This window comes from Sinorhizobium chiapasense, from assembly GCF_036488675.1.
GTDB classification, from domain to species: Bacteria; Pseudomonadota; Alphaproteobacteria; order Rhizobiales; family Rhizobiaceae; genus Sinorhizobium; species Sinorhizobium chiapasense.
On record NZ_CP133148.1, the window covers coordinates 4,080,343 to 4,138,013 of the forward strand.

Annotated in this window: 46 protein-coding genes (2 of these 46 only partly in view); 20 read left to right on the plus strand and 26 right to left on the minus strand. The window is 63.0% G+C overall.

The window, feature by feature from the left end; genetic code table 11:
• A protein-coding gene (locus tag RB548_RS19345; RefSeq protein WP_331372813.1) for an extracellular solute-binding protein crosses the window boundary here: on the minus strand, positions 1–1,836 show its 5' portion. It extends 15 nt beyond the left edge of the window; only the first 1,836 of its 1,851 coding nucleotides appear in the window; it begins with the start codon at positions 1,834–1,836; the stop codon falls past the left edge of the window.
• A 301-nt stretch (positions 1,837–2,137) separates the two neighbouring features.
• Between RB548_RS19345 and mepA the strand changes: the two genes are divergently transcribed.
• From mepA to RB548_RS19375, 6 genes are all read left to right on the plus strand, one after another.
• Positions 2,138–3,205, plus strand: a complete 1,068-nt coding sequence (gene mepA / locus RB548_RS19350; protein WP_331372814.1) for a penicillin-insensitive murein endopeptidase — start codon at positions 2,138–2,140, stop codon at positions 3,203–3,205.
• A 126-nt stretch (positions 3,206–3,331) separates the two neighbouring features.
• Positions 3,332–3,712, plus strand: a complete 381-nt coding sequence (locus tag RB548_RS19355; protein ID WP_331372815.1) for a methylglyoxal synthase — start codon at positions 3,332–3,334, stop codon at positions 3,710–3,712.
• Positions 3,713–3,759: 47 nt separating this feature from the next.
• The gene (locus tag RB548_RS19360; protein WP_331375023.1) at positions 3,760–4,779 is read left to right on the plus strand and encodes a glucokinase; all 1,020 of its coding nucleotides are present in this window, start codon (positions 3,760–3,762) and stop codon (positions 4,777–4,779) included.
• A gap of 224 nt (positions 4,780–5,003) precedes the next feature.
• A complete protein-coding gene (locus RB548_RS19365; RefSeq protein ID WP_331372816.1) occupies positions 5,004–6,809 on the plus strand; it encodes an ABC transporter ATP-binding protein in 1,806 nt (601 codons plus the stop codon).
• Between the two features lie 19 nt (positions 6,810–6,828).
• Entirely contained in the window at positions 6,829–7,647 is an 819-nt protein-coding gene (dapB, locus tag RB548_RS19370; RefSeq protein ID WP_331372817.1) for a 4-hydroxy-tetrahydrodipicolinate reductase, read from the plus strand.
• A 27-nt stretch (positions 7,648–7,674) separates the two neighbouring features.
• On the plus strand, positions 7,675–8,310 hold the full coding sequence (locus RB548_RS19375; protein WP_331372818.1) for a 2,3-bisphosphoglycerate-dependent phosphoglycerate mutase: 636 nt from the start codon (positions 7,675–7,677) through the stop codon (positions 8,308–8,310).
• Between the two features lie 268 nt (positions 8,311–8,578).
• Here RB548_RS19375 and RB548_RS19380 read toward each other — a convergent pair whose 3' ends face one another.
• Complete coding sequence (locus tag RB548_RS19380) at positions 8,579–9,451, minus strand: bifunctional helix-turn-helix domain-containing protein/methylated-DNA--[protein]-cysteine S-methyltransferase (protein ID WP_331372819.1); 873 nt, start codon at positions 9,449–9,451, stop codon at positions 8,579–8,581.
• A gap of 118 nt (positions 9,452–9,569) precedes the next feature.
• Positions 9,570–10,067: a DUF2244 domain-containing protein gene (locus tag RB548_RS19385; protein ID WP_331372820.1), complete on the minus strand. Its 498-nt coding sequence runs from the start codon at positions 10,065–10,067 to the stop codon at positions 9,570–9,572.
• 22 nt (positions 10,068–10,089) lie between these two features.
• Between RB548_RS19385 and nth the strand changes: the two genes are divergently transcribed.
• A complete protein-coding gene (nth, locus tag RB548_RS19390) occupies positions 10,090–10,866 on the plus strand; it encodes an endonuclease III (protein ID WP_331372821.1) in 777 nt (258 codons plus the stop codon).
• Positions 10,867–10,950: 84 nt separating this feature from the next.
• Complete coding sequence (locus RB548_RS19395; protein WP_331372822.1) at positions 10,951–11,943, plus strand: adenosine kinase; 993 nt, start codon at positions 10,951–10,953, stop codon at positions 11,941–11,943.
• Between the two features lie 76 nt (positions 11,944–12,019).
• On the opposite strand, the gene RB548_RS19400 is transcribed toward RB548_RS19395, so the two are convergent.
• On the minus strand, positions 12,020–12,571 hold the full coding sequence (locus RB548_RS19400; RefSeq protein ID WP_331372823.1) for an SH3 domain-containing protein: 552 nt from the start codon (positions 12,569–12,571) through the stop codon (positions 12,020–12,022).
• A gap of 184 nt (positions 12,572–12,755) precedes the next feature.
• Here RB548_RS19400 and RB548_RS19405 point away from each other — a divergent pair, with 184 nt between their 5' ends.
• Entirely contained in the window at positions 12,756–13,760 is a 1,005-nt protein-coding gene (locus RB548_RS19405) for a 2-hydroxyacid dehydrogenase (protein WP_331372824.1), read from the plus strand.
• 155 nt (positions 13,761–13,915) lie between these two features.
• On the opposite strand, the gene RB548_RS19410 is transcribed toward RB548_RS19405, so the two are convergent.
• The 3 genes from RB548_RS19410 to recF all read right to left on the minus strand — a co-directional run bounded on the left by RB548_RS19410 (position 13,916) and on the right by recF (position 16,359).
• The gene (locus RB548_RS19410) at positions 13,916–14,383 is read right to left on the minus strand and encodes a GNAT family N-acetyltransferase (RefSeq protein WP_331372825.1); all 468 of its coding nucleotides are present in this window, start codon (positions 14,381–14,383) and stop codon (positions 13,916–13,918) included.
• 7 nt (positions 14,384–14,390) lie between these two features.
• The gene (locus tag RB548_RS19415; protein WP_331372826.1) at positions 14,391–15,155 is read right to left on the minus strand and encodes a molybdopterin-synthase adenylyltransferase MoeB; all 765 of its coding nucleotides are present in this window, start codon (positions 15,153–15,155) and stop codon (positions 14,391–14,393) included.
• A gap of 79 nt (positions 15,156–15,234) precedes the next feature.
• Positions 15,235–16,359 (minus strand): DNA replication/repair protein RecF, encoded by a 1,125-nt coding sequence (recF, locus tag RB548_RS19420; RefSeq protein WP_331372827.1) that lies wholly within the window; start codon positions 16,357–16,359, stop codon positions 15,235–15,237.
• A gap of 256 nt (positions 16,360–16,615) precedes the next feature.
• Here recF and RB548_RS19425 point away from each other — a divergent pair, with 256 nt between their 5' ends.
• Both RB548_RS19425 and RB548_RS19430 read left to right on the plus strand, forming a co-directional pair.
• Positions 16,616–17,260 (plus strand): DUF47 domain-containing protein, encoded by a 645-nt coding sequence (locus tag RB548_RS19425; protein WP_331372828.1) that lies wholly within the window; start codon positions 16,616–16,618, stop codon positions 17,258–17,260.
• Positions 17,260–18,264: an inorganic phosphate transporter gene (locus RB548_RS19430; RefSeq protein WP_331372829.1), complete on the plus strand. Its 1,005-nt coding sequence runs from the start codon at positions 17,260–17,262 to the stop codon at positions 18,262–18,264. The genes RB548_RS19425 and RB548_RS19430 overlap by 1 nt, the downstream gene beginning before the upstream one ends.
• Before the next feature lie 238 nt (positions 18,265–18,502).
• On the opposite strand, the gene dnaJ is transcribed toward RB548_RS19430, so the two are convergent.
• The 3 genes from dnaJ to RB548_RS19445 form a co-directional block, all read right to left on the minus strand.
• The gene (dnaJ, locus tag RB548_RS19435) at positions 18,503–19,645 is read right to left on the minus strand and encodes a molecular chaperone DnaJ (RefSeq protein WP_331372830.1); all 1,143 of its coding nucleotides are present in this window, start codon (positions 19,643–19,645) and stop codon (positions 18,503–18,505) included.
• A 262-nt stretch (positions 19,646–19,907) separates the two neighbouring features.
• The gene (gene dnaK, locus RB548_RS19440; RefSeq protein ID WP_331372831.1) at positions 19,908–21,830 is read right to left on the minus strand and encodes a molecular chaperone DnaK; all 1,923 of its coding nucleotides are present in this window, start codon (positions 21,828–21,830) and stop codon (positions 19,908–19,910) included.
• Between the two features lie 262 nt (positions 21,831–22,092).
• Positions 22,093–24,324 (minus strand): transglycosylase domain-containing protein, encoded by a 2,232-nt coding sequence (locus RB548_RS19445; RefSeq protein ID WP_331372832.1) that lies wholly within the window; start codon positions 24,322–24,324, stop codon positions 22,093–22,095.
• Between the two features lie 752 nt (positions 24,325–25,076).
• Between RB548_RS19445 and RB548_RS19450 the strand changes: the two genes are divergently transcribed.
• Entirely contained in the window at positions 25,077–25,967 is an 891-nt protein-coding gene (locus RB548_RS19450; RefSeq protein WP_331372833.1) for a DMT family transporter, read from the plus strand.
• Positions 25,968–26,073: 106 nt separating this feature from the next.
• Entirely contained in the window at positions 26,074–26,565 is a 492-nt protein-coding gene (locus RB548_RS19455) for a hypothetical protein (protein ID WP_331372834.1), read from the plus strand.
• A 52-nt stretch (positions 26,566–26,617) separates the two neighbouring features.
• Here RB548_RS19455 and RB548_RS19460 read toward each other — a convergent pair whose 3' ends face one another.
• The 3 genes from RB548_RS19460 to RB548_RS19470 all read right to left on the minus strand — a co-directional run bounded on the left by RB548_RS19460 (position 26,618) and on the right by RB548_RS19470 (position 30,000).
• Positions 26,618–27,568 carry a lysylphosphatidylglycerol synthase transmembrane domain-containing protein gene (locus RB548_RS19460; protein ID WP_331372835.1) on the minus strand — a complete coding sequence of 317 codons (951 nt, stop codon included), beginning with the start codon at positions 27,566–27,568 and terminating at the stop codon, positions 26,618–26,620.
• A gap of 423 nt (positions 27,569–27,991) precedes the next feature.
• Complete coding sequence (locus tag RB548_RS19465; protein ID WP_331372836.1) at positions 27,992–29,383, minus strand: M20/M25/M40 family metallo-hydrolase; 1,392 nt, start codon at positions 29,381–29,383, stop codon at positions 27,992–27,994.
• A gap of 173 nt (positions 29,384–29,556) precedes the next feature.
• Complete coding sequence (locus RB548_RS19470) at positions 29,557–30,000, minus strand: MarR family winged helix-turn-helix transcriptional regulator (RefSeq protein ID WP_331372837.1); 444 nt, start codon at positions 29,998–30,000, stop codon at positions 29,557–29,559.
• A 497-nt stretch (positions 30,001–30,497) separates the two neighbouring features.
• Between RB548_RS19470 and polA the strand changes: the two genes are divergently transcribed.
• Entirely contained in the window at positions 30,498–33,512 is a 3,015-nt protein-coding gene (gene polA / locus RB548_RS19475) for a DNA polymerase I (protein WP_331372838.1), read from the plus strand.
• A 76-nt stretch (positions 33,513–33,588) separates the two neighbouring features.
• Here polA and RB548_RS19480 read toward each other — a convergent pair whose 3' ends face one another.
• The gene (locus tag RB548_RS19480) at positions 33,589–34,602 is read right to left on the minus strand and encodes a chemotaxis protein CheB (RefSeq protein ID WP_331372839.1); all 1,014 of its coding nucleotides are present in this window, start codon (positions 34,600–34,602) and stop codon (positions 33,589–33,591) included.
• Between the two features lie 246 nt (positions 34,603–34,848).
• Here RB548_RS19480 and RB548_RS19485 point away from each other — a divergent pair, with 246 nt between their 5' ends.
• Both RB548_RS19485 and RB548_RS19490 read left to right on the plus strand, forming a co-directional pair.
• Positions 34,849–38,340, plus strand: coding sequence for a chemotaxis protein CheB (locus tag RB548_RS19485; RefSeq protein WP_331372840.1), 3,492 nt, complete (start codon positions 34,849–34,851; stop codon positions 38,338–38,340).
• Positions 38,324–38,710 carry a response regulator gene (locus RB548_RS19490; protein WP_331372841.1) on the plus strand — a complete coding sequence of 129 codons (387 nt, stop codon included), beginning with the start codon at positions 38,324–38,326 and terminating at the stop codon, positions 38,708–38,710. The genes RB548_RS19485 and RB548_RS19490 overlap by 17 nt, the downstream gene beginning before the upstream one ends.
• Positions 38,711–38,720: 10 nt before the next feature.
• Here RB548_RS19490 and RB548_RS19495 read toward each other — a convergent pair whose 3' ends face one another.
• From RB548_RS19495 to RB548_RS19535, 9 genes are all read right to left on the minus strand, one after another.
• The gene (locus RB548_RS19495; protein WP_331372842.1) at positions 38,721–39,353 is read right to left on the minus strand and encodes a TetR family transcriptional regulator; all 633 of its coding nucleotides are present in this window, start codon (positions 39,351–39,353) and stop codon (positions 38,721–38,723) included.
• A gap of 150 nt (positions 39,354–39,503) precedes the next feature.
• The gene (locus tag RB548_RS19500) at positions 39,504–42,668 is read right to left on the minus strand and encodes an efflux RND transporter permease subunit (protein ID WP_331372843.1); all 3,165 of its coding nucleotides are present in this window, start codon (positions 42,666–42,668) and stop codon (positions 39,504–39,506) included.
• A gap of 10 nt (positions 42,669–42,678) precedes the next feature.
• Positions 42,679–43,899 carry an efflux RND transporter periplasmic adaptor subunit gene (locus RB548_RS19505; protein ID WP_331372844.1) on the minus strand — a complete coding sequence of 407 codons (1,221 nt, stop codon included), beginning with the start codon at positions 43,897–43,899 and terminating at the stop codon, positions 42,679–42,681.
• Positions 43,900–44,345: 446 nt separating this feature from the next.
• The gene (locus RB548_RS19510) at positions 44,346–45,356 is read right to left on the minus strand and encodes an ABC transporter ATP-binding protein (protein ID WP_331372845.1); all 1,011 of its coding nucleotides are present in this window, start codon (positions 45,354–45,356) and stop codon (positions 44,346–44,348) included.
• Positions 45,357–45,372: 16 nt separating this feature from the next.
• Positions 45,373–46,386, minus strand: a complete 1,014-nt coding sequence (locus tag RB548_RS19515; protein WP_408642427.1) for a Gfo/Idh/MocA family protein — start codon at positions 46,384–46,386, stop codon at positions 45,373–45,375.
• 47 nt (positions 46,387–46,433) lie between these two features.
• Positions 46,434–47,273 carry a carbohydrate ABC transporter permease gene (locus RB548_RS19520; RefSeq protein ID WP_283961032.1) on the minus strand — a complete coding sequence of 280 codons (840 nt, stop codon included), beginning with the start codon at positions 47,271–47,273 and terminating at the stop codon, positions 46,434–46,436.
• A gap of 13 nt (positions 47,274–47,286) precedes the next feature.
• Positions 47,287–48,237 (minus strand): carbohydrate ABC transporter permease, encoded by a 951-nt coding sequence (locus tag RB548_RS19525; protein WP_331372847.1) that lies wholly within the window; start codon positions 48,235–48,237, stop codon positions 47,287–47,289.
• A gap of 421 nt (positions 48,238–48,658) precedes the next feature.
• A complete protein-coding gene (locus tag RB548_RS19530; RefSeq protein WP_331372848.1) occupies positions 48,659–49,918 on the minus strand; it encodes an ABC transporter substrate-binding protein in 1,260 nt (419 codons plus the stop codon).
• Between the two features lie 50 nt (positions 49,919–49,968).
• The gene (locus RB548_RS19535; RefSeq protein WP_331372849.1) at positions 49,969–50,868 is read right to left on the minus strand and encodes an N-acetylmuramic acid 6-phosphate etherase; all 900 of its coding nucleotides are present in this window, start codon (positions 50,866–50,868) and stop codon (positions 49,969–49,971) included.
• 196 nt (positions 50,869–51,064) lie between these two features.
• On the opposite strand from RB548_RS19535, the gene RB548_RS19540 reads away from it, so the two are divergent.
• The 4 genes from RB548_RS19540 to nagA are packed head-to-tail and all read left to right on the plus strand — an operon-like array spanning position 51,065 to position 54,929.
• Positions 51,065–51,949, plus strand: coding sequence for an N-acetylglucosamine kinase (locus RB548_RS19540; RefSeq protein ID WP_331372850.1), 885 nt, complete (start codon positions 51,065–51,067; stop codon positions 51,947–51,949).
• Positions 51,946–52,710 (plus strand): GntR family transcriptional regulator, encoded by a 765-nt coding sequence (locus RB548_RS19545; RefSeq protein WP_283961037.1) that lies wholly within the window; start codon positions 51,946–51,948, stop codon positions 52,708–52,710. Before RB548_RS19540 ends, RB548_RS19545 begins: the two co-directional genes overlap by 4 nt.
• Positions 52,711–52,749: 39 nt before the next feature.
• Entirely contained in the window at positions 52,750–53,772 is a 1,023-nt protein-coding gene (locus RB548_RS19550; RefSeq protein ID WP_331372851.1) for an SIS domain-containing protein, read from the plus strand.
• Entirely contained in the window at positions 53,769–54,929 is a 1,161-nt protein-coding gene (gene nagA, locus RB548_RS19555; protein WP_331372852.1) for an N-acetylglucosamine-6-phosphate deacetylase, read from the plus strand. Before RB548_RS19550 ends, nagA begins: the two co-directional genes overlap by 4 nt.
• Before the next feature lie 6 nt (positions 54,930–54,935).
• On the opposite strand, the gene RB548_RS19560 is transcribed toward nagA, so the two are convergent.
• The 3 genes from RB548_RS19560 to RB548_RS19570 all read right to left on the minus strand — a co-directional run.
• Positions 54,936–55,884, minus strand: a protein-coding gene (locus RB548_RS19560; protein ID WP_331372853.1) for an IS630 family transposase whose coding sequence is annotated in 2 segments (ribosomal slippage) — positions 54,936–55,547 and positions 55,549–55,884 — 948 coding nt in all. Because the reading frame shifts where the segments join, the coding sequence is not laid out codon by codon here.
• Between the two features lie 287 nt (positions 55,885–56,171).
• Complete coding sequence (locus RB548_RS19565; protein WP_331372854.1) at positions 56,172–56,903, minus strand: copper homeostasis protein CutC; 732 nt, start codon at positions 56,901–56,903, stop codon at positions 56,172–56,174.
• Positions 56,900–57,671 carry the 3' portion of an ROK family protein gene (locus RB548_RS19570; RefSeq protein WP_331372855.1) on the minus strand. It continues 140 nt past the right edge of the window, so only the last 772 of its 912 coding nucleotides appear in the window; the start codon falls outside the window, past its right edge — the gene reads right to left on this strand; its stop codon occupies positions 56,900–56,902. The genes RB548_RS19565 and RB548_RS19570 overlap by 4 nt, the downstream gene beginning before the upstream one ends.

Here is a 57,671-nt window from a genome sequence, read left to right on the forward strand (position 1 = left end):
GGCGGCGGTCCACCACCAGATGTCGGGAAAGCCGATTGCGTATTTCGGCAGTTCCGCGGGTTTGCCGACCGTATCGCGATAGGCGATATTTGCCGCCTTCGGGTAATAGAGCGGCACGACGTAATGGTGAGCGAGCAGCACCCGGTCGAGGGCCTTCGTGGCGGCAACGAGCGTGTCGCGGTCCTTGGCGAAGATGACGCGATTGATCAGGGCGTCGACGCCCGGATCGGAGATGCCGGCATAATTTCTCGAACCCTCGCGTGAGGCCGATTTCGAACCCCAGAAGTCCTCCTGTTCGTTTCCGGGACTCAGGGTCTGCCCCCAGACTTCCCAGGTCATGTCGTAGTCGAAGGCCCGCTCACGGTTCGTATACTGCGAGGGGTCGACGGTGCGCACGCTCGCCTCGATGCCGATCCGCTTGAGGTTCTGGGCGTAGGGCAGCACCACCCGCTCCAGCATCGGGCTGCTCAATAGGATCTCGAAGGAAAACGGCCTGCCGGTCGCCGTGTTCACCATACGGTTGCCCTTGAGCTCGAAGCCAGCCTCCTTCAGGAGCGCGATCGCCTTGCGCAAGTTGTCGCGCGCGTTCTGTGGCGTGCCGCCGACCGGGTTCGCATAGGGCGTCGTGAAGACCTCAGCCGGAACCTTGTCCTTGACCTCGTTCAGGATTTCCAGCTCGAGACCCTCCGGCAGGCCGGTGGAGGCCAACTCCGTCAGGAAGAAATAGCTGTTCACGCGCGTGTATTGATCGAAGAAGACCGTGCGGTTCAGCTCCTCGAAATCGAGGGCATAGTTGAGGGCCTCGCGCACACGCTCGTCGTCGAACGGCCTGCGCCGCATGTTCGGCACGAGCGCCTGCATGACGCCGGTCGCCCTGAACGGCACTTGCTCGCGTTTTACGTGTCCTTCCTTGACGGCCGGAAAGTCATAACCCGTCGCCCAGCGGCGCGCCTGGGTCTCGCGCCAGAAATCGATGTCACCGGCCCGGAAGGCCTCGAACTCGACGCCGCTGTCGCCGAAGAAGGTGTAGGTGATGGAGTCGAAGTTGTTCTGACCGACATTGACGTTGAGGTTTGCACCCCAATAGTCGTGCCTTCGCTCGTAACGGATGGTCGATCCGGCGGAAAACGAGCCGATTCGATAGGGGCCCGAGCCGATCACCGGCTCCAGCGTCGTGCGATTGATATTGCGCGGCTTTCCGTCCGGGCCGGGCGCTTCCCACCAGTGCTTCGGGACGATCAGGATCTGGCCGAGGATGTGCGGCAGCTCGCGATTGTTCTTCTCGTCGAAGCGGAACGTCACTTCCTGCTCGCCGGTCTTCTCAGCTCCGACGACGTGCTTGTAATAGCTCTGGTAAAGCGGATTGAGTTCCTTGCCCTTCTCGAAGCTGAAGATCACGTCTTCCGGCGTCACGGGTTTGCCGTCCGACCACTTCGCTTCCTTCCTCAGGCGGAATGTCGCGGACGAAATGTCGTCCGGAAAGGAAACGCTTTCGGCAATCAGACCATAGGCGGTCGAAATTTCATCGTCGGCGGGCTTCATCAGCGTGTCGAAAACGAGCGCCAGGCCAACGGCCGCCTCACCCTTTTCGAGGAGCGGATTGAATGTGTCGAAGGTTCCCGTCTGTGAAAGCCTTACGTCACCGCCTTTCGGGGCGTCGGGGTTCACATAGTCGAAGCGTTCGAAGCCCGGCGGATATTTGAGCTCGCCGACGAGCGAAAGACCATGGTGCCAGGTGGGCTGTTCCTGGGCACGCGCGCCGAGCGGTAAGAGCAGAGGTATTGCCAGAAGTGCGGTCGCCAGTCTCGTCTTCACAATACCGCTAAAATCCAGCATTCAGCCTCTTCCCCTTTATGGTTCGGTAATCTTTCGAATCAGAATAGGCGAAATCAGGGCAATTGACAGGACTTGCCCAAAAACCGGCGAAATTTTTGAGTCACATCCGGGTGATCAGTTACTGCATGATTCCTTAAATCGGGATCGATTTAAGGACGAAATCATGCAGCAATTCAGGGTGCTACAGCGACCTTTGCGCGTCGGACGCGCGGCACTGTAGGCTCGGGCAAGTGCGGTGATTCGGGATAGGGCGAGCGCAGATTGCGTGGGATACCGGTGCTACGCCGATCGGGGGATTGGAATGGGACTTGAAATAGCGGCCGCCTTTCGACGCTGCGGTTCGGCAATGTTGGGCTTGATCGTGGGCGCGAGCCTTCTGGCCACCGACGCCGCGTCGGCTGACGGAACGCCTGCGAAGGAGCTCTTTGGCGCCAAGGCGTTGCCAGCGGCGATGGCTCCTTCGTCCTACGGCTTTTATGCGAAGGGTTGTCTGGCGGGCGGGGTCGCGATCCCGACGGACGGCCCGACCTGGCAGGCAATGCGCCTGTCGCGCAATCGACGCTGGGGCCACCCGCAAATGATCTCGCTGATCGAGCGCTTTTCGCACGACGCAGCCGAGAAGATCGGCTGGCCGGGCCTCCTGCTTGGCGACATATCGCAGCCACGCGGCGGCCCGATGACCTCCGGCCACGCATCGCACCAGATCGGCCTCGACGCCGATATCTGGCTGACACCGATGCCGCAGAAGACGCTGAGCTATGAGGAGCGCGAATCGAATTCCGCGACCTCGATGCTGCAGAAGAACAAGTTCCTCACAGTCGATCCGTCCATATGGACCCCCGCGCATGCACGGCTGATCATGATGGCGGCAAGCTATCCCCAGGTCGAGCGCGTCTTCGTCAATCCGGCGATCAAGAAGAAGCTCTGCGACACCTGGAAGGGTGACCGCTCGGCGCTGGGCAAGGTCCGGCCGATCTATGGCCACGACTATCATTTCCACATTCGCATCAAGTGCCCCGAAGGATCCGTCGGCTGCAAGGGCCAGGCGCGCGTGCCGGCCGGTGACGGCTGCGACAAGTCGCTCGCCTGGTGGTTCACCGACGAGCCGTGGGCGAAGCCGAAGAAGAAGCCCGGCGAGAAGCCGCCAAAGCCGAAATTCGCGAAGCTCTCGGATCTGCCGAAGGCTTGCGCCCTGGTGCTCGACGGTCCGGCGCCGGCTTCCGAACAGGAAGCGACCTACGGCACGGCCTACCGCGCTGCAACCGCCGTTCCCGCCGCCGCGACGAGCATCGAAGCCGTCATCGGTGCCGCGGCCGCTGCGCCTTTGGAAAACATTCCGGTTCCGCTGCCGCGTCCCGCGCTGCAATAGCCGTCCGGACGGAGGCGCCCTTACGAGGGCCGGCAAGATGGTGTGCGGCCCTGCTGCCTTTCCAATCGCGCGATGCTCATGTATAGGGCTTTCAAATCGATTTAAAACTGATGCTGGAGAGGCTGCATGGCGGATCGGAAATGTCTTGCGCTGATTGCCCACGATCAGAAGAAGGATGATCTTGCCGCGTTTGCAAAAGAAAACGAGGCGGTGCTGTCCAAATGGAAGATCGTCGCCACCGGCACGACCGGCGGCCGCGTTCTCGACGCGTGTCCCGGGCTCGATATCACACGGCTCAAAAGCGGACCGCTCGGCGGCGACCAGCAGATCGGCGCGATGATCGCTACTGGCGACGTGGACTTCCTCATCTTTTTCGTCGATCCGTTGACGGCCATGCCGCATGATGTCGACGTCAAGGCGCTGATGCGCCTGGCGATCGTCTACGACATCCCGATGGCGCTCAACCGCGCGACGGCGGAAGAGTTGATCGCCTTCAGGCGCGACTGATACACAGTTTCGAAGATTCCATGACCGCGATCAGGACGGACTTTGCAATGCTCAGTGCGAGTGACCACAGCTTTCCCTTTCCGATTTTGATCGGCGATATCGGTGGAACGAATGCGCGCTTCGCGTTGCTGGTCGATACCTATGCCGAACCGAAGCAGCTGCCACCGATCAAGACGGGCGATTTCGCGACGATCGAGGAGGCGATGCAGAAGAGCATCCTCGACAAGACGTCCGTTCAGCCGCGCTCGGCGATCCTGGCGGTCGCAGGCCCGATCAAGGGCGACGAAATTCCGCTGACGAATGCCGGCTGGGTGATTCGGCCGAAGGACATGCTGGCGAGCCTCGGCCTCGCCGACGTGCTGATCATCAACGACTTCGAGGCGCAGGCGCTCGCCGTCGCCACGCCCGCCGACGAGGATCTCGTCCAGATCGGCGGCGGCAGCGTCCGCCCATCGACGTCGCGCGTCGTGCTCGGCCCCGGAACGGGGCTCGGCGTCGCCGGCCTGGTTTTCGCGCAGCACACCTGGATCCCCGTGCCCGGCGAGGGCGGTCATGTCGACATCGGTCCGCGCACCGAGCGCGATTTCCGGATCTGGCCGTTCCTGGAGCCGATCGAAGGTCGCATGGCGGGCGAGCAGATCCTGTGCGGGCGCGGCATCATGAACCTTTACCGGGCGGTCTGCGCCGCCAATGGCGAGGAGCCGGTGCTTCCCGACCAGGCGGCGGTGACGACCAGCGCGCTTTCCGGCTCGGATCCGGCGGCCGTCGAGACGGTATCGCTTTTCAGCACCTATCTTGGCCGCGTCGCCGGCGACATGGCGCTGATCTTCATGGCACGCGGCGGCGTGTTCCTGGCCGGCGGCATCTCGCAGAAGATATTGCCGGCTTTGATGCGGCCGGAATTCCGTGCGGCCTTCGAGGACAAAGCGCCGCATTCCGCACTGATGCGAACGATACCGACTTTCGCCGTCGTCCATCCGATGGCCGCACTTTCCGGTCTCGCCGCCTTCGCGCGCACGCCGAGAGACTTTGGTGTTGCAATGGAGGGACGGCGCTGGAGAAGCTGACCGGCCGAATGTTCGCAAAGACTCGCCAAACCGGCATCAAAGCACTATAGAGCCCGGGCGGGCGATGCCGGTACAGGGAACGCTAGAGCGGGATGAGGAAAAGTGTGCGCGGTTTTCCGCCCGCATCCCGCTCTAACTTATTGGAATCGATCACGTTCATGATTTTAGGTCGATTCGACCTAAAATCATCGTGATCTAGAGCGAGCTCAGGGAAGACGGGCTTATTGGACGCCAAGAATAGAAAACAGCGCGCAGTCGATTCCGACACGATTACCGGGATCCTGAGGCGCGTCATTGCCGAAAACGGCCGCGACCACATCCGGGGCTATGCCTTCGCCATCGCCTGCCTGATGGTCGTGGCGGCGACGACCGGCTTCACGGCCTGGATCATGGAAACCGTGATCAACGAGGCCTTTGCCAACAGGCGTGCCGACATCGTCCTGTGGATCTGCGTTGCGATCTTCGCGGCCTTCGTCCTGCGTGGTCTGGCGACATACGGGCAGGCGGTCGCGCTCTCGAAGATCGGCAACAATATCGTCGCGCGCTACCAGCGCCGGCTTTACGCCCATCTGATGGCGCTCAGCGTCGGCTATTTCCATGACATGCGCTCGGCGCAGCTTGCCGCCAAGATCAGCCAGAATGTCAGCGGCATCCGCGACGTGCTCAACATGACGGTGACGTCGATCGCGCGCGATTTCCTGACCTTGATCGGGCTTGTCGGCGTCATGTTCAGCAAGGACTGGCTGCTCTCGCTCATCGTCTTCTTCGTCGCGCCGCCGCTGCTTCTCGGCCTGCGTTATGTCTCGAAGCGCCTGCGCCTGGCGACGCGCGAGGCCGTCGAGGTCAACAGCCGCGTGCTCGGCGCCATGCAGGAAACGATCCAGGGTATTTCCATCGTCAAGGCCTTCACGATGGAAAACGAATTGCGACGCAAGGTCGAGACGATCATCGACCGGGCGGAAAACCGGGCAAACCGGATCGCGCGGCTCAGCGAACGCACGGCACCGATGACGGAAACCTTCGCCGGCCTGGCGATATCGTCGGTGCTTGCCTATTCGGCTTTCCGCACGATCTATGGCAACGTCCCGCCGGGCGCGTTCTTCGCCTTCGTCACCGCGCTCTTGATGGCCTATGACCCGGCGCGGCGTCTCGCGCGCCTGCAGGTGTCGCTGGAGCGCGCCGCCGTCAACGCGCGCATGATCTACGAGATTCTCGATACGATGCCGCACCAGCGCGACCGTCCCGACGCGACCGAAATCAAGCTCGGCGAAGCGACCATCGAACTGCGCGACGTGCGCTTCGCCTACGGCAGCGGCGACGAGATCCTGAAGGGCGTCAGCTTCCTTGCCGAGGGCGGCAAGACGACGGCGCTGGTCGGCCCTTCGGGTGCCGGAAAATCGACCATCATCAGCCTTATCCCGCGGTTCTACGATCCGAAGTCGGGGCAGATTCTCATCGACGGGCAGGACATTGCGGGCGTGACCAAGCAGTCGCTGCGCAATGGCCTTGCCTATGTCTCGCAGCAGCCATACCTCTTCGAAGGCTCGATCCGCGACAACATTCGCTATGGCCGGCCGGAAGCCACGGATGCGGAAATCGAGGAGGCGGCACGGCTCGCCTACGCCCACGATTTCATCCTGGCGCAGCCGCAGGGCTACGATACGCCGGTCGGCGAGAACGGCGTAACGCTATCGGGCGGCCAGCGCCAGCGGCTGTCGATCGCCCGCGCACTTGTGCGCAATGCACCGATCCTCCTGCTCGACGAGGCGACCTCCGCCCTCGATACCGAATCCGAGGCTGCAGTGCAGAAGGCGCTCGATCGGGCGATGAGCGGCCGTACCGTCATCGTCATCGCTCACCGGCTTTCGACCGTCGTCAACGCCGACAAGATCATCGTCATGAAGGATGGCACGGTCGTCGAGGAGGGCACGCATGACGAGCTTGCACAGCGTCCGGACGGTCTCTACGCTCGGCTGCACAATCTGCAGGGCAGCGCCTCGGACATGACGGCGGAAGACGCAATCCTATAGAAGCCAAGGGAATTTGACGATGAGCGAAACGGATATGAAGCTCGTGGTGGTCGGCGCGGCCGGCCGGATGGGCCAGACACTGATCCGGATCGTTCATGGCATGGCCGGCGTGTGTCTCCACGCCGCGGTGGAGCGGCCGGGTTCGCCCTTCCTTGGCCGTGACGCCGGCGAACTCGCCGGGCTCGGGCCGATCGATGTCGCCATCACCGACAAGCCGCTCGAGGCCTTTGTCGAGGCGGAGGGCGTTCTCGATTTCACGTCCCCGGCGGGCACGGTCGAATTCGCCGGGCTGGCGGCGCAGGCCCGCATCGTCCACGTCATCGGCACCACCGGCTGCTCGGCTGACGACGAGGCAAAGATCCGCGCAGCGGCGCGGCACGCGCGCGTCATCAAGTCGGGCAATATGAGCCTCGGCGTCAATCTTCTCGGCGTTTTGACGCAGCAGGCGGCGCGCGCGCTCAAGGCGGCGGACTGGGACATCGAAATTCTGGAGATGCATCACAAGCACAAGGTCGATGCCCCGTCGGGCACGGCGCTCCTGCTCGGAGAGGCGGCGGCAAAGGGCCGCGGCATCGAGCTCGCGGATCATTCCGTGCGGGTTCGGGACGGCCACACCGGAGCACGGCCGGAAGGGGCGATCGGTTTTGCGACGCTGCGCGGCGGCTCCGTCGTCGGTGAACATTCCGTCATTCTCGCCGGCGAGGGCGAGCAGGTCACTCTCTCCCACAGCGCCACGGATCGCTCGATCTTCGCGCGCGGCGCGGTCACCGCGGCCCTTTGGGGGCGCAGCCAGAAGCCCGGCTTCTATTCCATGCTCGACGTTCTCGGGCTCAACTGACATTCAAATCTTTCAAGAGGAAATGAAATGAGCGGCACCCTCGTCCTCGTTCGGCATGGCCAGAGCGATTGGAACCTGAAGAACCTGTTCACCGGCTGGCGTGACCCGGACCTGACCGAGCTCGGCGTCGAGGAAGCAAAAGCCGGCGGCAAGGCGCTCGCCGAGTACGGCATCAAGTTCGACATCGCCTTCACCTCTTCGCTTGTCCGCGCTCAGCGCACCTGCCAGTTCGTGCTTGACGCCGTCGACCAGTCCTCGCTTGAAACCATTCGCGACCAGGCGCTGAACGAGCGCGATTACGGCGATCTTTCCGGCCTCAACAAGGACGACGCGCGTGCCAAATGGGGCGAGGAGCAGGTGCATATCTGGCGCCGCTCCTATGATGTCCCGCCGCCCGGCGGCGAGAGCCTGCGTGACACCGGCGCACGCGTCTGGCCCTATTATCTCACCGACATCCTGCCGCGTGTGCTTTCGGGCCAGAAGGTTCTGATCGCCGCCCACGGCAACTCGCTGCGTTCGCTCGTGATGGTGCTCGACAAGCTGACAAAGGAACAGATCCTCAAGCTCAACCTCGCGACCGGGGTGCCGATGGTCTACAAGCTGAAAGCGGATTCCACCGTCGCTTCGAAGGAAGTGCTGGGCGACATGTCCGGCGCGCATTGATTCGTGCCGTCGGCTGCATAAGGTTTGCCCCTCACGCTACAGCGCCGCGCGTCTTATCAGACGCGCAAAGGACGCTGCAGCAGTTGGAATTGCGGCATGTTTTTGTCCTCAAATCGGGTACGATTTAAGGAAACATGCAGTAGTCCTCTCCCCGCGCGCGGGGAGAGGGGATTGAGACGAGGTCGCGAGTCTCCTTCGCCCCGCTTGCGGGGAGAAGGAGGCCGGCAGGCCGGATGAGGGGCGACCCTGACGTAATCGACTCAAGGCCTCACGCCCTGCCCGCTTCCCAGCCGAGGATCGCGCGCTTGCGCGTCAGGCCCCAGTGGTAGCCGGTGAGATCGCCGCTCTTGCCGAGCGCACGGTGGCAGGGCACGACGAAGGAGATCGGGTTGCGTCCGACGGCCGCGCCGACGGCGCGCGAAGCGGTCGGCTGGCCGATCTCGTCGGCGATCTTCGAATAGGTGGTCGCCTTTCCGAGCGGGATGTTGAGCAGTGCCTGCCACACCCGGATCTGGAAATCCGAGCCGATCAGGAAGATTTGCAGCGGCTCCTCCGCACACCAGCGCTCCGGATTGAAGATGCGGGCGGCATAGCGCGCCGTCGCCGCACTATCCTCGACATAGCTCGCCTTCGGCCACCGGCGGGCCATATCGTCGAAGCTCGACACTTCCTCGCCGGAATCGGCAAAGGCAAGTCCGGCAAGGCCGCGCTCGGTGACCATGACGAGCGCGGTCCCGAAGGGCGAGGGATGGAAGCCGTAGCGAATGGTAAGCCCTTCGCCGCGCGCCTTCCATTCGCCGGGTGACATCGCCTCATGCGTGACGAACAGGTCGTGCAGGCGGCTGGGGCCGGACAGGCCTACCTCGATGCTGGTCTCCAGCAACGGCATGTCTTCCTGCCGCAGCAGCCGCTTGGCGTGGTCGAGCGTCACGGCCTGGAGAAAGGCCTTGGGCGAAAGCCCTGCCCAGCGGGTGAAGGTCTTCTGCAACTGGGTCGGCGACTGGCCAAGGCGGCTGGCGACGGTTTCAAGCGACGGCTGGTCGCGGTAATCCTCCGTCAGCATCTCGATCACGCGGCTGACCGTATCGTAATCGGTGCCTTCGGGAGTGATGTCGGTCGGAATGGATGTAACAACGTTCATGATCGCCTCCTGTCAGCCTACAGGTAGTCATGTGGCGGGCAGATAACCACCCGATTCTTGTGGGCATGTCAGAAACGTGTGTAGCGTTTTTCCGTCCGCAACTGCGTTGTTTCAAACGTCAGCGCCGGCGGGCGGTCGCGAGCGCGCGGGCAAAGGCGAGCGCGAAGGTTTCGCGGTCGTCGCGATTGAGGAAGGAGCCGATATCGGTCTGGCGGCCGCCACCGATGATCCACATCGAAACGATGCCAATCTCCTGGTGCCGCCTGATGCTGAACCGTGCCCAGAAGGGATTGAAGCGATGCTCGATCATTCGCCCCGATGGCGTGAATTTCTTAACGGAAACGTCGGTCCGCGAGATGCTGACCTCTTCCCGGGCGCGTGCGGAACGATAGTTTAGCCAGAAGGCGCCGAAAAGCAGGACGAAATCTAGGCCGAAAAAGAAGACGATCGGCCATGCGCCGATGACCAGGAAAACGAATACGTGCACGAGGCTCATCGCGCCTGCGATCATAAGGAGGACTTTGAACCCCTTGAGACCGAGCGAACGGTAGGGCGTGAGCTCGGCCGCGAAGATCGGCTGGTCGTTGATGGAGGTCTCGGCGTTGCCTTCGGTCATGACCAATGACTATAGATGCCGCATGAAAAACGTGAAGCTGAAAACGCCGAAGCAACCGTCAAAATCGAACGCAACGACAGCCCGCTTGGCCCGGGCGCGGCAACGCAGTGCCTACGGCGCTGCCGAGATCGAGGAGATCTTCCGTCGCTTCTCCGTGCAGCGCCCCGAGCCGAGGGGCGAACTCGAACACGTCAACCCGTTCACGCTGGTGGTGGCGGTCGCGCTTTCGGCCCAGGCAACCGACGCCGGCGTCAACAAGGCGACGCGGGCGCTCTTTGCCGTCGCCGATACGCCGCAAAAGATGCTGGCGTTGGGTGAGGAGAAGCTTCGGGACTATATCAAGACGATCGGACTTTACCGCAACAAGGCGAAAAACGTCATCGCGCTCTCGGAAAAACTGATCGCCGATTTCGGCGGTGAGGTACCCCGCACGCGGGAAGAACTGGTGACCCTGCCGGGCGTCGGGCGCAAGACCGCCAATGTCGTCTTGTCCATGGCTTTCGGCCAGCCGACGATCGCCGTCGACACCCATATCTTCCGCATCGCCAATCGCATTCTTCTCGCGCCGGGCAGGACGCCGGACGAAGTGGAGGCTCATCTGCTGCGCGTCATCCCGGAGGCCTATCTTTACCACGCCCACCATTGGCTGATCCTGCACGGCCGCTACGTTTGCAAGGCGCGCCGACCGGAATGCGAGCGCTGTGTCATCGCAGACCTCTGCAAGTCACCGGAAAAAACTTGCGATATACCGGCCCCATTGATCGAGCTGCCGCCGCAGGTCGTGCCCGTCGCCGGTTGACGGCATTTTCGTGTTGCGTCTTCCAAATGGGCGGAAAACCGGTATTAACGGAGACCGGTCACTTCAGGAAACCGGACGGAGTTCATGACAAAATACGATGTGCTGACGATCGGCAACGCGATCGTCGATATCATTGCGCGCTGCGATGACAGCTTTCTTGTGGAGAACGGTATCATCAAGGGCGCGATGAACCTCATCGACACGGATCGGGCCGAGTTGCTCTATTCGCGGATGGGCCCGGCGGTTGAGGCCTCCGGCGGCAGCGCCGGCAACACCGCAGCCGGTGTCGCTAGCCTTGGCGGGCGGGCGGCCTATTTCGGCAAGATCGCCAGTGATCAGCTCGGTGATATTTTTACGCACGATATCCGCGCGCAGGGCGTCTATTTCCAGACGAAGCCGCTCGAAAGTCTGCCGCCGACCGCGCGCTCGATGATCTTTGTGACGGAAGACGGCGAACGGTCCATGAACACCTATCTCGGCGCCTGCGTTGAGCTCGGCCCCGAAGACGTCGAGGAAGATGTGGTCGCGCAAGCCAAGGTTACCTATTTCGAGGGCTATTTGTGGGACCCGCCGCGCGCCAAGGATGCGATCCGCGAGGCGGCTCGAATTGCCCATGCCAACGGCCGCGAAATGGCCATGACGCTCTCGGACAGTTTCTGTGTCCATCGCTATCGCGACGAGTTCCTCGATCTGATGCGCTCCGGCACCGTGGACATCGTTTTTGCCAACAGGCAGGAAGCCCTGGCGCTTTACGAGACGGAGGATTTCGACGCGGCGCTGACGGCGCTCGCGAAGGACTGCAAGCTTGCAGCGGTCACGCTGAGCGAAGAGGGCTCCGTCGTCGTTCGTGGCGACGAGTGCGTGCGCGTCTGGGCGAAGGCGGTCGAGCAGGTTGTCGACACGACGGGTGCTGGCGACCTTTATGCGGCCGGGTTCCTCCACGGCTACACGCAGGGGCGTTCGCTCGAGATTTGCAGCAAGCTTGGCAATCTCGCAGCCGGTATCGTCATCGGCCAGATCGGCCCGCGTCCGATGATATCGCTTGCCGCCGCCGCCAAGGAAGCGGGCCTCGTCTGAATTGCCCGCCTATCTGGGCGCGTCGGAAAGGACGCGCGGGGCGCAGTGGGCGCGTAACAGCGACGCCGGGCGGACCCTACTTGAAGGCTTCGCCCGGATAGGCGCCCCAGATCTCGCCTTGCGCGATCCAGCCTTCGACGCCTTGCGTTTCGGCGTGGCACCAATCGCCATTGCATTCGCCGATCTGCAGCACAACGCCCGGTTCCATCCGCGCCACGATCGGCGCCGTGCTTTGAGGATCGCGCCGGAGGTTGACGAAAATGCCTTCGCCCTTGCCGCGCATCCACGGGGCGGCAAGCGCAGTCCGGTCGCCGGAAAGCAGCGCCTGGTTCACCCAGCCCTCCGTCCCGTCCGCGTCGCGGATACGGCGCCAGTTGTCATATTCCTGGATGATTTCCACCGGCACGCCCGATTTGAGGTAGCGGAAGGCGACCGCGTAGTCGAGGCTTGGACCAATTCGTAGGTTGACGCTCTTCGATTTCAGGCTGACGAAACGCGGCAGCGGCAGGCCGCTCGCGCCTTTCGCCGCCTGGGCAAAGGCGCCGGAGGTCATCACGGCCATCCCGATGAAGGCGGCTACCAACACGGTCGAGAAGCTGGAAACGACATCACGCATGACGAAGCTCATTTTTCGATAGCGGCGAAGCCTTGAAGGCGCACTTTGATCTGGCCCGTCGGCATGGGGTGCAAATCCGGTGTCAGGCAGTGACTTTCGTTTGTCTTCGCCACCGGGTCTGGTAGAAATTGCGACTACAGGGAGAAACTATCGCCCAACTTGGTTAAGGACCCGTGAACGAGGGCCGCGCACAGCGATGACAAGCAAGAAGAAACCAACGGTCTACATCACCCGGAAATTGCCGGATGTCGTCGAAACCCGCATGCGCGAACTCTTCGACGCGGAGCTGAATGTAGACGACACGCCGCGCAGCCAGCCGGAGCTGGTTGCCGCGGTCAAGCGGGTCGATGTGCTCGTGCCGACGGTGACGGACAGAATCGACGCCGCTCTGATCGAGCAGGCGGGACCGCAGTTGAGGTTGATTGCCGCCTTCTCGAACGGCGTCGACAACATCGACGTGGACGCGGCCGCGCGAAGAGGCATTACCGTCACCAACACCCCGAATGTGCTCACCGAAGACACGGCAGACATGACCATGGCGCTCATCCTCGCGGTGCCGCGGCGGCTCGCCGAGGGTGCGCAGATCCTGACCGATCGCAAGGGGGAATGGGCGGGCTGGTCGCCGACCTGGATGCTTGGCCGCCGTATCGCCGGCAAACGCATCGGTATCGTCGGCATGGGCCGGATCGGCACCGCCGTCGCCCGCCGCGCCAAGGCCTTCGGACTTTCGATCCACTACCACAACCGCCACCGGGTCAAGCCCGAGACAGAGGAAATACTCGAGGCGACCTATTGGGACAGCCTCGACCAGATGCTTGCGCGCGTCGATATCGTCTCGGTGAACTGCCCCTCGACGCCCGCGACGTTCCATTTGCTGTCGGCGCGCCGCCTCGCGCTGATGCGGCCGGACAGCTACATCGTCAACACGGCGCGCGGCGGCATCATCGACGAGACGGCGCTGATCAAGTGCCTGAGGGAAGGCAAGATTGCCGGGGCTGGGCTCGACGTTTTCGAGAACGAGCCGGCGGTCAGCCCCAAGCTCGTCAAGCTCGCCGGCGAAGGCAAGGTGGTGCTCCTGCCACACATGAGCTCCGCGACTCTCGAAGGCCGTATCGACATGGGTGAAAAGGTGGTGATCAACATCCGCACCTTCTTCGACGGCCACCGTCCGCCGGATCGCGTGTTGCCGGGGCGGGATTAGAAAGCGGTTTTGCCCCTCATCCGCCTGCCGGCACCTTCTCCCCGCAGGCGGGGAGAAGGTGTATGCCGCGGCGCCTGAGTCCCCTCTCCCCGCGTGCGGGGAGAGGGTTAGGGTGAGGGGCAAAGGTGGCCGCAGCTGGACGCTGCTTGGCAGCACTAAACGACTTTCCGCATGTCGATCGAGGTCGGCCGCGTGAAGCCGGAATGAGCGGTGTGGCCGGTCTCGACGAAACCCCAGGCAGCGAACGTCGCGTGGTTCTCGGAAAGCTCGATGCGCGTCTGCAGCCGCAGGGCGGGAAGTTTGAGTTCGCGCGCCGTTTCTTCGGCCGCGGCGAGGAGCAGACGCCCCGCGCCCTTGCGCTGTGACGGGGGCGCGACAGCGAGCTTGCCGATGTAAAGGCAATCCGGTTCCGGCCTGCAGAACACGCAGCCGACGAGATGGCGCTCGGCGAGGGCGACAAAGGCAATCTCGTCTTCTGCCTTTCGACGGAGTGCTTCCGGAGTCAGCGCATGCGCAGAAGAAGGCGGATCGATCCGTGCATCCATATAGGCAAAGGATGCAAGGATCAGTGCCAGCAGTTCTTCAAAGCGATCGAAGCGACCGTCGATGCGGATCACTCTCATGGTGCCCTCAAGCCGCGCCACGCCGATACCGGATCGTGCTGAACTGCGCCGCGAGCGCATCGTAGAGCAACAGCCGGCCGACGAGCGGCTCGCCGATCCCGGTGATGAGTTTGATCGCCTCCATCGCCTGCAGCGTGCCGATGACGCCGGTCAAGGCGCCCAGCACGCCGGCCTCGGCGCAGGAGGGAACCACGCCCGGCGGGGGAGGGGCGGGAAAGAGGTCGCGATAAGACGGGTTTGGATGGCCCTCGGCGTCGGTTTCGTAGGGTTTCAGCACGGTGACGGACCCGTCGAAGCGGCCGACGGCCCCGGTGACCAGCGGAACTTGCACCGCGTCGGCCGTGTCTGCCGCCAGATAACGCGTGTCGAAATTGTCCGAACCATCGATGACGAGGTGGTAGTGGCGAAAGATCTCCTCGGCGTTTCCGGCCTCGAGCCGCGTGTGATGCATCGTGGCCGTCACGTGGGGATTGAGCGCATTGATCGCCAGCACGGCGCTTTCGACCTTGGGCCGGCCGATATCCGCGGTTGCGTGAATGACCTGCCGCTGCAGGTTCGACAGCGACACGACATCGTCGTCGATGACGCCGAGCGTTCCGACGCCGGCAGCGGCAAGGTACTGCAGCACGGGCGCGCCGAGGCCGCCCGCGCCGATGACGAGCACGCGCGCCGCCTTTAGCTTCTGCTGCCCCGCACCACCCACCTCCGGCAAGACGATGTGGCGCGCGTAACGGGCGATTTCCGCGGTGTCGAGCTTTGCGTCGATCGTCATTCGGAGCCCCTTTCGACAGACCATGATGGTTTTGATGGAAGATCGCTGGCGCGCCCTCGCATCCATTCCAAAGTGAATCTCACCCGGAAACATGCCCGTTGGCAACGGTGAGAAAGCGGCCGCGTTCGCCAAGCGCCGCAAACATGGTCCGATCGGTTCCGGTCATGAAGGCCTGACCGCCAAGGCGGTCGACAAGGTCGAAGAGCGCCGCCCGCCGCCCTTCGTCGAGATGGGCAGCGATTTCGTCGAGCAGCAACACCGGCGCATGGCCTGTCATGTCGCCGACAAGCCGAGCATGGGCGAGCACAAGGCCGACCAGCAGCGCCTTCTGCTCACCGGTCGAGCATCGTTCGGCTTCCATGTTCTTTTCGCGGTGGCGAATGAGGAGATCGCTGCGATGCGGACCATCCAGCGTGCGGCCGGCCGCGGCGTCGCGGCCGCGGCCTTCCAGCAGCATCGCCAGGTACCGCTCTTCGAGATCGTAGGCCGGCAGGCCGTGGAGATCGTCGAGAAAGCCCGAGAGCGCCAGCGTCGCGGAAGGAAATGTGCCCTCGGTTTGGCTTCGCTCGACAAGCGCTGTCAAGAGGCCCAGCATTTCGAGGCGCGCCAGCGCCATGGACACTCCGAGCCCGGCCATTTCGCGCTCGATCGCCGAAAGCCAGGCGGGGTCCGGCCGAAACTCCGTCAGCAACCGGTTGCGGCTTCGCATCGCGCGTTCGAACTCACTGGCGCGCCGCCCGTGCCCGGGGTCGAGCGAGAGCACCAGGCGGTCGAGAAACCGCCTGCGATCGGTGGACGGGCCGGTGAAGAGACCATCCATCGCCGGCGTCAGCCAGAGCACGCGCAGATGGTCGGTCAACTCGTCCACGGTCTTCGCGGGCGTACCGTTGAGCCGCAGGCGGCGCGCTTGGCCATCCTCGGTGCCGGCGGTGCCCGTGCCGATTTCCACAGGCCCTTCCATGCCATCGACTGCTGCAAAGACCGAGAATCCGTCGGTCGCTCCAACCCGCGCAACGTCGGCATAGGCCGCACGGCGCAGGCCACGGCCGGGCGAGAGAAACGAAACCGCTTCCATAAGGTTCGTCTTGCCCGCGCCATTCTCGCCGGTCAGCACGACATGGCGCGCGTCAAGGTCGAGCGCCAGCGTCGCGTAGTTGCGAAAGTCAGTCAGTTTCAGGCGGTTGAGGAAGACCTTGTGCGGCATCTCGGGTCCGGATTCGACGTTTCTGTCAGGTAGGCCGAAAGCGAGGCCAAGGCAAGGCGAAAGGGCATCTGCCCCCACCCGCCAGCCGCGCCCCGCGCGCGAAGAGGGCAAGCGGCAAAAGGCGGCGTCCACCCGCATCGCTGTTCCTCGGGCGCGAAATCGCCGGGGAAGCTTCGGTTTTTGTCCACTTGAGAGCTTTCCCTGGGCGAGTCGGTGCAATATGACAGTTTTGTGACAATCGACAGATGGATCTGCAATGCTTGGCCTGTTTCGCAAGCTTCTTCCCCGCGAGGATCGATTCTTTGATCTCTTTGCACAACACTCGCGCACAGTCATGGGAGCGGCGGAAGCGCTGAATGCCTTGCTTGCCGGGGGACCGGACATCGATCGCCATTGCGATCGCATCATCGCGCTCGAGCACGAGGCCGACGAGATCACCCGCGAAGTCCTGCTCGCGGTGCGCCGGAGCTTCATCACACCCTTCGACCGTGGTGACATCAAGGATCTCATCCAGTCGATGGATGACGCGATCGACATGATGCACAAGACGGTGAAAACGATCCGGCTCTACGAGCAGAAAAGCTTCGATCCCGGCATGCAGGAAATGGGTGCCGCGGTGGTGCAGGCGGCCCATCTCGTTGCCGAGGCCATACCCCTGCTCAACCGGATCGGTGCGAATGCCCAGCGCCTCAGCACCATTGCCGAGGAGGTGACCCGCGTCGAGGGTCGTTCCGACGAGCTGCACGACCAGGGGCTCAAGGACCTGTTCCAGCGCCATGGCGCCACCAATCCCATGGCTTACATCATCGGCAGCGAAATCTACGGCGAGCTGGAGAAAGTCGTCGATCGCTTCGAGGATGTGGCGAACGAAATCAGCGGCATCGTGATCGAGAACGTCTGATGGATGTGACGCTCGCTTTCCCGCTGCTCGTGGGGCTCATCGCCGTCGCCCTGTTCTTCGATTTCCTCAACGGATTGCACGACGCGGCCAACTCGATCGCGACCATTGTCTCGACCCGCGTCTTGAGGCCGCAGTATGCGGTCCTGTGGGCGGCCTTCTTCAACTTCATCGCCTTCCTGTTCTTCGGGCTGCACGTGGCTGAGACGCTCGGGACCGGCATCATCGACCCGGGTATCGTCACGCCGCAGGTGATCTTTGCGGCGTTGACGGGTGCGATCGTCTGGAACATCGTCACCTGGCTGTTCGGGATTCCTTCGAGTTCCTCCCATGCGCTCGTCGGCGGCCTGGTTGGCGCGGGCCTCGCCAGGACCGGCTTCAGCGCGATCGTCTGGCACGGTCTCCTGAAGACGGCCGGGGCGATCGTCATGTCGCCTGCCATCGGCTTTTTTCTGGCGCTATTCCTCGTGCTGATCGTGTCCTGGCTCTTTGTTCGCCAGACGCCGTTTGCGGTCGACAGTACGTTCCGGGTTCTGCAGTTCGTTTCCGCCTCGTTCTATTCGCTTGGGCACGGCGGCAACGACGCACAGAAGACCATGGGCATTATCGCCGTGCTGCTCTTTTCCCAAGGCTATCTCGGGTCGGAATTCTACGTGCCCTTCTGGGTGGTGATCACCTGCCAGGCGGCGATCGCGCTTGGCACGCTGTTCGGCGGCTGGAGGATCGTCCACACCATGGGATCGAAGATCACCAAACTCAACCCGATGCAGGGTTTCTGCGCCGAAACGGGCGGCGCCATCACCCTGTTCGGTGCCACCTGGCTCGGCATTCCGGTCTCGACCACCCACACGATCACCGGTGCCATCGTCGGCGTCGGATCGGCACGGCGCGTCTCGGCCGTGCGCTGGGGGCTGGCCGGCAACATCGTTATTGCCTGGGTGATCACCATGCCGGCGGCTGCCGTGATCGCCGCCCTTTCCTACTTCGCTGCCGGCTTGTTTGGCTGATCGATTCTGGTGCATGTCTTTGTCCTTAAATCGACCTCGATTTAAGGACAAAGACATGCAGCAATTCAAAGTGCTACAGCGACCTGTGCGCATCCGATAAGACGCACGGGGCTGTAGGGATAGCGCCGGTTCAAAAGAGTTGGGGCGTTTCACTGTTTCAACGAAACGGTGAAGCGCCCCAAGAGTCTTTCGGTCGTGGACGGCGGTGCCTTGAAATTCCGCCGCTTTCGAACCGGTATCAGTCGCTGAGCGTGTCGAAGAAATCCTTCATCCGGGCGAAGAAGCCCGTCGACTCCGGATTGTTCTCCTTGGACGAGATCTGCTCGAACTCCTGCAGCAGCTCGCGCTGACGCTTGGTCAGCTTCTGCGGCGTCTCGATCTGGATCTGGATGTAGAGATCGCCGCTCTGGGTGGAGCGCAGCACCGGCATGCCCTTGCCCTTGAGGCGGAACTGCTTGCCGGCCTGCGTGCCCTCCGGCACGGTGACGCGGGACTTGGTACCGTCGAGCGTCGCCACGTCGAATTTGCCGCCGAGCGCCGCCGTCGTCATCGAGATCGGCACGCTGCAATAGAGGTCGGCACCGTCGCGCTGGTAGAATTCGTGCGGTTTGACGGAGAGGAAAATGTAGAGGTCGCCCGCCGGACCGCCGCGAAGGCCTGCCTCGCCTTCGCCGGAGAGGCGAATGCGCGTCCCGTCCTCGATGCCGGCCGGAATGTTGACCGAAAGCGTACGCTCCTCCATGACCCGGCCCTGGCCGTGGCATTTGATGCAGGGATCGGTGATCGTCTGGCCGCGGCCGCCGCAGGTCGGGCAGGTGCGCTCGATCGAGAAGAAGCCCTGCGCCGCGCGCACGCGGCCGGAGCCCTGACAGGTCGCGCAGGTCTTCGGGCTCGTGCCGGGCTTGGCGCCGCTGCCGCTGCAGACGTCGCAGGTGATCGATGTCGGCACGCGGATCTGCGCCGTCTTGCCGGAATAGGCCTCTTCGAGCGTGATTTCCATGTTGTAGCGAAGATCGGCGCCGCGCTCGCGTCCGCCTGAGGAGCGCCGCTGGCGCCCGCCGCCCATCATCTCGCCGAAGATGTCCTCGAAGATGTCGGAGAATCCGCCGGCGCCACCGCCCGCAAAGCCGTTGCCGAAGCCGCCGCCTATGCCGCCCTGCTCGAATGCAGCGTGACCGTAGCGGTCGTAGGCCGCGCGCTTCTGCGGGTCCTTCAGCGTCTCATAGGCTTCGTTGATCTCTTTGAAAGATTTTTCCGCTTCCGCGTCGCCCGGGTTCTTGTCCGGATGATATTTCATCGCCAGTTTGCGGAAGGCGCTTTTCAGCTCCTTCTCATCCGCACCTCTTGCAACGCCGAGCGTTTCGTAAAGATCACGTTTCATGCTTCAAAGATTGTCCCATTGACAAGGCGTGCCAGCGCGGGGATCGGCGGCTGCCTGATTATCTTGCCACAGGATTTAGTAAACCTTGAAGCGCGATACCATAGCCAACTCGGGGTACAGGCGGTTTTTTGTCGAAAAATGGCGCTCGCGCGGCCTGTTGCGCCGTCACCGGCATCCGATCGTCCGCGCCAAGGTGGCCGTGCGGGCATGAAAAAGCCCGGGATCGCTCCCGGGCTCCTTTGATGCAACGATCGAAAGAGGCTTATGCGGACCGCTTGCGGCCGTCTTCGTCCTTGACCTCTTCGAAGTCGGCGTCGACGACGTCATCGTCGCGGGCCGCATCCGCTGCGGCATCCGCATGGGCGGCTTCGGCCTGCTGTGCCTCATAGATCGCCTGACCGAGCTTCATGGAAACTTCCATGAGCGTATTGGTCTTGGCCTTGATGTCCTCTGCGTCCGGCTCGGAAGCTTCGGTCGCGGCCTTCAGGGCTGCGATCGCGTCGCTGATCGCCTTGCGGTCGGTTTCCGAAACCTTGTCGCCATATTCCTTCAGCGACTTCTCCGAAGAGTGGATCAGGCTTTCCGCCTGGTTCCGGGCCTCGACCGTTTCGCGGCGCTTCTTGTCGGCCTCGGCATTGGCTTCGGCGTCCTTGACCATCTTCTCGATGTCGGCATCGGAGAGACCACCGGATGCCTGGATGCGGATCTGGTGCTCCTTGCCGGTGCCCTTGTCCTTCGCGGAAACCTGCACGATGCCGTTGGCGTCGATGTCGAAGGTGACTTCGATCTGCGGTACGCCGCGCGGTGCCGGCGGGATGCCCACGAGGTCGAACTGGCCGAGCAGCTTGTTGTCGGCGGCCATTTCACGCTCGCCCTGCGAAACGCGGATCGTCACGGCGGACTGGTTGTCGTCAGCCGTCGAAAAAGTCTGCGACTTCTTGGTCGGGATCGTCGTGTTGCGCTCGATCAGGCGGGTGAAGACGCCGCCGAGCGTTTCGATGCCGAGCGACAGCGGGGTCACGTCGAGCAGCAGAACGTCCTTGACGTCGCCCTGGAGAACGCCGGCCTGGATGGCGGCACCCATGGCGACCACCTCATCCGGGTTGACGCCCTTGTGCGGCTCCTTGCCGAAGAGCTGCTTGACGGTTTCCTGGACCTTGGGCATGCGGGTCATGCCACCGACGAGAACGACTTCGTCGATCTCCGCCGCCGAAACACCGGCATCCTTCAGCGCCGCCTTGCAGGGCGCGATGGTCTTCTGGACGAGATCGTCGACCAGGCTCTCGAACTTGGCGCGCGACAGCTTCATCGTCAGGTGCTTCGGACCGGATGCATCGGCCGTGATGAACGGCAGGTTGATTTCGGTCTGCTGCGAGGACGACAGCTCGATCTTCGCCTTTTCAGCAGCTTCCTTGAGGCGCTGCAGCGCGAGCTTGTCGTTCTTGAGGTCGATGCCCTGTTCCTTCTTGAACTCGCCGGCGAGGTATTCGACGAGACGCATGTCGAAGTCTTCACCGCCGAGGAAGGTGTCGCCATTGGTCGACTTCACCTCGAAGACGCCATCGCCGATTTCCAGAACAGAGATATCGAAGGTGCCACCGCCAAGGTCGTAGACGGCGATCGTCTTGCCTTCCTTCTTGTCAAGACCGTAGGCGAGCGCGGCAGCGGTCGGCTCGTTGATGATGCGCAGCACTTCGAGGCCGGCGATCTTGCCGGCATCCTTGGTGGCCTGGCGCTGGGCGTCGTTGAAGTAGGCCGGAACGGTGATGACGGCCTTTTCGACCTTCTCACCGAGATAGGACTCGGCGGTTTCCTTCATCTTCTGAAGGATCATGGCCGAGATCTGCGACGGCGAGTAACCCTTGCCGTGCGCTTCGACCCAGGCGTCACCATTGTCGGCCTTGGTGATCTTGTAGGGGACCATCCCCTTGTCCTTCTGGGTGGTCGGATCCTGGAAGGTACGGCCGATCAGGCGCTTGATCGCAAAAAGAGTGTTTTCCGGATTGGTGACGGCCTGGCGCTTGGCCGGCTGGCCGACGAGACGTTCGCCGTCGTCGGTGAATGCCACCATCGAGGGGGTCGTGCGCGCGCCCTCAGCGTTTTCGATCACCTTCGCGTCCTTGCCGTCCATGACGGCGACGCAGGAGTTGGTCGTTCCCAGGTCAATACCAATAACTTTAGCCATGTCGTTCTCTCCTTGCAGCGGACTGTCGGAACCCGGTCAGGCATTCGTGGGACAGCCCCTAACGGGATGGTCGTTGGATTTCATTGCAGCCGAGGCTGCGTCGATGCGGCGTATATAAGGACCGGCGTTTCGGACTGCAAGGCATTCTGCGGGGGGATCAGGGGCAAAAGCAAGCGCTCTTGATGCCGGGATGAAGCGATATCGGCACGGCACCCTGGCGCCGTCAGCGATTCCTGTCGAAAGAAGTAGCCAGCGCGGCGGCTCAACCACCGGTCAACAGCTCGAAAAGCGTCGTCCGGCGGGTCGCGCCGGTCGTCTCGCCGACACCCGCGGGCGGGATCGGCCCGGCACTCTCGTCGTTGGCGGGCCGCACCTGCTCGATGGCGGCGGTACCGTCGACGCTTGCCGGCGGTTCGGGAAACTGATCGGGATTGGCGGTTGCGAAACCGTCCGGGAGACCACCGGAACCGGCGACCGCGCCGCCCTGGTCGAAGACAGGCTGCACGCCGGTCGTCCCGAACAGCGGCGATGGCGACAGGCCCTCGTGGGCGGCGGTCATGAACTCGTGCCAGGCCTTGGCGGGCAGCCCGCCACCGGTGACCTTCTTCATCGACTTGCCGTCGTCATTGCCGAACCAGACGCCGGTCGTCAGGTTCGACGTGTAGCCGACGAAAAGCGCGTCGCGGAAGGATTGCGTCGTGCCGGTCTTGCCGGCCGCCTCCCAACCCTTGATGCGGGCATTCTTGCCGGTGCCGTTGGTCAGCACGCGCACCATCATCTGGTTCATCTCGCTGACGATCGCCGGGTCGAGCACGCGCGGTGGGTTGTCGTAGGTGTTTTCGTAGAGCACCGTGCCGTCGGCGGTGGAGATACGGCGGATGACGTGCGGGGTCGCCTTGAAGCCGCCATTCATAAAGGGTGCGTAGGAGGAGGTGAGTTCGACAAGGCTCACTTCCGACGTCCCGAGCGCAATCGAGGCGTTCGCCTGCATCTCCGAATCGATCCCGAGCCGATGCGCGAGCTTGACCACGTTCTGCGGACCGACCTCCATGACGAGCTCAGCCGCGATCGTGTTCAGCGAATTGGCAAGCGCATCGGCGAGCGTGACCTCGCCGCGGTATTTCTGGTCGTAGTTTTCCGGCGTCCAGTTGCCGATCCTGACCGGCGCGTCGTTTCGGACCGACATGGGCGTGCGGCCGATCTCGAGCGCGGCCGCATAGACGAAGGGCTTGAAGGCGGACCCCGGTTGCCGCTTGGCTTTGGAGGCGCGGTCGAACTGGCTTTCGGCATAGTCGCGGCCTCCGACCAATGCCCTGATGGCGCCGGTTCCGTCGATCGACACGAGGGCGGCTTGCGAGGCGTTGAGCTTCCCGCCCTCCGCTTCGAGTGTCGCGGAAATGGCCTCCTCGGCCTTCTTCTCGAGCGCCAGATCGATCGTCGTGTCGATCACCAGGTCCTGGCTGATTTCACCGATCATGTCGGGAAGCTGGTCCATGACCATGTCGGCGACATAGTGCTCGGCGCCCGACCAGAAGCTCTTGGCCTTGGTCGGGGTCTGCGACATGGCCGTCTTGATCTCGGCGTCGGTGATGAAGCCTTCCTCGCGCATGGCGCCGAGCACCACCTGCGCGCGCTCCTCGGCGGCTTCAGGGTCGCGCGCCGGCGAAAGGCGAGAAGGCGCCTTGAGCAACCCGGCGAGAACGGCCGCCTCGCCGAGATTGACGTCGCGCGCCGATTTGTTGAAGTAGCGCCGCGATGCCGCCTCGACGCCATAGGCGTTGGAACCGAAGAACACGCGATTGAGATACATCGCGAGAATCTGGTCCTTGGAGTATTTCTGCTCGAGCCAGAAGGCGAGCAGCACCTCTTGCACCTTGCGCTCCAGCGTGCGCTCGGGCGAGAGGAACAGGTTCTTGGCGAGTTGCTGCGTCAATGTCGAGCCGCCCTGAACCATGCGGCCGGTCGTCAGATTGGTCAGCATGGCGCGGGCAAGCCCGAGCGGATCGACGCCGAAATGCGAATAGAACCGCCGATCCTCGATGGCGATCACCGCTTGCGGGATATATGGCGACATATTTTCGAGCGACAGCGCCTCGCCGCCTGTCGCGCCGCGATTGGCGATGATGTCGCCGCTGACCGAAAGGATCTTCACGTTCGGCGGCCGGTCGGGGATCGACCAGCTGGTCGCGCTTGGCATCCGCGCGCCGTAATAGAGCACCAGGCCGCCGACGCCGATCGCACCCCATATGCCAAGCACGACGCACCAGTAGGCAAGCCTGCGGACAAGGCCGAAAAAGCTGCCGCCGCCGCTGGAGCCGCGTCGGCCACCGCGCTTGCCGCCTGTCTTTTTCTTGCCGGCTCCGGACTTGCCGCGGGTGGGCCGTCGGGCGCCTCCGCTCACGCGATCGCTCGCCTCGACCCGCCAATCACCGTCATCGCTGTCGCCCGCGAAGGAAGGTTCGATCCGTTGTCCTGATTTGCCGCGTGCTGCCATGCCGGAAGGATGCGTCCCCTTGAAGTCCGACCTTCATCGCTCGAAAGCGATTCCCGGCGGCGCAATTCCTGTCGTGCGCTCGAGCTCACCCAGGTGCACGTGCCGATGCGGTGGACTCTAATTGCGGCAATTTAAGGGGGAGTTAAGAGCTGCCTCGTGAAAAAGATAGAGTGTTCAAAAACTTGCGCCCGACCGGCTGCCCGGCGCTTTCCCCCCGTCGGGGGCTGGCGCGCTCTTCCGCCCGTCTTTGCGCTTGCGCCTGCGGCCCTATCGCGAGGCGAGGAGTGACCGCCGCAATTGAGACTACTGCACCTTGGGAAGGGGCAAAGGCCATTTCGCCGCATCAGGCGAGTTTGGTCACGGAAATGTAGAGACGGGTACAGGCAGCGTGCCGCATTGCACTCAGCGCAATGCTGCAATGCAACATTGTCCCTATTAAATCAGGGGGAATGACTTATTCTCTCTCTTGTCGAAGCGCTGTACCTCCTCCCACAGCGCCAGACGCCGATCGGTCCACTCCTCCTCCCAGGACCGATCTAGTTCAGAGACCCCGAGCCACCTCCTCCCGGCTCGGGGTCTTTTTGTCTCAGCTGACTGCGGCCGAAAAAACCGTGGCTCCAGGCCCGGCGCTACTGCACGTTTCCTTAAATCGTAACCGATTTAAGGATAAAAACATGCAGCAATTCAAAGTGCTACAGCGTCCTTTGCGCGTCTGATAAGACGCGCGGCGCTGTAGGAATATCAGGCTCCTCATGAAATCCAGGGCAAACGGCTACGTCTTCGCGCTTCTTGCGATTGTCATCTTCGCGATCCAGGACGGCATCTCCAAACATCTTGGCGCCATCTATCCGCCGGTCTTCGTGTCGATGATCCGCTATTGGGCCTTTGCCGCCTTTGCCACGGTGTTGGCGGCGCGGGCGCCGGGCGGGCTCAAGGCGACGATCGTAACGAAGAAGCCGGCGCTGCAGCTGCTGCGCGGCGTGCTGCTGCCGGCGCAGATCGTGGTCGTCATCACCGCCTTCACGATCGTCGGCCTGGCGCATTCGCAGGCGATCCTGGCGGCCACGCCGCTCTTCGTTGCGCTCCTGTCCATGCCGCTCCTTGGCGAGCGGGTCGGCTGGCGGCGCTGGGCGGCGATTTCGGCGGGTCTCGTCGGCGTGCTCCTGATCCTGAAGCCTGAGCAGGGGACCTTCGACACGAGCTTTCTACTGCCGCTGTCGGCAGCAGTGATGTTTTCCATCTACATTATCGCAACGCGCCTGGTCAGCCGTGGCGGCGATTCGGCGATGACCAGCTTCTTCTACACCGGCAGCGTCGGCGCAGTTGCAATCAGCCTGGTCGGACCGTTCTTCTGGACTGCGCTGTCGCCGACCGATTGGGGCTGGATGCTGCTGCTCTGCATCACCGGAACCTCCAGCCACTATTTCCTGATCCGCGCCTATGACATGCTCGATGCCGTCGCCGTCCAGCCGCTCACCTACCTGCAACTCGTCTTCGCTTCGATCATGGGCGTCACCATCTTCGGCGAGACGTTGACGGCAAACATGGTTCTAGGCTCCATCCTCGTGGTCGCGGCCGGCATTTTCACGGTCTGGCGTGAGCATGTCGTGGCGAGGCGCAAGGCCGGACTGCCGCCGAAGTGATCTCGCATCGGCTTCCGCACTCGACCATCGCGGGCAGCGAAACCTGTCTTGCCTTCTGGCTGCCACTTGCCGGGTCTTGAATAGGCGTCCGGTCAAGGAGAAGGCGATGAAGGTTTGTTTGACGGCAGCGGTTGCATTTGCGGCCGTTGCGCTGGTGAAGGCCGAAGCCCCGGCCGAGGAGACGCTCCCCTACTTCGACGATCGCTCCGACGGCGCTGCGCTCGTGCGTTCGCTCTACAATGCCATCAACCGCAAGGAATATGCTCGCGCCTATGGCTATTTCGCCGAGACGCAGCCGGTCGGCGGTTTCGCGGATTTCTCGCGCGGCTATGCGAATACAGTTTCGGTCGAGGTCAGGATTGGAAAGGTGACGACCGAGGGCGCAGCCGGCAGCGTCTATGCCGCCATTCCCGTTGCCGTGAAATCCATCGAGCAGCCTCAAAAAATTCGCTTGTTTGCCGGCTGCTACGTCGCCCGCATCATCAGTCCGACGCTGCAGGCGCCGCCCTTCACGCCCTATCAGATCGAGGCCGCCCGGCTCAAGGAGGTAGAAGGGCCGATCGAGCAGGCGATACCCGCCGTTTGCGAGGTGCCCTGACGGGCGCGCTACAGCACGCAAGGTCGATCACAGAAGAAGAAATTGCGGTTGGCTACGGAATGCCGCTGTCTCGCTGCGCCAGGAAGCGCGAGCGCTCGTAGATCAGGATGACGATGAGCGCCATGACGAACGGCACGACGAGATAGAGCAGCCGGAAGATCGCGAGTGCGGCGAGTACGTCAGCTGGATCCATCTCCGGCAGCGCCGCAATGAAAACGAGCTCGAGCACACCGAGGCCGCCGGGCGCGTGCGACAGGAGTGCTGCCGAGAAGGACGCGACGAAGATGCCGAGAATGACGATGTAGCCGGGATTACCGACCTCAGGCAGGGCGAAATAGATGATGCCGGCCGCGCCGAGGAGTTCGACGGGAGCAATCACCAGCTGCCTGAGGACGATCCACGGCCTTGGATAGTGCAACTGGAACCAGCGCGTGCGAACCGGCCGAAGGCCGATCAGGCTGCCGAGCACGTAAAGACCGATGAGTGCGAGGATGATGACACCGGTGGTCAGTGACATCTCGATCGGCAGGAATTCGGCAAAGCGCTCGATGATGTCGGGCTTCACCAATAGAACGATTGCGGACAATGTCAGCGTGCCGAGCGTGAAGGTGAAGGAGCAGAAGGCGACGAGGACGCCGACCTCGCCGGCGGTCAGACCTTTCGACCGGTAGGCGCGGTAGCGCACCACGGCCCCTGAAAACACCGACGCGCCGAGATTGTGCGAGAGCGCATAGGTCGTGAACGAGCAGACCGTGATGAACCAGATGGAGATGCCGTGGTGGCCGAGATGGTCGAGCGCGAGCTTGTCATAGGCGGCAAGCGCCGCATAGGCGAGGAGGGTCGCTCCGATGGCAAGCAGCCAGCTTCCGAGCGAGGTCGCCTGGAAACTGGCGATGAAGTCATCGACCGAAAGGCCTCGCAGTTCGTGGTAGAGCGCATTCACCGAGAACAGGATCGCCGCTAGCCCGACGGCGGGCCAAAGATAGGCTTTCAACCTTGTCATGCCGGCGCCAGGGTGTTCCCGGGGGCGAGATTGGCAGGGGACCTTGGAGGACGGCGAAGAATGCCATCCCGTTTTCGCATTCCAAAGGGACCGCGCCCGGAACGCGATGTCTCGGTCCTCGACCTAGCCAACAGCCCATTTCCCCATTCTGATCTTTTGTGAAAAGGGAAGCATCCCGCAGCCACGAGGTCAAGCAGCGATGACCGGATATCCGGACACTCATCCGCGATGACGCGAATAGGCGCCGAGGCCTTCGCGGACTTGAACGGCGCGGCCACAGCAAAACCGTGGCGGAAGGTCCACCACGGTTCGCGACCGCATGTTTGCTTAATTCGTACCCGGTTCAAGGATAAACATGCAGCATTTGAGAGTGCTACAGCGCCCTTTGCGCGCCTGATCAGACGCGTGGCGCTGTAGAGATCATCAGGCGGCCAGCGCGTCGAGGATACGAATCCACGAGCGAATACCTTTGTGGAAGGACATAAGCTCGTATTTCTCGTTCGGTGAATGAATGCGGTCGTCGGAAAGGCCGAAGCCGACGAGCAGCGATTCGATGCCGAGCATTCTCTGGAAATCGCCGACGATCGGGATCGAGCCGCCCATGCCGATGACGACTGCCGGTTTCGGCCATTCGTCGGAAAGCGCCATCTTCGCCGTGTTCAGCAAAGGCGAATCATAGGGCAGGTGGATCGCCGGAGAGCCGCCATGGGGATGGAATTCCACCGAGCAGTCCGCCGGCACCTTCGACCGTGCATAGGCGCGGAAGGCCTCGCGGATCTTGGCCGGATCCTGATGGCCGACGAGGCGGAACGACACTTTCGCCGATGCCTGCGCCGCGATCACCGTCTTGAAGCCTTCGCCCGTGTAGCCGCCGGTGATGCCGTTGACCTCGGCCGTTGGGCGCGCCCAGGTCAATTCGAGCACGGAGCGTCCCTTCTCGCCGGAGGGAATCGAGAGACCGATCTGACCGAGGAACTTCTCGGCCGTCTGACCGAGCGTGTCCCAGGCCGCCTTGATCTGGGCGGGGGTCTCCTCGACGCCATCGTAGAAGTTTTCGAGCGTGACGCGACCCGTGTCATCGTGCAGGCCGGCAAGGATGTCGGTCAGGATGTGGATGGGGTTCGCCGCCGCGCCGCCGAAATAGCCCGAATGCAGATCGCGATCCGCCGCCGTGATGACGATCTCCTCGCCGACAAGGCCGCGCAGGCCCGCGGAAATCGCCGGCGTCTCGCTGTCCCACATGCTCGTATCGCAGACGAGCGCATAGTCGGCCTTGAGTTCGGCGGCATTGGCCTGGAGGAAGGGCTTCAGCGACGGCGAGCCCGACTCTTCCTCACCCTCGAAGAGAATGGTGATCCGGCAGGGAAGGGCGTCATGGATCTCCTTGTAGGCGCGCACCGCTTCGAGGAAGGTCATCAGCTGGCCCTTGTCGTCGGACGTGCCGCGGCCGCTGATGACCTTGCGCCCTGGCTCGATCTCCTTGATCGCCGGTTCGAAGGGAGGAGCGTCCCAGAGGTTCAGCGGGTCGACAGGCTGCACGTCGTAGTGGCCGTAGAACAGCACGTGGGGAGCATTCGCCGTTGCGCCGACGTGGTGGGCGACGACCATCGGATGGCCGGGTGTCTCGCGCACCGAGGCGGTGAAGCCGAGCGCGTTCAGTTCCGTTACGAGCCACTCGGCCGCCTTGCGGCACTCTGCTTTGAAGGCCGGGTCCGTGGAAATGGACTTGATGCGGACGAGGTCGAAAAGCCGGTCGAGACTGTTCGGAAGATTGGCGTCGGCGCGCTCCAGAACAGGGGTGATGTCTGCCATCATGCGAATCCTTATGTGCGTTTCGCGCGGAACCTAGCCCATAACCCCGCAAATCGAAATCGGTTTCAGAGAAGGATTTTGGGCAGACCACGGTATTGCCGCGTCCATCTGGCTTTGAATGTCGACCGCTTTGAATGGAAATCGCCGCTGCAACGGTAAATTGTCGGCGCGAGGAATCAGGAAACGTCGCCGTTGCGGGCGGTATTGGCGAGCGCCATGCGCATGTATTCGAGCATCAGTTCCCTTTCGAAGCGGCGAAAGCCTGACAGCAGGGATTGCTCCGCCGCGAGTGCGGCTTCCTTCGCCGCCGCCTCGATCTCTCTCGCCCGTTCCGTCAGGAAGATCTGTTGCGAGCGCCGGTCGCTCGGGTGTTTGCGGCGGCTGATGAGCCCGTCGCGCTCCATGCGGGCGAGCGTGTTGGCCATGGTCGCCTGCTCTATGTCCAGCCGATCGAGGAGCTGCTTTTGCGTCAGGCCCTCCTCCGACCAGAGTTCAAGCAGAACCGGAAACTGGCCGGGCGCGAAGCCGAGCTTCTGCCCCCGCTCCTGCAGGGCGCGCGAGAAGCCTTTTGCCAGCAGACTGGCCAGGTAGGTCGCAGATTCCATACGATTGAAGGCCATAGCCTAATCGGTACGCGTGAACCGGAGCGAAGACAAGTTTCAAAGCTGGCGATGAAATTGAAATATCCCCGACTTCACAGGGATTTGAGCGGAACAATGAGGCGCGAATGCGAGCGGAAAAACGTGCGCACTTTTCCTCAGTGCGCTCTCCGGTTGGACAACAAAAAACCGTCGCGGCGCGGAGGCGGCGCCGTGACGGCTCTTTGAAAGCAGGACAAAGGCCCGGAGAGGGGGATAAGGCCTTTGTCCACATCTGGTGCGGGCGGGGGACAGGCCAATCACCAGACGACGGCATCATTTCAGTGCCGTTCGATAATAATTTGAGGAGCCAAATGTGGCTTTTCAAGGATTGTCCGACTGAATCGCACATTACAAATGCGTAACGTTTCCGTGAGCCTTCGGACGGCGTCGGCGTCCGCCCCGTCACTGGCCCAGATAGGCACTGGCGGCGAAAACCGCAATGGACGTTTGCCTCACCCCGCGCTATCCATGGCCGCATGAAAAACGGTGATCACCTCTTCCTCGTCGACGGCTCCGGCTTCATCTTCCGGGCCTTCCATGCCATCCCGCCGCTCAACCGCAAGTCCGACGGCCTTCCGGTCAATGCGGTTGCCGGCTTCTGCAACATGCTCTGGAAGCTCCTGACCGACGCGCGCGATACGTCGGTCGGCGTGGCACCGACGCATTTCGCGGTGATTTTCGACTATTCCTCGAAGACCTTCCGCAACGTGCTTTACGACCAGTACAAGGCGAATCGCACCGCGCCGCCCGAAGATCTGATCCCGCAGTTCGGGCTGATCCGGCATGCCACCCGCGCCTTCAACCTGCCTTGCATCGAGAAGGAAGGCTATGAGGCGGACGACCTGATCGCGACCTACGCCCGCCTTGCCGAAGAGGCGGGCGCCGGTGTCACGATCGTTTCCTCGGACAAGGACCTGATGCAGCTGGTGACCTCCAGGGTGTCGATGTACGACAGCATGAAGGACAAGCAGATCACGATCCCCGACGTGATCGAAAAATGGGGCGTGCCGCCGGAGAAGATGATCGATCTCCAGGCGATGACGGGCGATTCGACCGACAACGTCCCGGGGATCCCCGGCATCGGACCGAAAACCGCTGCCCAACTGCTCGAAGAATACGGCGACCTCGACACGTTGCTTGCGCGCGCTGGCGAAATCAAGCAGCAGAAGCGACGCGAGAGCATTGTCGCCAATGCCGAGCTTGCGCGCCTTTCCCGCCAACTCGTGACCTTGAAGAAGGATACTCCTCTCGACGTTCCGCTTGAGGACCTGAGACTCGAGCCGCAAAACGGCCCGAAGCTCATCGCCTTCCTGAAGACCATGGAATTCAATACGCTGACGCGCCGTGTCGCAGCGGCGACGGATACCGACGCTGAGGCCGTCGAAGCGGCGTATGTGCCGGTCGAATGGGGCATGGAAGCGCACGGGCCGGACCTCGACACCGGCGAGGCGGCCGGCCCGCCGCCTTCCACCCAATCGTCGAGCGCGGCGCCGCCGCGCGGGCAGGCAGCCAAGGCGGCCGTCTCGCTCCTCGCGAGCGGCCAGGATGCAGACGTTACCGGCGCGACGCCCCAGGGGCTCGCGCGGGCGCGCGCCGAATTCTTTGCCACCGCCCCCTTTGATCATTCCAGCTACGTCACCGTTCGCGATCTTGCCACGCTCGACCGATGGATCGCCGATGCGCGTGACGCCGGCGTGGTTGGATTCGACACGGAAACGACGTCGCTCGACGCCATGCAGGCGGATCTGGTCGGCTTCTCGCTGGCGATCGCCGACTATGCGGACAATCCCTCCGGCACGAAAATCCGTGCCGCTTACGTACCACTGATCCACAAGAGTCGCGCCGGCGATCTGCTTGGCGGCGGTCCCCTCGAAGATCAGGTCCCGGTGGGCGAGGCGCTGAGCCGGCTAAAGACCTTGCTCGAGGAGCCTTCGGTGTTGAAGGTGGGGCAGAACCTGAAGTTCGACTATCTCCTGATGAAGCGGCATGGCATCGCCGTGAAGAGCTTCGACGACACCATGTTGATGTCCTATGTCATCGATGCCGGCAACGGCGCTCACGGCATGGATTCGCTTTCCGAGCGGTGGCTCAATCACAAGCCGATCGCCTACAAGGATATCACCGGCAGCGGCCGGTCTTCGCTCACCTTCGACTTCGTCGATATCGACAGGGCGACGGCCTATGCGGCGGAAGAGGCGGACGTGACGCTGCGCCTCTGGCACGTGCTGAAGCCGCAACTTTCTTCCAAGGGGCTGACGCGCGTCTATGAGCGGCTCGAAAGACCGCTGGTCGCGGTTCTTGCCCTTATGGAGGAGCGCGGCATCACCGTCGATCGCCAAATTCTCTCGCGCCTCTCGGGAGAGCTTGCGCAGGGTGCTGCGGCGCTCGAGGACGAGATCTACCGCCTGGCCGGCGAAACTTTCACCATCGGTTCACCGAAGCAGCTTGGCGACATTCTGTTCGGCAAGATGGGGCTGCCAGGCGGCTCGAAAACCAAGACCGGTCAGTGGTCGACCTCGGCGCAAGTTCTCGAAGAGCTCGCCGCCGAAGGCCATCACCTGCCGCGCAAGATCGTCGACTGGCGCCAGCTCACCAAGCTGAAATCGACCTATACCGACGCGCTGCCGGGCTTCGTCCATCCGCGAACGCGGCGCGTACATACGTCCTATGCGCTGGCCGCGACGACCACGGGCCGCCTTTCCTCGGCCGACCCCAACCTGCAGAACATTCCGGTGCGCACCGTCGAGGGCCGCAAGATCCGCACCGCCTTCATCGCGACGCCGGGACACAAGCTGGTTTCGGCGGACTACAGCCAGATCGAGCTTCGGGTGCTCGCGCATGTGGCGGATATTCCGCAGCTCCGCCAGGCCTTCGCCGACGGCGTCGACATCCACGCGATGACCGCTTCCGAGATGTTCGGGGTTCCCGTCGACGGGATGCCGGGCGAAATCCGCCGCCGCGCCAAGGCGATCAATTTCGGCATCATCTACGGCATCTCCGCCTTCGGTCTTGCCAACCAGCTTTCGATCGAACGTTCGGAGGCGAGCGAATACATCAAGAAGTATTTCGAGCGCTTCCCCGGTATCCGCGACTACATGGAGAACACCAAGGCCTTCGCGCGTGAGCACGGATATGTCGAAACGATCTTCGGCCGTCGCGCCCACTATCCCGATATCCGCTCCTCCAATCCGTCGCATCGCGCCTTCAACGAACGCGCCTCGATCAACGCGCCAATCCAGGGCTCTGCCGCCGACATCATCCGCCGCGCCATGGTGAAGATGGAGCCGGCGCTGGGCGAGGCGAAGCTGTCCGCGCGGATGCTCCTGCAGGTCCACGACGAATTGATCTTCGAGGTCGAGGACGGCGAAATCGAGCGCACCATCCCTGTGATCGTCTCGGTGATGGAAAACGCCGCCATGCCGGCGCTCAACATGAAGGTGCCGCTGAAGGTCGATTCTCGCGCCGCGCATAACTGGGAGGAGGCGCACTGAGTATCATCATGCAGTAGAGCGGAATTCGTCCCCCAATCCTTACCCCGGGGCAAGTGGTTGGGGGGCTTGTTGGCATCTACTCTGCATTGTCGACCTTGTCGGTGGGCATGTCGGCTTTGGCAAGAATCGCGCCGCGCAAGGTTTCGGCGTGCGCTCTGATTTCTTCCGCCCGCTGCTTGTTTGCTCTGGCGGCCGCGTCCAGCCCGCTGCGCCAGGCGTCGTCCGCCATCTTCTCGCAGAGCGTCACCCTTTCCTCGATGATCCTGAGCGCAACCCTCATCGCCTCGTCCACGGCCCCCTCCTTCTCGGTAGCCAGTGTCTCGGATGTGTAGGCGTGGCCGACCTGGCAGCGAAATCTGAGAGGCGGCCAGCTCCTGATTTCGGAAAGCACACCGCCGCAGGCTGGACATGAGAGGGGTACGGCGTCTGCGATCGTGTCGATCGCCGCCGGAGTGACCGGGCGGCCGAGCGCTATTTCGACCTCCAGCCTGATATCGGGCGGTATGGAAACAGCGGGACCTGGCTCTTCGCCGGTGAGCTTGAGCAGCAGCGAGGGGAGGTCCGCGAGCGGAGCCCGATAGTCGACATCGCTGGTTTGGAGCGCTCCCATGGGCATGCCGGGTTCAACCGCGTCCGACGGATTTTGGACAACGGTCACGCCGCCGCATCGCTTGAGGTCGGCGAGGCCGGCCGCTCCGTCATTCAACATGCCGGTCAGCACGACCCCCACCGCCCTTGGCCCGTAGCTCAGGCCAACGGATCGAAAGAGCGGATCGACTGCCGGTCGAGAGAGATTCTCCCGCGGCCCGCGGCCGAGCCGAATTCTGTTGTCGAGGACGAGGAGATGATGGTCGGCCGGCGCAACATAAACCCATCCACGCTCGACATGCTCGCCATCGACCGCTGTTTTGACGGCAATCTCCGCATGCTGGTTGAAAATATCGGCGAGCAGATCTTTGCCGCGCGCGCCCACATGAATGACGACGAATACAGTGGCGGCGCAGTCGGTAGGAAGCTCGCGAAGCAGATGTTTCAATGCACCGATTGCTCCCATCGACCCGCCTATCGCGATCACGTCGCGGTGGGCCATGGTATGCTCCATTCACCTACAACGCTCCACGCGCGCATAGGTTCGATGCCGCTGTAGGGAAGATTTTCCCAATACCTCTATTGGTGGCCACCCGTTCGCGGTTATAAGTAGATCACGTCGGAACGCGCCGTTCGGTGTAGAATGGTCGCCTATCCGGCTCTGAAGGTTACCGAAAATCCCGCAAACGAGCCCACGATCGAGCACCCATCGGGGCCCCGTTGAGCGGATTGCCGGGGGAGGTGAAGCATGGGGCAGGAATCGGATCCGCCGATCGTAGGCATCGGAGCTTCGGCAGGGGGTGTCCATGCGCTTCAGACCTTCTTCGACCATTTGCCGGCCGAGACCGATGCGGCCTTCGTGGTCATTGTCCATCTCGATCCTGACGCCAGGAGCGAGCTTGCCAACATCCTGGCGTCACGCACGAAGATGCAGGTGACACAGGTCGAAGACCATGCGCGCCTTGAAAGCAACCGTGTCTACGTGATCGCGCCGAACCGGCGGCTAAATATCGCTGACGGCACGATTTCCGCACAGCCGTTCGAGGAGGCGCGGGCGCATCGAGCGCCGATCGATCTCTTTTTCCGATCGCTTGCGGAGCAGCATGGAACAGCTTTCGCCGTAATTCTCACCGGCGCAGGGGCGGACGGCGCGATCGGCGTCAAGGCCATAAAGGAGGCGGGCGGCATCGTGCTCGTCCAGGATCCGAACGAGGCGGAATATGCCTCGATGCCCCGCAATGCCATTGCCACGGAGGTCGCCGACTTCGTGCTGCCGGTCCAAGAGCTTCCCGAACGACTGGCCGAGCTTTTGGCCAATCGGGCACCGCTTCCATCCGCCGAGGGACGTTCCAGCGTTGAAGATATCCTCGCGCGGATTCTCGCGCATGTGCGCGCCAGAACCGGGCACGATTTCTCGCAGTACAAGCGAGCGACCATTCTGCGTCGCGTCGGCCGGCGGGCGCAGGTGACCAGGAAGGAGTCGATCGCGGAATATTATGCCTATCTGCGCGAGAACGTGGAGGAGGCGCAGGCTCTCTTCAGCGACTTCCTGATTTCCGTCACCACGTTCTTTCGCGATCCGGCCGCCTTCAAGTCGCTCGCCGACAATATCGTTCCGCAACTGTTCGACGGAAAGGAAGCCGGTGACAGCATCAGGGTCTGGGTTCCCGGCTGCGCCACCGGAGAGGAGACCTATACGATCGGCATCCTGCTGCTCGAGGAAGCCGCTCGTCGCGACCTTACGCCGGAAATCCAGGTGTTCGGCTCAGACCTCGATGGCGGGGCCTTGGCGATCGCACGCGAGGGCCGGTTTCCGGCGACGATCGAAGGAGATCTTTCAGAGGAGAGATTGCGCCGGTTCTTCCAGCGTGAGGGCGACCACTATCGCGTCCGCCGGGAGCTGCGCGATGTGGTCCTGTTCGCGAGCCACAGCCTGCTCCGAGATCCGCCGTTCTCCCACCTGGACATGATTTCCTGCCGCAATCTCCTGATCTATCTCGACCGGCAGCTTCAGCAGCAGGTTTGCAGCACATTTCACTACGCGCTCAATCCGGGCGGGTACCTTTTCCTCGGATCGTCGGAAAGCGCCGACCATCCGGCCGGGCTCTTCCGCACGGTCGACCGTGAGGCGCGGATTTACCGATCGATTGCGGGCGCCGGAGAGCGCCGCCCGACACTGCCGGTGCTTCTCGGTCCGCACCAGACGGCCGAAAGAGCTCCGGTCGTCGCCCGCCCGCCTTCACCCTCCGGCAGCTTCAGCGACGCCGCCTTGCACCGCCAGATGCTCGAAAAGATCGCCCCGCCGAGCATGCTGGTGGACGAGAGTCATCGGGCGATCCACCTTTCCGAAAGCGCCGGCCGCTTCCTGCAACCGTCGGGCGGGCCGATCAGCACGGATGCGACGGATCTTGTGCGCGAGGAGTTCCGCTTCGACCTCAGGGCGGCGCTGCATCGGGCCTTCGAGCGAAACGAAGCGACCTTGAGCATGCCGATCCTCGCACAAGTCGACGGGCAGCCGCATCGCGTCTACCTTCAGGTGAAGCCGGTTCTTCAGGGAAGCGACCCGACGCGGCATGCCTTGGTGCTCTTCATCGAAGGTGAGGCTATCGACAAGGGCGAAAACGCCGTTTCCGAGACAGGCGACGGGCATCCGGCTGCCAACCAGACGATCCGGCAGTTGCAGGAGGAACTGCAGCTCGCGCAGAACCGGCTGCGGGTGACGCGGGAAGAATCCGAGGCGGCCAACGAGGAACTGCGCGCCGCAAACGAAGAACTCCAGTCGATGAACGAGGAATACCGTTCGACGGCCGAGGAACTCGAGACGAGCAAGGAGGAACTGCAGTCCATCAACGAAGAGCTGCAGACGGTCAACAACGAGCTGAAGGTGAAGCTGGAAAGCGTCTCGCGCGCTCACAGCGATCTGCAGAATCTCATGGCGGCGACCGATGTCGCGACACTTTTCCTCAATCCATTGCTCCGCATCAAACGCTTCACCCCGCGTCTGACGGAGATTTTCAACGTCACCGCCAATGATGAAGGACGGCCCATCACCGACTTCACCCATCAACTTGAATATGACGCTCTCGCCGATGACGCGCGCTCTGTCCTTGAGCACCTCGCGCCCATAGAACACGAGGTCAAGGGCCGCAACGGCCGCTGGTATCTGGTGCGGATGCGCCCCTATCGCACGATAGACGACAAGATCGACGGTGTCGTGGCTACCTTCGTTGACATCACCGAACGGCGTCAGGCCGAAGAAAATGCACGGGAGAGCAAGCAGCGTCTCGATCAGGAAGCGCGACTTGTGGAGCTTTCACGGTCACCGATATTCGTCTGGGATTACGACGACGGCATCAAACAGTGGAACCGAGGCAGCGAGGAGCTCTACGGCTATTCGCGGGAAGAGGCCATCGGAAGAGAAAAGGAAAAGCTGCTGAAGACCAAGGTTCCCGGCTCCTCTTTCGAGAATTTGCTGCAGGCGCTTCTGGCAGACGGTCACTGGAGCGGCGAACTGCGCCACACGACAAAGGAAGGGCATGTCCTGACGGTGGAGAGCCAGATCGAGCTCCTGCCGGTGGGAGAGCGGCGCCTCGTTCTCGAGAGCACCCGTGACGTGACCGATCGCAAGCGGTGGGAGCAGCGCCGACAGCTGCTGGTGAACGAGCTTAGCCATCGCGTCAAGAATACGCTGGCCGTCGTGCAATCGCTCGCGCGCCAGACGATGCGCACCTCGGATTCGCAGGAGGACTTCGTCGAGCGTTTCGAAGGACGCCTCGCAGCTCTGGCAAGCGCGCATAAGCTGCTCGTCGAATCGGAATGGAGCGGCGCCGAGCTCAGCGCACTGGCGCTCAGCCAGCTTGAGGCCTACACCGGTAGCGACGGGCGCAAACTGCAACTCGAAGGCGAGCCTGTGACGCTTCCGCCGGATACAGCGACGCCTTTCGGCCTCGTTCTCCATGAACTTGCCACCAATGCCGCGAAATACGGAGCTTTCGCGACCGAAAACGGGCAGGTCAAGCTCAGTTGGAAGCGCCGGAACAATAACCGCCAACTGACCGTTAGGTGGGAGGAACACGGTGGTCCGCCGGTCGAGCCGCCAGGCGAGCAGGGTTTCGGCGGCGTGTTGATCGAAAAGAGTTTGCCCGGAGCTACGGTTCATCGTGATTTCCAGCCTGATGGGGTCGTCTGCACGATCGACATCGAGCTTCCGGAGATCCCGCAAAATGGTGCGGACCGCTGACGAGAACCAAGCTCTTTGCGGCGTCAGAATTCTGATCGCTGAGGACGAGATCTTGATCGCACTCGACATGGAGGCCGCGTTTCGCGACGCCGGCGCCGACGTCGTCGGTCCGTGTACAACGATCGCGGCCGCGCTGGATGCGGTCAGGAACGAAGCACTATCGCTTGCCGTACTCGACATCCGTCTTGGTCAAGTCACGACCGAGGAGGTCAGCGATCTGCTTGCCGAACGAGGCGTCCCCTTCCTCTTCTACAGCGGGCAAGCGTTGCCTGTGGAAATGCAACGGAAATGTAACGGCGCGCTCGTCGTCGACAAGCCGGCCGCCCAGCAGGACCTCGTTGGCGCTGCCGCCAAACTGCTGGCCGCCTAGGCCATTCCGCTCAGGCTGCGGACTCCGCGGGCTGTATCGTCCGGAAGCTGGTGAAGAGGCGTTTGAGTGCGTCGCGACCTTCGGCCGCCAGATCGAATCGACGTCCGAACAGCAGCCATTCGGTGCATAGCCCCATCATCAGCCAGCGCAACGCGCGCGCGGCGGATGCCGGCGTCCAGTTGGCTTGCAGTTGCCCCCGTTCGAGCGCACGCGCGAAGGCGAGTTCAAGCACGGCGTCGTGCCGCTCGTCGATTTCCTTCTGCCGCACCAGCACCGCAGACATGTCGCTGTCGTAGTCGCATCGCAGCATGATCGCGAGAATGCGCTGCCGCTGCTCGTCCCTGGCAAGCGTCTCCAGCCAATCGACGGTCGCGCTTTCGACGATCGCGAGCGTGTCGGAAGCCTCGGTCTCGATCTCGCGCGCGATCATGTCTTCCTGCGGCAGAGGCACGGCATCGTAGAGCGCCAGGAAGAGATCGGTCTTGTTGGCGAAGTGCCAGTAGATGGCGCCGCGCGTAACCCCGGCAGCCTTGGCCACCTCCTCAAGCGTCGTATTGGAAACACCCTTGGCGTAAAACACCCGCTCGGCGGCGTTCAGGATCTTCTGTCGTGTTGCCTCGGCGTCGGCCTTGGTTCGGCGCATGCAATTCTCCCAGATCACGTGATTTTGGGTCGGATCGACCCAAAATCTTAAACGTGATCGATTCAAAAAAGTTAGAGCGTGATGCGGGCGGAAAACCGCTCACGCTCTAGCGCGACGGCCCGCCGGATGAGGCGGGCCGTCGATCGTCGATCACTCGGCAGCGTCGGCGATCTCGGTTGCGGTATCCTCAACCGGGGCCGTTTGCGGCCCGGTCGTTGCCGCGCTCTTCCGCCCGAACATCTTCATGATGAACACGAAGAAGATCGGGACAAAGAAGATCGCCAGCACCGTTGCCGAGATCATGCCGCCCATGACGCCGGTGCCGATGGCGCGCTGGCTGCCGGAGCTTGCGCCCGTCGCGATCGCCAGCGGCAGAACGCCGAGGGTGAAGGCGAGCGAGGTCATCAGGATCGGCCGGAAGCGCAGGTGCGCCGCTTCGAGCGTTGCGTCGATTAACGACTTGCCCTGGTCACGCAGTTCCTTGGCGAACTCGATGATCAGGATGGCGTTCTTCGCCGAGAGGCCAATGATCGCGATCAGGCCGACCTTGAAGTAGACATCGTTCGGCATGTCCCGCATCGTGACCGCGAGCACGGCGCCGATGACGCCGAGCGGCACGACCATAATCACCGAGACAGGAATGGACCAGCTCTCGTAAAGCGCCGCCAGGCACAGGAAGACGAGCAGGCAGGACAGCGCGATCAGGAGCGGCGCCTGCGAGCCCGACTGAATTTCCTGCAGCGACTGACCGGTCCATTCGTAACCGAAGCCCGCCGGAAGCTGGGCCGCCAAGCGTTCCATTTCGGCAATCGCATCGCCCGAGGAATAGCCGGGAGCGGCTTCGCCGCTGATGCGGACCGCCGGATAGCCGTTATAGCCTACCGTCTGGGTCGGAGCCTTGATCCACTCGACGCTTGCAAAGGCGGAGAGCGGAACCATGCCGCCGTTCGAGTTGCGAACGTTGAGGTTCAGGAGATCCGCGGTCTGCATGCGCTTCGTCTCGTCCGCCTGCACCGTCACGCGCTGCATGCGGCCGGCATTCGGGAAGTCGTTGACATAGGACGAGCCGAGATTGGTCGAGATCGTCGAGTTGATGTCGGCAAAGGTCACGCCGAAGGTGTTGGCCTTCTCGCGATCGATATTGACGGTAACCTGCGCTGCATCGGGCATGCCCTCGAAACGGACGCCGGTCAGCACGTTGCTCTGAGAGGCAAGCCCGAGCAGCTGGTCGCGTGCCTGGGCGAGTGCTGTTTCGCCGAGCCCGCCGCGATCCTGCAGGCGGAAGGAGAAGCCGCCGGTCGTGCCGAGGCCCTGGATCGCCGGCGGCGACAGGGCGAAGCTGATCGCGTCCTTGATCTGGCTCATCGCCATCGTGGCGCGCCCGGCGATCGACTGCGCCGCATTGTTGGCGTCACGCTCGCTCCAGTCCTTGAGCGTCACGAAGGCGAGGCCCGCATTCTGCCCGGTGCCGAAGAAGGAGAAACCGTTGATCGCAACGATCGTGTCGACTGCCTTCTCCTGGCCGAAGATCTTCTCCGCCTGCTCGATGGCCTCGGTCGTACGGTTCCCGGTCGCTTCCGAAGGCAATTGCATCATGACGATGACAAAGCCCTGGTCCTCGTCCGGCAGGAAGGACGAAGGCAGCTGCAGGAAGGCCCAGCCAAGTCCCGCGAGCAGTGCCAGGTAAATGACCATGAAGCGGCCGGTGCGGTGCACCACGCCTCTGACGACGCGGGTATAGCCATGCGACGTGCGGTCGAAGCTCCGGTTGAACCAGCCGAAGAAGCCGCGCTTGGCGTGATGATGGCCCTTCGGAACCTGCTTCAGGAAGCTCGCGCAGAGCGCGGGTGTCAGCGAGAGGGCGAGCAGCGCCGAGAACAGGATCGAGACGACCATGGTCAGGCTGAACTGGCGGTAAATCACGCCGACGGCGCCCGGGAAGAAGGCCATCGGGATGAACACGGAAGCGAGCACCAGCGTGATGCCGATCACCGCGCCGGTAATCTGCTTCATCGCCTTGCGTGTGGCTTCCTTCGGCGTCAGCCCCTCTTCCGACATGATGCGCTCGACGTTCTCGACGACGATGATCGCGTCGTCGACGAGGATGCCGATCGCCAGCACCATGCCGAACATCGTCAAGACGTTGATCGAGAAGCCCATCGCCAGCATCACCGCACAGGTGCCGAGAAGGGCGACCGGTACGACGATCGTCGGGATGATCGTGTAGCGGACGTTCTGAAGGAACAGGAACATCACCAGGAAGACGAGGCCGACAGCCTCGACAAGGGTATGCAGCACCTTCTCGATCGACACCGCGACGAAGGGCGACGTGTCGTAGGGAATGGAATACTCCAGCCCCGGCGGGAAGAATTCCGCGAGTTCGTCCATGCGCGCCTTGATCGCAGCCGAGGTCGACATCGCATTGCCGCTCGGCGAGAGCTGCACGGCAATGGCCGCCGAGGGCTTGCCGTTGAGGCGCGTCGAGAAGGAATAGCTCTCCCCGCCGATTTCGAGGCGCGCGACATCGCGCAGCCGCACGGCGGAGCCGTCGGCATTGGCGCGAAGCACGATGGCGCCGAATTCCTCAGGAGTCGAAAGCTGACCCTTGATGACGACCGGAGCGGCGATCTGCTGCGTGATCGGGTTCGGCTGGGCGCCGATCGAGCCCGAAGCGATCTGGGCGTTCTGTGCCTGGATCGCCGCCGTCACGTCGGCTGCCGTCAAATTGAGGCCGAGCATCTTGTCCGGATCAAGCCAGACGCGCATCGAGCGTTCGGTCGCAAAGAGCTGTGCACGGCCGACGCCGGGCACGCGCTGGATTTCGCTGAGCACGTTGCGGCTCAGATAATCACCGAGGCCCGTCGCGTCCAACGACCCGTCAGTCGAGGTAAGCGAGATGATCAGGAGGAAGCCGGAACCGGCTTCGTCCACCTGCACGCCCTGCTGCCTGACCGAATCGGGCAGGCGCGGCTCGACGCGCTGTACGCGGTTCTGGATGTCGACCGAGGCCTGGCTGGGGTCGGTGCCGGGCGCGAAAGTCGCGCTGATTTCGGCCGAGCCGGAAGAACTCGTCGTCGATTCGAAATAAAGCAGGCCCTCGACGCCGTTCAGTTCGTCCTCGATCAGACGTGTGACGCTCTGATAGGTGTCCTGCGAGGATGCGCCGGGGTAGCTGGTGTTGATCGAGATTTGCGGCGGCGCCACGTCCGGATATTGCGAGACCGGCAGGAGCGGAATCGCAATGATGCCGGCGAGCATGATGAAGATCGCCACCACCCAGGCAAAGATCGGCCTGTCGATAAAGAAACTGGGCATGTTCAAGCTCTCACTTCACTTCAGTGGCGGGCTTTTCGCCGTCGGCTGCCGAAGCGCTGGCCTGTTCGGCCGCGGGCTTTGCATTCGGGTCCCAGTCGGAGGGCTGCACAGGCGCACCCGGGCCGACCTTCTGGAAGCCCTCGACGATCACCTTTTCGCCGGCCTTGAGACCGGAGGTCACCTGCCAGCGTTCGCTGACCGTGCGTCCAAGCGTGACGTTGCGGAATTCGACCTTGTTGTCGGCGCTTACGACGTAGACTTGGGACTGGCCGGCATTGTTGCGCTGGACAGCCTGCTGCGGCACGGTGATCGCATCCTTCTCCAATCCCTGCTGGATCTGCACGCGCACATACATGCCCGGCAGCAGATCGTTGTTGGGGTTCGGGAACTCACCGCGCAGCGTCACCTGGCCGGTGGTCGCGTCCACGGCAGCTTCGGAGAAGAGCAGCTTGCCCTTCAGCGCATAAGGCGTTCCGTCGTCGAGGATGAGCTGGACTTCGGCTTCGTTGTCGGAGCTCATCATCTGACCGTCCTTGAGCGCCTTGCGCAGGCGGATGAGGTCAGTCGCCGACTGGGTGAAGTCGGCATAGATCGGGTCGAGCTGCTGGATCGTCGCAAGGTTCTGCGTGTCGGTCGCACTGACCAGGGCGCCTTCGGTGATGAGCGCCCGGCCGATCCGGCCGCCGATCGGCGCCGTGACATTCGCATATTGCAGGTTGAGCTTCGCATCGGCGAGACCCGCCTGGGCGATGCCGACATCGGCCTCCGCCTGGGCGACCGCTGCAATCGCATCATCGAACTGCTGAATTGCCGTGAACTGCGCGTCCTTCAATCGAGACTGCCGATCGGCGGTCCGCTTGGCCTGGTCGAGCACCGCCTGCGCCCGCTTCAGCGTGGCCTCGGCACTGTCGACCTTCACCTGGAAGGGGGCCGGGTCGATCCGATAAAGCACATCGCCTTCCTTGACGATGGTGCCCTGCTCGAACACGCGCTCGACGACGATCCCGGAAACCCGCGGCCGAACCTCGGCAATGCGCGTCGCAGTGATGCGGCCCGGCAGTTCATTGGTGATCGGCAGAGCTTCCGCGGCCGTCGTGTATACGGCCACGGCCGACGGCGGGAAGGCAGCGGCGGCCTGTTGTTCTTCATTCTTCTGGCAGCCGGCGAGAAAAATCACAGTTGCCAGGGTCGCGGCCAGTGTCGGTCGTTTCATACGCATCGCAATGTCCATAATCAAAGGACCGCCCGCAGCCGTTGCACCTTGCAATTTTGCGCGGTCCGAAAGTGAGATGAAGCGGATCCGGTATCGGCGTGGGAACATACCGGGAGGCTAATATACAGACACAAATGTATGTTAAATTCTCCCGCAGTGCAACAGGATTTCGATACCGTATGAACGGGCAAAAAAAGTGAAGAGCCGCAATGCCTTAGACGCTGCGGCTCGTGACAATCACTCAGCCGTGATGCCTGTCGAAAGGCATGTGGAGACCGGCGTCCGCCCCTCATCCGGCTGCCGCCACCTTCTCCCCTCAGGACTCGTGGCGACAGCTTCGCCACGAAATTAAGGCATGAGCAGCAGCGTCTGGTGTCCCCTCGCCCCGCTTGCGGGGAGAGGGCTAGGGTGAGGGGCAATTCTCCGCGTGTGCGCCGATTATGTGGGCCCGCGGCCCGCCAGTATCACTGACCGGAATTGATTACCCGATCGTCGGCGTCGAAACGGTGCATGCCGCCGATGATCGGCGTCGCATAGACGATATCGTCCTCGGCATAGCGATGTTCGCCGAACAGTCGCACGGTGATCGTGCCGACCTCTTCCGAATCGAGATAGACGATCGTGTCGGCGCCGAGATGTTCGACGTGGATGACCTTGCCCTTCCAGTTGCCGCTCTCGCGGGAAAGCCCGATATGCTCGGGCCGGATCCCGATTGTCTTGGCTTGCGTGTCGCCGAGCCGCCCGCCCTCGATGAAATTCATCTGCGGCGAACCGATGAAGCCGGCGACGAAGACGTTGGCCGGGCGATTATAGAGTTCCATCGGCGAACCGACCTGCTCGACGCGTCCGGCATTCAGGACGACGATCTTGTCGGCGAGCGTCATGGCCTCGACCTGGTCATGGGTGACGTAGATCATCGTTGCCTTGAGGCTGCGGTGCAGCCGGGCGATCTCCAGGCGTGTATTGACGCGCAGCGCCGCATCGAGATTCGACAGCGGTTCGTCGAAGAGAAACAGTTTGGGCTCGCGAACGATCGCGCGGCCGATTGCCACGCGCTGCCGCTGCCCACCCGAAAGCTCCGCGGGACGGCGTGCTAGGTAAGGCTCCAGCGACAGCATGCCGGCCGCCTTGGCGACCTTCTCGTCGATCTCTTTCTTCGGCGCGCCCGCCTGCTTGAGGCCAAGCCCCATATTGTCCTTGACCGTCAGGTGCGGATAGAGCGCGTAGGACTGGAACACCATGGCGATGCCGCGCTTGGCCGGAGCCACATGGCCGACCTCCGCACCGTCGATCTGCACGCTGCCCGAGGTGGCGTCCTCGAGCCCGGCAATCGTGCGCAACAGCGTCGATTTTCCACAGCCGGAGGGGCCGACGAAAATGACGAACTCGCCGTCCTTGACCTCGAGGTCGATGCCTTTCAGCACTTCATGGCCGCCGAAGGCCTTGCGGATGGATTTGAGCTGCAGTGATCCCACGTGTTGCCCCTCTTGGTTAAAGCTTGACCGGCATGCCGGTGCGCACGCTTTCGTCCGCTGCGAGGCAGATCCTGAGCGACTGCACGGCGTCATCCATGTGGCGGTCGAGATTGATGTTTTCGCGAATGGCCTTGAGCACGAAGGCCTGCTCACGGTCGCAGAGTTCCTGGTGCCCCGGCTCTCCTTCCATGGTCAGGTCCTCGTCGGACTTGAGGAAGCGGCCGCCCGCTCCGGTCGCGGCGCTGTGCACGCGAATGACGGAGGTTTTGGTGTGGACGTCGATGTCGTCGGATTTGGCGTTCTGGTCCATGACGATCGAAACCGATCCGTTCGGCGAGATCACGTCCTTCACGAAGAAGGCGGTCTCGGAGATCATCGGTCCCCAGCCGGCCTCGTACCAGCCGACCGACCTGTCGTCGAAGATCACCTGCAGATGGCCGTAGTTGTACATGTCCGGCGCCACTTCGTCGGAGAGGCGCAGACCCATGCCGCGGACCTCGACCGGCCTGGCGTCGGTGATCTGGCACATGACGTCGACATAATGCACGCCGCAATCGACGATAGGGGGCGTAGTCTCCATCAGCGACTTGTGCGTTGCCCAGGTCGGCCCGCTGGACTGCTGGTTCAAGTTCATGCGGAAGACGTAAGGCCCCCCCAATTTCCGGGCCTCCGCGATCAGCCGCATCCAGGATGGATGGTGGCGCAGGATGTAGCCGATCACCAGCTTGCGGCCGTTAGCCCGTGCGCAGGCGACGACCCGCTCGGCATCGGCGACGGTCGTTGCAAGCGGTTTTTCGACAAAAACATGCGCGCCGGCTTCCATGGCCATGACGGCATAGTCCGCGTGGCTGTCGGAATAGGTGTTGATCGAGCAGAGTTCCGGTTTGAGTTCGAGGAGCGCCTCCGGAAAGGAGGGCAGGATTTCGTAGCCCGACAGTTGCTCCGGCAGGGCGACCTTCGAGCGGTTGACGAGGCCGACGATCTCGAAGCCGGGGTTGTGATGGTAGGCGAGCGCATGGCTGCGGCCCATATTGCCGAGGCCCGCGCAAAGAACGCGGAGCGGGTTGACGGGTGAACTCACTTGACTGCTCCTGCCGTGATGCCGCGGATCAGCTGCCGCGAGAAGATGACGTAGAGGATGAGGACCGGGAAGATCGCGAGCGACAGGGCGGAGAGCACTGCGTTCCAGTTGGTGACGAACTGCCCGATGAAAATCTGCGAGCCGAGCGTGACGGTCTTCGTCGTCTCCGCCGGTGCCAGGATCAGCGGAAACCAGAGATCGTTCCAGATCGGGATCATGGTGAAGACGGCGACCGTTGCCATCGCCGGCCGCACCAGCGGCAGCACCAGGCGGAAGAAGATCGCGTATTCCGAAAGCCCGTCGATACGTCCGGCATTCTTCAGGTCATCCGATACGGTGCGCATGAATTCCGAAAGGATGAAGACGGCAAGTGGCAGCCCCTGCGCCGTATAGACCAGGATCAGTGCCGTCAGCGTGTTGACGAGGCCGGTTGCGACCATGCCCTGCAGAATGGCGACGGTGCCGAGGCGGATCGGGATCATGATGCCGAGCGCCAGGTACAGGCCCATCAAGGCATTGCCGCGGAAGCGGTATTCGGAGAGCGCGAAGGCGGCCATGGCCCCGAAGAGCAGCACGAGCGCGATCGAGACGACCGTGACGATCGTGCTGTTCTGGAAATAGCCGATGAAATCGCCCTGCTTCAGCACCGTCTGGTAACCGATGAGGCTGAAGGTTTCGGGCGTCGGCAACGCCAGCGGCTCACGGAAGATCGCGTTTCGGCTCTTGAACGAGTTGACGATCGTCAGGAACACCGGAAACAGCGCGACGAGCGTGTAGGCGATCAGCGCGATATGGACGCCTGCAGTCCGACCAAGGGAGGCGCGTGCTTTCGACATAAAGGATCCTCCCTTAGAACTGGTAGCGACGCATGCGGCGCTGGACGACGAAGAGGTAGAGCGAGACGCCGGCGAGAATGATCAGGAACATGATCGCCGCGATGGTCGCGCCCATCGACCGGTCGCCGAGCTGCAGCTGGAAACCGAAGAAGGTTCGGTAGAGCAGGGTGCCGAGAATGTCGGTCGAGCCGTCCGGGCCGGCAAGTGCCCCCTGGACCGTGTAGATGAGGTCGAAGGCGTTGAAGTTGCCGACGAAGGTCAGGATCGAGACGATGCCGATCGCCGGCAGGATCAAGGGCAGCTTGATCTTCCAGAACTGGCTCCAGCCGGTGACGCCGTCGCATTCCGCCGCCTCGATCACCTCGTCGGGAATGTTGAGCAGCGCGGCGTAGATCAGCATCATCGGGATGCCGATATATTGCCAGACGGAGATCAGCGAGACCGCGATCAGCGCGGTGTCCGGCTTGCCGAGCCAGGGTGCGAACAGCCATTTCAGGCCGACGGTGTCGAGGAGGAAAGGGGCAACCCCCCAGATCGGCGACAGGATCAACTTCCAGATGAAGCCGACGATGACGAAGGATAAGAGTGTCGGCAGGAAGATGGCGGTGCGGTAGAAGGCGCTGAAGCGCAGCTTCGGGATCGACAGCATGGCGGCGAGCGCAATACCGATCGGATTCTGCACCGCCATGTGGATCAGGAAGAAGATGAAATTGTTCTTGAGCGCATTCCAGAAATCTGCGGCCCAGCGCGGGTCGCCGAAAAGCACATTGAAGTTGCCCAGGCCCACGAAGGTGTACTGGCCTTCGACCGTGTTGAAGAAGGACTGCCTCAGCGTCTCGATCAGCGGCAGGATCATCACCGCGGTATAGACGATCAGGGCCGGCAGCAGGAACACGAGGATGTGCCAGCGCCGGGGACGCTTGATCTCGCTGATGTCCGTCGTTTTGGTGTCGCTTGGGTTCATCGGCCTCTGGCCCGCTCTAAAACTGGCTGGCCATTATTGGCGCAGCTCCTATTTCGTCCGAAATGCAGCGCGCCGCATGACGCGCAAAACGTGCCGGTCCTTTGATTTAGGCCACCCGTTCGCGTTCGGCGGTTTGCCTGAACGCGGGATGTCCCGGTCATGGATCGGTTCGCCCCTTGCGCCTCTCGACTGGAGGGTGGCGCGGGTGCCCGGCTCGGCCGAGCATGACGTGCGATGCAGGCGAAGGCACCGCCATGACCATGGAAAATGCCGGCTGAGCCGAGCTCCCAGGTCCCCTCACGTCCGGCTTCGCACCGGACATCCAAACACAAATACCGCGTCGTTCACAGCGCACGACGGAAATTTCGTGCGAGAACAAGGGCGCGCGACCCGCGCGGGGACCGCGCGCCCCTTCCAAAGTTTATTTGGCCGGCTTGAACCAGCTGTCGAGGCCGTCCTGAAGCTTCTTCGCAGCGTCTTCCGGCGTCTGAGTGCCGTTGATGACGTTGGCCGATGCAACCCAGGTCTCGTTCTCGAGGTTCGGGGTTCCGCGCGACAGGATCTGGTAGGTCGAGCGGATCGTCGGCTTGCATTTTTCGCGCCAGGCGACGAATTCCTGGGCGAGCGGGTCGGCCATCTTCACCGCCGTCGAATTCAGGCTGAAGAAGCCCGGCAGCGCGTTTGCGTAGATTTCGGCGAATTCCGGCGAAGCGACCCAGGTGAGGAAGGTCTTGGCAGCTTCGGCGTTCGGGCTCTTGGCATTAAGGCCGATGCCGATGTCGTTATGGTCGGAGATGTAGCAGGTGTCTCCCGCCTTCTTCACCGGCGGCGGGAAGGCGCCCATCTTGAATTGTGCCTGGGTGTTGAAGCCGGAGATTTCCCACGAGCCGGCCGGATAGATCGCGGCGCGGCCGAGCGTGAAGAGGTTCTGGCTGTCCGGATAGGTCTGGGCTTCGAAGCCGTCACCCAGATAGTCCTTCCACTTGGCGAGCACGCGGAAAGGTTCGACCCATGCGTCGTCCGTCAGTTTCTGTTCGCCCTTGATCAGCGCCAGGCGGCCGTCCTCACCCTTCCAGTAGGTCGGGCCGATGTTCTGGTAGCCCATGGTCGCGGCTTCCCAGAGGTCCTTGGTGCCCATCGCCATCGGGATATAGTTGCCGTCGGCCTTGATCTTCTCGAGAGCGGCAAAGAACTCTTCTTCGGTCGTCGGTACCGAAAGGCCGAGCTGGTCGAACGCGTCCTTGTTGTAGATGAAGCCGTGGATGACCGAAGCCATCGGCACGCAGAAGGTCGTCTTGCCGTCGTCCGTCGTCCAGGCGGACTTCGCAACGTCGGAGAAGTTCTCCATGCCTGCCAAGCCGGTCAGGTCGGCGAGGTGCTTCTTGTTGTAAAGTTCGAGCGAAGCGTCGAAGGGGCGGCAGGTGATGAGGTCGCCGGCGGATCCGGCGTCGAGCTTGGCGTTGAGGGCGGCGTTATATTCGGTCGGGGCGGACGGCGAGAAGACGACCTTGATGCCCGGATTCTTCGCTTCGAAGGCGGGGATCAGCTTTTCCTGCCAGATGGCCAGGTCGTCGTTACGCCAGCTCTCGATCGTCAGCGTCGTGTCCTGGGCGTGGGCAAGCCCGGCCGAGCCGAGAATGCTCGACGCGAGCAGCAAGCCTTTCATTGTTGTGCGGGTCATGCATGTTCTCCCTTTTATAAGCGCCGCCACGGCGCGGTTCGGATCCCAGTTTATCGGCGCGAGACGGTTTCGATCGCCCGGCGCAAATTCTGATTGGCGTCTTTGAGTGCGGCTTCGGCGGCGGCGACATCCTCAGCTCCGGAGGCGAGCAGGATCGCGACCTTGACCGAACCAGAGGCCGCCTTGATCAGGCTGCCTGCCTCGGCGGCACTGACGCCGGTGATGTCGCAGACGATGCGCATCGCGCGCCCTTGCAGCTTGATGTTGTCGGCACGTAGATTGACCATGTGCCCGTCGAGCACATGGCCGAGATGGATGCCGACCAGCGTCGAAAACATGTTGAAGGCGACCTTCTGCGCCGTGCCTGCGCCCATGCGCGTCGATCCGGACACGACTTCCGGCGGCGTTTGCAGCAGAATGGAGACGTCAGCGTCCTTGAAAAGAGGCGCGCCGGCATTGTTGGCCATGGCGATGACCTTTGCGCCGCGCTTCTTCGCCTCGTCGGCAGCGGCGAGCGCATAGGGCGTCGAGCCGCTGGCGGAGACGGAGATGAGGCAGTCGCCGGCCGTTATTCCGGCGTTGCGCACATCGGCGCGTGCAAGATCCATGTCGTCTTCATAGCCGCCGGCGAGATCGCTGAGGCTTGCTGCACCGCCGGCGAGAAGAACGACGATCTGTTCTTGCGGAATGCCGTAGGTGCCGGGCAGCTCGAGCGCGTCCGCCATGGCCATCAGACCGGAGCTTCCCGCACCCGCATAGGCAAGCCGCCCGCCGGCGGAAAGGACTTGTACCGCAAGCGCTGCGGCCGCCGAGATCTGCTCGATCGCCGCGTCGACCGATTTCGTTGCCGCCTGTTGACCGGAGGCGAGCAGGCGAAGCGCGAGCGCCGGATGCATCACATCCAGGCCCTTCGCGTTATTGTGGCGCTCTTCGGTCTTTGCTGACGGCATTCGCTGTGTCTCCTCTCCGTGAATTAATGCCAAAAAAATACCAATTGTCTAGGAGAATTTTAATTTTTGTGGCTTGAGGCGACAAATATTGAAAATGTGTGCGGAAAAACAAGGATTTATTTCAAACATTAGTTGTCCGAAAAAATCTCGCTTGGTTATTGGTATTTTTTTGGTATCTTATCTGACGGAGGTGCCCATGACGTCTTATCTGATCGGAATCGATGGCGGCGGAACGAGTTGCCGGGCGGCCGCGGCCGCGCCGGACGGTCGGATTCTCGGCCGTGGAAAGGCTGGTGCCGCAAACATCCTCACCGATCCGGAGACGGCGCTTGCGAACATAACGGAGGCCTCGCGGGCCGCCTTCGAGAATGCCGGCATCGATCCTGCCGGGATCACGCAGGCCCGCGCGATCGTCGGCGTTGCGGGTCACAATGTCGGGGATGCCGTGCATTACGTGAAGCGGCGGCTCCCGTTCGCGGCGGCAGAGATCGAGTCCGACGGATTGATCGCGCTTCAGGGCGCGCTCGGCGAAAAGGACGGCGCGGTCGCCATTCTCGGGACGGGCACCATTTATATCGCGCGCCATGGCGAAGCCGTGAGCTATATCGGCGGCTGGGGCTTCACGATCGGCGATCACGGCAGTGGTGCGCGCATCGGTCATGCGCTGCTGCAGGAAAGCCTGCTTGCCTTCGATGGCATTCACGAGGGATCGCCGGTCACCGATTCCGTCATGGCTGAATTCAACAACGATCCGAGGGATGTCGTCGACTTCGCACGGCTGGCCAAGCCCGGCGAATTCGGACGCTATGCCCCGCGCGTCTTCGAACAGGCCGGACGTGGCGATGCCGTGGCACTGCGCCTGCTCGAAGCTGCTGCGACCACGGTCGACGAGGCGCTCGACGTGGTCGTGTCGAGAGGAAGCGAGCGGCTCTGCTTGCTCGGCGGCCTGGCGCCGCTTTATCGCCCGTGGCTTGCCGAGCGCCACCAGAAGCATTTTGTCGAAGCGGAGGCGGACGCCTTGACCGGAGCGGTGGCGCTCGCTGCTCGACGCTTCGGTTCCAGGCCGGAGGTCGGCGCATGACCCAGCAACTTGCCGCCATCCTGCCGCTGGAGGGCCTGCAGTCGGGTGGGGCCGGTCCGCTCTATCTGAAGCTCAGGCAGTCGCTCGAGGAAGCCATCCTTTCGGGCAAGCTCAACCACGGGGATGCGCTGCCGCCGGAGAGGGATCTTGCGGACTATGCCAATATCAGCCGGGTGACTGTGCGCAAGGCGGTCGATGACCTTGTGCGCGACGGCCTGCTCGTGCGCCGCCATGGCTCCGGGACCTTCGTCGTCAGACCCGTCTCGCGCGTCGAGCAGTCGCTGTCGAGGTTGACGTCCTTTACCGAGGACATGGCCAGGCGGGGCCTGAATGCGCGGGCGGAGTGGCTGGAGAGGGGACTGTTCCACCCGTCGCCTGACGAAATGATGACCCTCGGTCTTCCGGCCGATGCCCTCGTCGCGCGGTTGGGCCGCCTGCGCATCGCCGACGGCATGCCGCTGGCGATCGAGCGCGCCAGCATCTCGACCGAATTCCTGCCGGACCCGCTGGCTGTGACTTCGTCGCTCTATGCCGCCCTCGACAAGACCCGGTCCCGGCCCGTCCGGGCGGTGCAGCGCATTTCGGCCTGCAATATCAAGGATCCTGACGCGTCGATGCTCGGCGTTGCCGTCGGCGCCGCCGGCCTTTCCATCGAGCGCGTCTCCTATCTTGCATCGGGGCGCGTCGTTGAATTCACCCGCTCGCTCTACCGGGGCGATGCCTATGATTTTGTCGCGGAATTGACGCTTTCGGAGTCCTGATCCGCCCCGCCAGCAATGGCCAGCAAAAAGGAATGGATGATGCAAACCAACATGCGGCGAGAAATCGATGAAACCCCGGAGGCCGCTGCACGGTTGCTGGACAGTTCGGTCGACGCCCTGAAGGCGGCCGGTGCGGCGCTCAGGGCCAAGGATCCGGCGTTCCTCGTGACGATCGCCCGCGGCTCCTCCGATCATGCGGCGCTGTTCCTGAAATATGCGATCGAGCTCACGGCCGGCCGCCCGGTCGCTTCGCTTGGACCGTCGCTCGCTTCGATCTACGGCGCCAATCTGAAGCTCGGCGGTGCGGCGGCAATCGCGATCTCCCAGTCCGGCAAGAGTCCCGACATCGTGGCGATGGCGCAATCGGCGACACGCGCCGGTGCGGTGTCGATCGCCCTCACCAACACGGTGCCCTCGCCGATTGCCGAGGCCTGTACCCATCCTCTCGATATTCTCGCCGGCCCCGAACTCGCCGTCGCCGCGACAAAGTCCTATGTTAACTCGATCGTCGCGGGCCTTGCGGTGCTGGGCGAATGGACGGGAGATGCGGCGCTCAAGCGCGCCGTCGCCGATCTGCCGAATCAATTCGCCAAGGCCGTGAAGCTCGACTGGCAGGATTTCGCCGCCGATCTCGGGGAAGCCGAATCGCTTTACGTGCTAGGCCGCGGCCCGGCGCTGGCAATTGCGAGCGAAGCGGCGCTGAAATTCAAGGAAACGTCCGGCATGCATGCCGAAGCCTATTCCTCGGCGGAAGTGCTGCACGGTCCGGTGGCGCTGGTCGGCGCTAAATTTCCGGTGCTGGCGCTTGCCGCCCGCGACGCGGCCGAGGCCTCGGTGGTCGAAAGCGCCGACGGCATGAGCACCAAGGGCGCGGTCGTGCATGTCACTTCGGCGCGGGCCCAGAAGGCGAAACGCCTGCCCTTCGTCGAAACTGGACATCCGATCACCGATGCGCTGACGCTGATCCTGCCGTTCTACGGCTTCGTCGAATCCTGGTCGCGTTCGCGCGGCCTCGATCCGGATGCACCGGCAAGCCTCAAGAAGGTAACGGAGACACGATGACTGCGAAGAAGAAAATCACCGGCGCGCGGATCTTCGACGGCATCGACTGGCATGACGGCGCCGTCCTGGTCGTAGAGGCGGGTCGCGTGAAGGCGATCGTTCCGGCGTCGGCCGCGCCCACCGATGCCGACGCGGTCGACGCACACGGCCTGCTTCTCGTTCCCGGTTTCATCGACCTGCAGGTCAATGGCGGCGGCGGCGCGCTGCTCAACGAACAGCCGACCCTTGACGGGATCCGGCAGATCTGCACGGCGCATGCGAAATTCGGCACCACCGCGCTCCTGCCGACGCTGATCACGGACACGCGCGAAGTGCGCACCGCAGCCATCGAGGCCGGCCTCGAGGCAAAGAAGGCGGCGGTGGCCGGCTTTCTCGGCCTGCATCTGGAAGGCCCGCACCTGTCGATCGCCCGCAAGGGGGCGCATGACCCCTCGCTGATCCGCCCGATGGACGATGCCGACCTGGCGGAAATGGTCGCCTGCGCGCGCGCACTCGGCTGCCTGATGGTGACGGTTGCTCCGGAAAACGCCACACGAGAGCAGGTGCGTGCGCTTTGTGATGCCGGTGTCGTCGTCAGCCTCGGCCATACGGATGTCGGCTATGACACGGCTTGCAGCTACGCCAGGGCCGGCGCTCGGACGGTCACGCATCTCTTCAACGCGATGAGCGGTCTCGGCCACCGCGAACCCGGCGTCGTCGGCGCGGCGCTTGCCACGGGAACGCTGCATGCCGGTTTGATCGCCGATGGCTTCCATGTCGATCCGGCGTCGATGGGCATCGCGCTGCGAGGCAAGAAAGGTCCGGGACAGATTTTCCTGGTAACCGACGCGATGTCGCCGATCGGCACCGAGATGACCAGCTTCCATCTCAATGGCCGCCAAATCCTGCGCCAGGGCGGTCGCCTGACGCTTGCCGACGGGACGCTCGCGGGAGCAGACATCGACATGCTGTCATCGGTCCGCTTCGTGCACGAGAAGCTCGGCCTGCCGATCGAGGAAGCGGTCCGCATGGCCTCCGCCTATCCGGCCGACGTCATGGGCATTGCCTCCCATAAGGGCCGGCTGCTGCCCGGGACGGACGCCGATTTCGTGCTGCTGACGCCGGAACTTGGCATGAGGTCCACCTGGATCGCCGGAGAGCAGGTCTTCTCGGCTTAGAGCGTTTCATGTTTTGACGGAAGCGTAGCCGGCGTTTGCGAAGTAGTTGCTGCATTCGCCGGGTTGGATTGTCGTGACGAGAGAGCCAATGTGTCGCCAGGTGTCCTCGATTGTTCGCTTTTGTGCATGGCGCATCCAGTGCTTGATCTTGGCGAAGGCCTGTTCGATCGGATTGAGGTCGGGGGAATAGGGCGGCAGGAACCAAAGCCTTGCGCCGGCCGCTGTGACGATCTGACGGACGGCGGCAGATTTGTGGCTGCCGAGATTGTCCATGATGACAATGTCGCCAGGCTTGAGGATGGGCACGAGTTGTTGCTCGACATAGGCGCGGAAGCATTGGCCATTGATCGGCCCGTCGAAGACGCAGGGTGCGGTGAGCTGGTCGCAACGCAGTGCGCCCAGGAATGTCAGCGTGCGCCAGTGACCATGCGGGGCAAAGGCGCGCAAGCGTTTGCCCTTCGGACCCCAGCCGCGCAGCGGCGTCATGTTGGTCTTGATCCAGGTCTCGTCGATGAACACCAGCCGTCTGGGATCGAGACCAGCCTGCCATGCCTTCCAGCGCTGACGTCGGCGGGCAATGTCGGCGCGGGCCTGCTCAAGGGCGAACAGCGTTTTTTTTGAAGCGCAGCCCTTCGCGCCGGATGAACTGCCACACCGCATTGTGCGAAACAGCCACACCGCGCCGCGCCAGTTCAGCCTTCAGCCCATGCAGGGTCAGCTGCGGGTTCTGGGTGAGCCGCTCGGTGATGAACGCGCGATGTGGCTCCAGAATGCGCTTGCGATGGCCGCCCATCTTGCCCGGTGCGACAGAACCGGTCGCCCGATAGCGCCGCGACCACTTCACCACGGATGAGACCGATACGCCAAATCGCGACGCAACCGAACGGCAGTTCTCGCCTGCCAGAACTGCCGCAACAACACGCTCGCGAAGATCATTCGAAAGGGCTCGTGTCATCAGATGCTGGCCTCCGCCCAGCCAGCATCTTGAATCACAAAACCGACTTGCCGGGAATCCCATCCGATTCACTTAAGCAATGAAACGCTCTAGTGCCTCGGCTGTAGTTCCCCAACCCCTCCCCACAAGGGGGAGGGGCTTACCCGGTCGCTCCGACTCGGGTGTTCATGGCCGTTGCAGAAGCCTCGAACTTTGCAAATGGCAATCGGTTGCAGCGAGCGCTGCAGCCCCTCCCCCTTGTGGGGAGGGGTTGGGGAGGGGTACCTCGGAGTCGATTCGATCCAAAATCAGGTCTGAAAGGCTCCAAGCCGCGCCTTCAGTGCCTTGACCGTCGCCGCATCCGTCCGGCGCCGGTCTCCCGAGACGAAGCCCATCGCCACCAGCCGGGGATCTTGAGCCGGCTCACGAACGGAGCAGGAGGAATGAACCTCCGTGACGGCGAGGCTCGGCAACAGCGCATCGATCGTGTCGACGGTAATGCCGGAACCGGGCATCACGGAAATTCTGCCTGCCGCCAATTCGATGAGCCGCGCCAGACTGTCGACCGCCTCCGGCGCGCTTTTCGCGCCGCCCGAGGTCAGGATCCTTTCAAAGCCGAGATCTTCCGCGATCGCCATCGCCTCGGCGAAATCCGGAACGAGATCGAAGGCCCGATGAAGCGTCAGCCCCAATCCCGCTGCGTGGCCGGCAAGCTTGCGGAGCATCTGCGCGTCGAGCCGGCCATCGGACAGCGATGCGCCGAGGACGACGCCGGCAAGCCCTGCATCGCGGGCTGCATCGATGTCCCGGCGCATGGCATCGAGATCGGCAGGGCCGTAGACGAAATCTCCGGGACGGGGCCGGATCATCGCATAGACCGGCAGCGGCGGCGGGCCGGCGAGCGCCATCAAGCCCGGGCTTGGCGTCAAGCCGCCGACGGCCAGGGCCGAGCAGAGCTCGATACGATCCGCGCCGCCCTCGATCGCCGCCATCAAGCCGTCCGTGTCATCGACGCAGACCTCGAGCAGGATGCCGCTCATGTGACCTTTTCTCCGAAACCGAGCAGTGCAGCGCCGATCAGGCCTGGCTCCAGCCGGCATTCCCCGCGCACGACGAGCGGCCGGTCGAAGCGCCGGAGGATGCGGCCGCGCACGGCGCCGTCGATTTCGGCAAGCAGGGCTTCGGAGTTGGAGAGCCCGCCGCCGACCGGAACGATTGTCGCACCGGTTATGTTGACGACGAGCGCCAGCGGCGAACTGATGAGATCGACGAAAATGTCGATCGTGCGCGCTGCTTCGTCATTCCCGTTCTGCCAGGCGTCGATGACCTCGTGGCTGGAGAGAGACGTATCGTGCACCGTCGTGTGCAGCCTTTCGAGCCCGCGCGCCCCGCCCACGGTGTCGACGCAGCCGCGTTGCCCGCAACCGCAGTCGAAGATCGGTATGGCAATGGGCGGATGTCCCGCCTCGGACGCGAGGGCGGGCGCATGCCCCCATTCTCCGGCAAAGCCGCCATCGGCGTTGATCAGCTTGCCGTCGACCACCAGGCCGCCGCCGACCCCGGTGCCAAGGATCGCGCCGAAGACGATCCGGTGATCGCGCCCCGCGCCGATGCCGGCCTCGGCGAGCGCGAAGCAATCGGCGTCGTTGGCGATCACCACGGGCAGGTGCAAGGCGGCCTCGAGCTCGGCGGCAAGCTCCCGGCCGTCGATACAGGGAATATTGGCGCATTTGATCCGACGGGTCTGCGGATCGATGACGCCGGTGATCGAGATCGCCACGCTTTCCGGCAGGCCGCCCGCCTCGTCG

Bases quoted from the DNA above. Each gene is read 5' to 3' on its own strand.
- RB548_RS19465 (WP_331372836.1), bottom strand. From the start codon at position 29,383: ATGATGGCAGACATCACCCCTGTTCTGGAGCGCGCCGACGCCAATCTT.
- dnaK (WP_331372831.1), bottom strand. From the start codon at position 21,830: ATGGCTAAAGTTATTGGTATTGACCTGGGAACGACCAACTCCTGCGTC.
- RB548_RS19480 (WP_331372839.1), bottom strand. From the start codon at position 34,602: ATGGCCCACCGCGACGTGATCGCGATAGGCGGGTCGATGGGAGCAATC.
- RB548_RS19360 (WP_331375023.1), top strand. From the start codon at position 3,760: ATGCTCAGTGCGAGTGACCACAGCTTTCCCTTTCCGATTTTGATCGGC.
- RB548_RS19375 (WP_331372818.1), top strand. From the start codon at position 7,675: ATGAGCGGCACCCTCGTCCTCGTTCGGCATGGCCAGAGCGATTGGAAC.
- RB548_RS19520 (WP_283961032.1), bottom strand. From the start codon at position 47,273: ATGTCGAAAGCACGCGCCTCCCTTGGTCGGACTGCAGGCGTCCATATC.
- RB548_RS19500 (WP_331372843.1), bottom strand. From the start codon at position 42,668: ATGCCCAGTTTCTTTATCGACAGGCCGATCTTTGCCTGGGTGGTGGCG.
- RB548_RS19430 (WP_331372829.1), top strand. From the start codon at position 17,260: ATGGATGTGACGCTCGCTTTCCCGCTGCTCGTGGGGCTCATCGCCGTC.
- nagA (WP_331372852.1), top strand. From the start codon at position 53,769: ATGACTGCGAAGAAGAAAATCACCGGCGCGCGGATCTTCGACGGCATC.
- RB548_RS19460 (WP_331372835.1), bottom strand. From the start codon at position 27,568: ATGACAAGGTTGAAAGCCTATCTTTGGCCCGCCGTCGGGCTAGCGGCG.
- mepA (WP_331372814.1), top strand. From the start codon at position 2,138: ATGGGACTTGAAATAGCGGCCGCCTTTCGACGCTGCGGTTCGGCAATG.
- RB548_RS19455 (WP_331372834.1), top strand. From the start codon at position 26,074: ATGAAGGTTTGTTTGACGGCAGCGGTTGCATTTGCGGCCGTTGCGCTG.
- RB548_RS19380 (WP_331372819.1), bottom strand. From the start codon at position 9,451: ATGAACGTTGTTACATCCATTCCGACCGACATCACTCCCGAAGGCACC.
- RB548_RS19445 (WP_331372832.1), bottom strand. From the start codon at position 24,324: ATGGCAGCACGCGGCAAATCAGGACAACGGATCGAACCTTCCTTCGCG.
- RB548_RS19470 (WP_331372837.1), bottom strand. From the start codon at position 30,000: ATGGCCTTCAATCGTATGGAATCTGCGACCTACCTGGCCAGTCTGCTG.
- RB548_RS19485 (WP_331372840.1), top strand. From the start codon at position 34,849: ATGGGGCAGGAATCGGATCCGCCGATCGTAGGCATCGGAGCTTCGGCA.
- RB548_RS19400 (WP_331372823.1), bottom strand. From the start codon at position 12,571: ATGAGCTTCGTCATGCGTGATGTCGTTTCCAGCTTCTCGACCGTGTTG.
- RB548_RS19385 (WP_331372820.1), bottom strand. From the start codon at position 10,067: ATGACCGAAGGCAACGCCGAGACCTCCATCAACGACCAGCCGATCTTC.
- RB548_RS19505 (WP_331372844.1), bottom strand. From the start codon at position 43,899: ATGGACATTGCGATGCGTATGAAACGACCGACACTGGCCGCGACCCTG.
- RB548_RS19450 (WP_331372833.1), top strand. From the start codon at position 25,077: ATGAAATCCAGGGCAAACGGCTACGTCTTCGCGCTTCTTGCGATTGTC.
- RB548_RS19395 (WP_331372822.1), top strand. From the start codon at position 10,951: ATGACAAAATACGATGTGCTGACGATCGGCAACGCGATCGTCGATATC.
- dnaJ (WP_331372830.1), bottom strand. From the start codon at position 19,645: ATGAAACGTGATCTTTACGAAACGCTCGGCGTTGCAAGAGGTGCGGAT.
- RB548_RS19535 (WP_331372849.1), bottom strand. From the start codon at position 50,868: ATGCCGTCAGCAAAGACCGAAGAGCGCCACAATAACGCGAAGGGCCTG.
- recF (WP_331372827.1), bottom strand. From the start codon at position 16,359: ATGCCGCACAAGGTCTTCCTCAACCGCCTGAAACTGACTGACTTTCGC.
- nth (WP_331372821.1), top strand. From the start codon at position 10,090: ATGAAAAACGTGAAGCTGAAAACGCCGAAGCAACCGTCAAAATCGAAC.
- RB548_RS19530 (WP_331372848.1), bottom strand. From the start codon at position 49,918: ATGACCCGCACAACAATGAAAGGCTTGCTGCTCGCGTCGAGCATTCTC.
- RB548_RS19550 (WP_331372851.1), top strand. From the start codon at position 52,750: ATGCAAACCAACATGCGGCGAGAAATCGATGAAACCCCGGAGGCCGCT.
- RB548_RS19355 (WP_331372815.1), top strand. From the start codon at position 3,332: ATGGCGGATCGGAAATGTCTTGCGCTGATTGCCCACGATCAGAAGAAG.
- RB548_RS19515 (WP_408642427.1), bottom strand. From the start codon at position 46,386: ATGGGCCGCAGCCATGCGCTCGCCTACCATCACAACCCCGGCTTCGAG.
- dapB (WP_331372817.1), top strand. From the start codon at position 6,829: ATGAGCGAAACGGATATGAAGCTCGTGGTGGTCGGCGCGGCCGGCCGG.
- RB548_RS19415 (WP_331372826.1), bottom strand. From the start codon at position 15,155: ATGACGATCGACGCAAAGCTCGACACCGCGGAAATCGCCCGTTACGCG.
- polA (WP_331372838.1), top strand. From the start codon at position 30,498: ATGAAAAACGGTGATCACCTCTTCCTCGTCGACGGCTCCGGCTTCATC.
- RB548_RS19495 (WP_331372842.1), bottom strand. From the start codon at position 39,353: ATGCGCCGAACCAAGGCCGACGCCGAGGCAACACGACAGAAGATCCTG.
- RB548_RS19525 (WP_331372847.1), bottom strand. From the start codon at position 48,237: ATGAACCCAAGCGACACCAAAACGACGGACATCAGCGAGATCAAGCGT.
- RB548_RS19490 (WP_331372841.1), top strand. From the start codon at position 38,324: ATGGTGCGGACCGCTGACGAGAACCAAGCTCTTTGCGGCGTCAGAATT.
- RB548_RS19540 (WP_331372850.1), top strand. From the start codon at position 51,065: ATGACGTCTTATCTGATCGGAATCGATGGCGGCGGAACGAGTTGCCGG.
- RB548_RS19410 (WP_331372825.1), bottom strand. From the start codon at position 14,383: ATGAGAGTGATCCGCATCGACGGTCGCTTCGATCGCTTTGAAGAACTG.
- RB548_RS19545 (WP_283961037.1), top strand. From the start codon at position 51,946: ATGACCCAGCAACTTGCCGCCATCCTGCCGCTGGAGGGCCTGCAGTCG.
- RB548_RS19425 (WP_331372828.1), top strand. From the start codon at position 16,616: ATGCTTGGCCTGTTTCGCAAGCTTCTTCCCCGCGAGGATCGATTCTTT.
- RB548_RS19565 (WP_331372854.1), bottom strand. From the start codon at position 56,903: ATGAGCGGCATCCTGCTCGAGGTCTGCGTCGATGACACGGACGGCTTG.
- RB548_RS19405 (WP_331372824.1), top strand. From the start codon at position 12,756: ATGACAAGCAAGAAGAAACCAACGGTCTACATCACCCGGAAATTGCCG.